Source organism: Cloacibacterium sp. Arc13 (genome assembly GCF_041431305.1).
GTDB lineage: Bacteria > Bacteroidota > Bacteroidia > Flavobacteriales > Weeksellaceae > Cloacibacterium > Cloacibacterium caeni_B.
In genome coordinates this window covers 57672-105550 of the sequence record NZ_JASMRM010000007.1, presented here as the reverse complement: position 1 = coordinate 105550, position 47879 = coordinate 57672, and the positions used below count along the sequence as shown (strand labels likewise).

The window sequence follows — 47879 nt, the reverse complement described above, 5'->3', positions numbered from 1 at the left end:
AGCGAATGAATTTCGCCAACTTTGCTTTCTTAAAAGATTAAGCAAAATAAAAAATCTTTGCGATTGAAGAATATTGAACAACATCTTTGACGTTGCTTAGTGCTCTCAAAAACAGAAACACATCAACTGTTCTTCGTGAACTTTGTGATAGAAAAGACTTGCATTAACTTTCAATCAAATCCAAAAGCATTTGTTTGAAACGAAAGAAAAACGCACGCTTCATAGCGAATGAATTTCGCCAACTTTGCTTTCTTAAAAGATTAAGCAAAATAAAAAATCTTTGCGATTGAAGAATATTGAACAACATCTTTGATGTTGCTTAGAGTTCTCAAAAACAGAAACACATCAACTGTTCTTCGTGAACTTTGTGATAGGAAAGACCGGCATTAACTTTCAATCAAATCCAAAAACTGTTGTTCATCTAAAATCGTAATCGTACCGATGTCTTGTGCTTTTTTGAGTTTGCTTCCTGCCTTTTCTCCAACCACCAAATAGTTGAGGTTTTTAGACACTGCTGAAATATTTTTTCCGCCATGCTTTTCTACCATTTCTTCGGCTTGTTCACGCGTGAAAAGCGAAAGTTTTCCTGTAAAAAGAAAGGTCTTACCTTCTAAAACAGTACTCAAAACTTCTGTGGTGTTTTCGCCTTTTTCCAGTTGAACGCCATAACTTCTCAATCGTTCTATCATCTCCCAGTTTTCGGGATTTTGAAGATAAGAAACAATGCTTTCCGCGATTTTAGAACCAATATCTTCTACTTGGCAAAGTTCTTCTTCTGTGGCATTTTTTAAATCATCAATGCTTGGGAAATTCTTCGCTAGTTTTTTGGCAACCGTTTCTCCTACGTGTTTGATGCCGATTCCGTACAATACTTTTTCGTAAGGAATTTGTTTAGATTTTTCTATGCCATCGATGATGTTTTGGGCAGATTTTTCCGCCATTCTTTCTAGCGGAAGCAATTGCTCTTTGCGCAAGGTGTAAAAATCTGCAATATTAGTCAGTAAACCTTCACGGTAGAGTTGTTCTATGGTTTCGCTGCCTAGATTTTCAATATTCAAAGCTTTTCTGGAAACGTAATGAATCATTTTCCCAACAACTTGTGGTGGACAGTGCGTTTCATTAGGGCAAAAATGAGCAGCCTGATCTTCTAAACGAATGAGTTCACTGCCACATTCTGGACAATGCGTAGCATACTGAACTTCTGTAGCAAAAACATTTCGTTTTTCTAGATTTACGCCTACAATTTTCGGAATAATTTCTCCGCCTTTTTCTACATAGACGAAATCTCCTACATGCAAATCCAGTTTTTTGATGATGTCTTCATTGTGCAGAGAAGCGCGTTTTACAATGGTTCCAGCCAAGAGAACGGGAGCCAAATTCGCAACAGGTGTTACTGCACCAGTTCTTCCCACTTGATAATCGATGCTGAGCAATTCTGTTTCTACTTTTTCGGCTTTAAATTTATAAGCCATCGCAAAACGTGGAGATTTGGCAGTATAACCCAATAATTGCTGTTGTTTCAAGGAATTTACTTTGATGACAATTCCGTCAATGTCGAAATTCAGGTTCTTGCGTTTCTCGTCCCAGAAATTGATGAAATCTTGTACTTCCTGTATGTTTTTACAGAGTTGGGCGTTTTCAGAAATTTTGAAACCCCAAGTTTTTGCTTGTTGAAGCAGTTCGAAATGCGTTTCGGCAGGACTGTTTTCGCTTACAAATTGATAGAGTACCGCCGAAAGATTTCTCTTTCTCACTTCACCAGAATCTTGCAGTTTTAAACTTCCAGAAGCAGTATTTCTAGGGTTCATAAAAGCGTCATAACCTTCTGCCAATCGCTCTTCATTAATTTTGTTGAAGTTGTTGTGCGTAAGATAAATTTCGCCACGCATGTAAAATCTTTCTGGGAAATTTCCTTGCAACTGAAGCGGAATATCTTTGATGGTCTTCACATTGGCAGTGATTTCATCGCCTTGGAAACCATCACCTCTGGTTACGGCTTGAGAAAGTTTACCGTTTTCAAACAAAATGGAAATAGAAGCGCCGTCATATTTCAGTTCGGCGACAAATTCTATGTCTTCGGTTTCTAAAATTTTAGAAATTCTAGTGTGCCAATCCTGTAAGTCATTGAAATCATAAGAGTTATCCAAAGAATACATTCTGAACTGATGCTGAACGGTAGGGAAATTTTTGGTGATTTCTCCACCTACTCTCAGTGTAGGAGAATGCGGGTCATAAAACTCTGGATGAGCTGCTTCTAGTTCTTGCAGCTCCTTAAGTTTGGCATCAAACTCAAAATCCGAAATCGTAGGCTCATCTAATACATAATAATTGTAATTATGCTGATGCAGTTCTTCTCTTAATTCTTCTATTCTTTGTAGGATATGTTCAGGCATTTTCTGTAGAAAGATTTTAGCAAAAATAACTAAAATAGTTGGAAACTGGGTTACCGAAAAGAGCAAGTGTCCTGCCTTTATCCTGTAAGTATCTAGCAAGTGTCTTACCGAATGTCTAGGATTTATAATACGAATGTTGAAAACATACCCCTGTCCTTCTGAACGAAGCGCAGCAAAGTGAAGAATCTCTACATTATGAAAAAGATTTTTCTAAAAGTGTAAATAGAAAAACCTGTGAACTTCATAGAACATCTATGATGTTCCTTAGAGAACTTAAAAACGAAATCATTTCACCAATACTTAGTGAACTTTGTGATAAAAATAAGTTACTTTATTGACCCCTGTCATTCTGAACGAAGCGCAGCATAGTGAAGAATCTCTTTATGAAGAGAAAGATTTATCATGCAAAATAAATAATATTGCTCACAGAGTCAGCCGAAGCTAGATGATAAAAATTACGGATTTTCGTAATTATACTTCATTCATTTTGATTAAATTTGTTGAAAACTAATAAGCTGAAATTCAAATAACGAAACAAATCAAATACCATTATTTACGAATGAATAAATTTTTATAGTGATGATTTTATAATTAAAGATTCTCTATTTAAGTATTGTGAAAAATATTGAATAAACAACTTTAAATAACTTTTTATGAAAAACACAATTACACTTTTTACATTTATTTTCTCATTTATTTTTGTAAATGCTCAAGAAAATATCGAATTATTAACTTACGAAAACACACAGGATATTAAATTTTTTAGCACGGTCAAAAGTGGAACAGAAGTAAAGGAATACATAACTGCTAGTAAAAATAGTGTAAAAATTGGGGATACATTAATATTAGGTTCACCTACCTCTCAAGAATTGAGTACTAGAACTTACTCTGGTGGTTATGGTACAAAATTAACTGGTGGTGTAGCGCAATCAAGAAGTACAGCCAAAAAAACTTACGAATTTGTACAAATGGGAAGACCAGCAGGATTTGGCAGTATCATGTCAGCGATGAATGGAGATGCACAAGCTATGGCAGACAATAGTTTTAAAAATACCAAAGTCATAGTTCGCGAAATAAAAACATATCATAGAGGTAGTAAAAATAAACCATTATATGTAGTAATGGTTTTGGGTGAAATCAATGGTAGAGCTTTTGGTATAAACAAATATCTAAGTGTTATGGACACAGAACTTGCGATTGAATCTCAAGAAGTTTTATTGAAAAATAGAAAAATGACTAGAGATGAAGCTATTGCAAAATTAAAAGAAGCAAAAGAATTGGTAGAAATTGAGATGATGACCAAAGATGAATTCGAAGAATTAAAAAAAGAATTAACCCCAATAATTAAAGAATAATTCGCAATCTTCTAAACTTCAAATCCATGAGCATATAAACACAAGCACAGCAATCTAAGCTGTGCTTTTTCTTGTACTAATAACATTTTTCCAAAACTTTTCATTAATTTTATGCACTTCAATAATAACTATGATTAATCAATACCTTTCTAAACTTTCTCAATTATATTTTGCAGGAAATGCAACCGAACATTCTTATCGTGGAGATTTACAAATTCTGCTTCAAGAAATTCTAGGCAAAGAATTTTCTGTAATTAATGAGCCAACCCGCCAAAAATGTGGCGCTCCAGATTATATTGTTTCCAAAAAAGAAGTGCCCATTGGTTACATAGAAGCCAAAGACTTAAAATTAGGAATAGACCATAAGAAAAATAAACCACAGTTCGACCGTTATAGAAACGCACTCGAAAATTTGATTATTACCGATTATTTACATTTTGAATTCTATAAAAATGGCGAACTGAAAACCAAAATCGCTCTTGGCGAAATCTTGATGAACGAAATCGTTCCACATGAGAAAAACTTTGAAACATTCATTCATCTCATCAAAGATTTTGGACAAGAAGTCTCGCAAACCATCAAGAATTCTGAAAAACTAGCAGAAATGATGGCTAATAAAGCTTTGTTAATGGCAGATGTCATTCACAATGCTTTAGACGAAGACGATTTGGCGGAAAAAAATACAGAATTGGTACAGCAGAGAACAGCGTTTAAAGATATGCTGATTCATGATATAGACAATCAGTTATTTGCAGACCTTTATTCTCAAACCATTGCTTACGGACTTTTCGTGGCACGTTATCATGACCCTACTTTGCCTACGTTTGATAGGATTGAAGCGGCCAATCTCATCCCAAAATCTAATCCTTTTTTGAGGAAACTTTTTCAGCATATTGCAGGTTTTGATTTAGATATACGTCTCAAATGGATTGTAGAAGAATTGGTGCAGATTTTCCTCGCTTCTGATGTGAAGGATATTATGAAAAACTTCGGGAAATCTACCAGACAAGAAGACCCCGTTATTCATTTCTACGAAACGTTCTTGGGAAAATACAACCCGAAATTGCGTAAATCTCGTGGCGTTTGGTACACTCCACAACCTGTGGTGCAATTTATTGTACGTGCAGTAGATGATTTATTGAAATCTGAATTTGGATTGTCTCAAGGTTTAGCAGATACTTCTAAAATCAAAAGCAAAATAGATTTTCACGGCAAAAAAGTAGATAAAGAATTCCACAGAGTACAAGTTCTAGACCCTGCAACAGGAACTGGAACCTTTTTAGCCGAAACCATCAAACACATCTACGAAGAAAATTTTAAAAACATTAACGAGGGAATTTGGCCTCAATATGTAGAAAAAGATTTAATCCCCAGAATTAATGGTTTTGAGCTCTTGATGGCGAGTTATTCTATGGCACATCTTAAACTAGATATGCTGCTTTCTGAAACAGGTTACGAAACCAACCAAGACCAGCGTTTTAATATTTTCCTCACCAATTCTCTGGAAGAACACCACAAAGATACAGGAACACTCTTTGCCAGTTGGCTTTCTGATGAATCTACATTGGCAAACCAAATTAAAAGAGATACACCTGTAATGTGCGTCATTGGAAATCCGCCGTATTCTGTAAGTTCTTCTAATAAAAGTGAATGGATTGAAAATTTATTGAAAGATTATAAGAAAAATCTTAACGAAAGAAATATACAACCACTTTCTGATGATTACATAAAATTCATAAGATTTGGACAGTATTTTGTAGATAAAAACGGAGAAGGAATCTTAGCCTACATTTCTAATAATTCTTTTGTTGACGGAATTATACACCGCCAAATGCGCAGAAGTTTGCTTGAAAGCTTTGATAAAATCTACATTCTAGATTTACACGGAAACAGCAAGAAAAAAGAAACTGCTCCAGATGGAAGTGCAGACCAAAATGTGTTTGATATTATGCAGGGTGTTTCCATCAATCTATTTGTAAAAACCAATCAAAAAAAGAAAGGAGAATTGGGTGAATTGTACCAATATGATTTACAAGGAAAAAGAAGTTTTAAATATGATTTTCTAAATAATAATTCAATAAAAAGTATTGATTGGAATTTATTAAAAAATTTAGAGCCTAATTTGTTTTTTATTGACAAAAACTATGAAGGTGTTGAGATTTATAATGAAGGATTTAAGATTGATGATTTTTTTGTTGAAAAAACAAGTGGTGTTAAAACTCATGATGATAGTAATTTAGTTAATTTTTCTGATTTTAATAATGAGTTTAATCAAAAATATTATTATAGACCATTTGATTTAAGAAGTATAAATTATGATCTGAAAAAAGTTTTAAGACATAGGTTTTCTGTCATGAAAAATATGTTGAAAGATAATATTTCTATTTTGACATGTAAGCAACAATCAACATTTGAGTTTCAGCATGCTTTAATTACAAAGAATCTGAGTGATATGTGCTCTGTTTCACTTCAAACAAAAGAAACAACATATGCATTTCCACTTTACCTTTATCAAGAACCCACTGCATTGGATGAGCGAGAAAGAATCCCTAATTTCAATCCTAAAATTCTGGCAGAGATAGAAGCAAAACTCGGCATGAAATGCGTAGATGATGAGAACTTCGGCAAAGAAAACTTCGGCAAAGAGAACTTCGGCAAAGAGAACTTCGGCAAAGAGAATTTCGGCAAAGTTTCAAACTTTGCCGAAGTTGAAGAAGTTAAAAAAGTTCCAAACTTTGCCGAAGTTGAAGAAGTTAAAAAAGTTCCAAACTTTGCCGAAGTTGAAGAAGTTAAAAAAGTACCAAACTTTGCCGAAGTTGAGAACACTTCAGAGGTTGAGAACACTTCAGAGGTTGAGAACACTCCTGAAGCTGAGAACGCCTCAAAAGCTGAGAGTAAAAAAACAAACTTTTCTCCACTCAATCTTTTAGATTACATCTACGCCGTTTTACATTCCCCAAAATACAGAGAAACCTACAAAGAATTTTTAAAAATAGATTTCCCTAGAGTTCCTTTTCCAGATGCTGTAGGGACAAGTCGTGATTTGTCCACTATTCAAAAGAATTTTTGGAATTTGGTACAATTAGGTTCAGAAATTAGAAAACTCCATCTTTTAGAAGAAATAGCGAATAAAGATTTACAAACCAAATATCCTATTGCAGGAAATAACGTAGTCGCAAAACCTACTTTTGTAAAAACTGAAGACTTCGGCAAAGAGAACTTCGGGAAAGAGAACTTCGGCAAAGAGAACTTCGGCAAAGTTTCAAACTTTGCCGAAGTTAAGATTGCTCCAGAAGTTGAAAACCTCACAGGTAAAGTCTTCATCAACGAAACCCAGTATTTCGACAACGTACCAGAAACCGCATGGAACTTCTACATCGGTGGCTATCAACCTGCACAAAAATGGCTAAAAGACCGTAAAGAAAGAGAACTTTCTTATGAAGACATTCTTCATTACCAAAAAATCATCTACGCCCTTACCAAAACAGATGAACTGATGAAGAAAATAGATGATATTTGCTTCACCGAAGTTTAAAACTTAAATAGCTTCAGCAAAGAGAACTTCGGGAAAGAGAACTTCGGGAAAGAGAACTTCGGGAAAGAGAACTTCAACAAAGAGAACTTCGGCAAAGAAAACTTCGGCAAAGAGAACTTCGGCAAAGTTTAAAACTTTGCCGAAGTTGAAAAGTTCCAAACTTTGCCGAAATTGAAGAAGTTAAAAAAAGTTCCAAACTTTGCCGAAGTTGAAGAAGTAAAAAAAAGTTCCAAACTTTGCCGAAGTTGATTAAAAAAAACTAAAATCATAAAACTAAAATGGAAATAAGAAGAGACCATCTTGAGCCAGAATTTTTTTATCACATCTATAACAGAGGAATTAACAGTGAAGATGTTTATAAAAACAAAGATAATTATTTGTATTTTTTAAAAAAGGCAAAAGAATTTTTATTGCCAGTTGCTGATATTTATGCTTATTGCCTTATGAAAAATCATTTTCACTTGTTGGTAAGAATAAAACCAGAAGTAGAATTAAAAACTTTTTTTGATTCTCAGAATAAAAATACTAAAATAAGAGCTGAGGGAATTCATGCGTTACATTCTATTGTTAGCAAGCAATTTGCAAAATTAATGAGTAGTTATACACAAGGTTTTAATAAATATTATAATAGACATGGTAGTCTATTTGAGACCCCTTTTAAAAGAATAAGAATAACGGATGAGGTTTATCTTAGAAACTGTATAATTTATATTCATCAAAATTCTTTAGATATTAATGAGCAATTAGAAAAGTATGATTTTTCTTCCTATAAAATTATTTTATCAAACTCTAAAACAGAATTAAAAAGAGAAGAAATAATTTCATACTTTGAAGACATTGATAATTTTAAATTTTGTCACCAGAGAATTGTGGAAATTTAACTTCGGCAAAGAGAACTTCGGCAAAGAGAACTTCGGCAAAGAGAACTTCGGCAAAGAGAACTCCGGGAAAGAGAACTTCGGCAAAGTTTAAAACTTTGCCGAAGTTGAAAAGTTCCAAACTTTGCCGAAGTTGAAGAAGTTAAAAAAAGTTCTAAACTTTGCCGAAGTTGATTAAAAAAAACTAAAATCATAAAACTAAAATGGAAATAAGAAGAGACCATCTTGAGCCAGAATTTTTTTATCACATCTATAACAGAGGAATTAACAGTGAAGATGTTTATAAAAACAATGATAATTATTTGTATTTTTTAAAAAAGGCAAAAGAATTTTTATTGCCAGTTGCTGATATTTATGCTTATTGCCTTATGAAAAATCATTTTCACTTGTTGGTAAGAATAAAACCAGAAGTAGAATTAAAAACTTTTTTTGATTCTCAGAATAAAAATACTAAAATAAGAGCTGAGGGAATTCATGCGTTACATTCTGTTGTTAGCAAGCAATTTGCAAAATTAATGAGTAGTTATACACAAGGTTTTAATAAATATTATAATAGACATGGTAGTCTATTTGAGACCCCTTTTAAAAGAATAAGAATAACGGATGAGGTTTATCTTAGAAACTGTATAATTTATATTCATCAAAATTCTTTAGATATTAATGAGCAATTAGAAAAGTATGATTTTTCTTCCTATAAAATTATTTTATCAAACTCTAAAACAGAATTAAAAAGAGAAGAAGTAATTTCATACTTTGAAGACATTGATAATTTTAAATTTTGTCACCAGAGAATTGTGGAAATTTAACTTCAGCAAAGAGAACTTCAGCAAAGAGAACTTCGGCAAAGAGAACTTCGGGAAAGAGAACTTCGGGAAAGAGAACTTCGGCAAAGTTTTAAACTTTGCCGAAGTTGAAGAAGTTAAAAAGTTCCAAACTTTGCCGAAGTTGAGAGTAAACACATCTCACGGATTTATATTTCTTGAGTGTATAATAATAAAACAAAAGCATGTATCACAAGCTCTTCCAAGTCTCCTGACTTTCGGCGCATCAATAAAAATTTTGAAAACTTGATTTCCCCGATTACTAGTATTTGATTAGCAATCATAAAAACTAAAACTATGGAAATTTTTAATACAGAATCAAATTATATAGTTGAAAAACTTCTTATAAATTAATTATATAAGTTTATAAAAAGAGAACTTTTTCCAATTTAACTGATTAAAAGCAATAAAGACTATGGACTCAGATAGAGATTTTGAATACTGTATGGTCGGTAATATCATAGATAAACACTACTATGGTGAGCAAAAATTAGAAATCAGAAGAGGTACTAAACAATTTAGACCTAATGCTAAAGTGTATATTTTTCCAGAATTCCCAGGAATGGGGCATGAAAATATTGTAGTGATAGGAAAGCCTAGAAAATTACACAAGATGATTGAAATTGCTATAAAAACAAATAGAATTAAAAATGTAAGACTAGAAAAGATTTACTCCCCTTGGTTAAAAGAAAAAATTCAGAATAATTTCTTTTATGAATCAAGAAAAAGAGATGGCGAAGAAGAAGAGTTAATCAGTTTGAATGGATTTATAGACTTTTTTAACAGTTTATCTATTGAAATAAAAGAATAATAATCATTTATACTTATATAAAAAACAAAAGAGCGTTTCTAACGCTCTTTTTTTATACTGACATATTCTTGAAGTGACTCGCGAACTTTAAGTACAATGCGAAAGTACATATTATTTTTATAATTATGTTGGCCTTCTTGAATAAAAATATATTTGGGTTTTTTCTAAAGTATTTTATTACTCTTCTCGTTGATTTGTAATCCGTATGTAGAAAACATAACCCTGTCATTCTGAACGAAGCGCAGCATAGTGAAGAATCTCTACATCAAGAAAAAGATTTCTCGCTTCATTCTTCCGCTCAAAATGACAAAATGTTTCCACCTAAAATTCAATTCCAGCCTTTTATAATGACATAGGAAACGGAGGCGTTAAAAAATGCTTATAGTAAATCGAGCTGTAATTATTGTCCTAGGAAACCGCAAGCGTAAAGAAAATGAATATCCTTTTCGTTAAAAAAAGCCCGATCTCGCGGATTTGTAATCCGTGAGTTCACCAAAAAAGAACATCACAACCAAGAAAAATCTCTCCCGCTTGGCCTGAGCGTAGTCGAAGGCAGGGCGGGGAAAAAAATATTCTAATCCGTGAGTTCACATATAATAGAAACAAAAAAAGCAGACCATAGGTCTGCTTAATTCATTTTATTTAATTCGTTATGAAAAATCTTACAGATAGGTTATACTACCTTAATAAGATTCAGCGCATTGTAAGTACCATTTTTCAAAGGATACAATTGCCCATTTATTTCCTGCATCAGTTCTACCAATAATAGGTAAAATAAAGTTCCTTCTAGGGTAGGAAGATTTTCTAATCCTATTTCCAGAGGGGCGGCATCTGCATCTATCGCTATGGTATGCACTTCACTATACGCTACTTCAGATTGTTGCAGTTCAAAATCTAAACTCGCACAAGCGATGCTCAAGGAAACATGTGTTGCATACTCAGGGAGTAATAAATGCTCTTTAGGATTAAAAAGGGCTATATTTACACTGCCAGCCTCTACATCTAGCGTGTAGGGAGCTTTAAATAAAATGCCAAGAGGTGAGTTTTTATTAAAATCAAAACCTTCTAAAACTCTTTTTCCTTCTACGCTTTTTATCCCCTCAGCAACTTTGCGTTGTCCTCTTAGAGATTGGTTGTCTAAATTTTTTATAGTAGACATCAGACTTACAATTCTATTGCTGGTTCTGGTATCTTTTGCACGATTCATCAGTATAGAAATACTGTTTCTTAGTAATTTACCACTACTGGCAATAGTGCCAAATTCACTCATGTTTTCCCTCGTTCTTTCATAGTTAGGGTCATTCATGATTCTGTTGCGTTCTACGCCACCTTTCGCTCTTACAAAGTGGCCTTCTGAGTTCTTGTAGAAACTCATTCCATCGAGTTTCCCTCGAAGTTTTAAAATGGACATTTCTCTTGCCATAATACTTGTTTTTTGGGTGTTAATAAATGATTTGGGTAACCATTGGCCAATGCATTACTCCACAAAGATAGATAAGCAATAAACCCTCTCCAAATGCCATGTTTCGTTTGGTTCGTCTTTGTTTTTTTTGATTCTTTTTATTCTAATGAGTGCATTTTGTGCAGATAAAAACTTATAGTTCGTTTTGTTTCAAAATGTATGTTTATATCTTTTTTGTCTCATAACCTAACAAGACAATAGGCTAGATAAAAAATACTTCAATTCTTCCTTATTCTAGTCTCGTGTCAGTCCCGTGTCAGTCCCGTGTCAGTCCCGTGTCAATCCCGTGTCAATCTCGTGTCAGATATTTAAAAAAATAATATGATTTTTATAGAGTGATAGAGTTAGTTTCTATATAGGTTAAAAAGGAAAGTTTTATATTCTGCTTATTAGGAGAAGAGTTTTTTTGTAGAATGAAGGTTTTCTAAGTCTAAAACAATGCAGAAGTAAGCATTCTTAGTTAAGACAGAGAAGAAGTATTTACTGATAAAAATGGAAGCAGCAAAATGATTTTTATTTGTTTAAGGGTAGAGAATGGCTTATTTTAATAAAATCCTTTATCCATGAGGGTTTAAATGGGGAGTTTAAACAGTGGTTTAATAAACGGAATTAGAGGTTGTTTTGTTGTTTAGACCAGTGTTTATGGGCGTTTTCAGAGATTTTCAACGAGGCGTGCTGGGATGTGTTTTATGTGTTTTTTTATAAAACCCTTTATTCATGAGGTTTCTATGTAATTGTGGAAAAATACATCGCCATTTTTAGATTTTTCTTTTTACCTTTGAAAGAACAGTAGAGAATGTACTGTAGTATAAGTTCTTTGAGGTAACGGAAATAAAACAAATTGTAGATTTTTAATAAATCGTGCAAGTATTCTAAAATACCTATGCACGGAAAAGATTATGCACTAATTTATTTTTATAAAACTTAATAATTTATACTACCCGTTGTAGAAAAATGTGTACAACAAAGAGCAGGTGATACATAATCCTTAAAACCTTTTATGTCTATAGACATATATTATAAATGAAAAATTTAATTATGAAAAACACTAACTATAAATCCCTCTCTACTCTTTCGTTTTATTTCTTGCTTACTCCTTAGCATTTAGACTATTTTATTTTCTTATCTGTTTTCACGGAATATCAACAGCTGTATTATCTTAATAATAGAGCTTAATAACCATGTAGAGCACAATGAAAGTAAAATTGATTATGAACGCTAATGACGTTCAAGCAATTACTGATTACAGTATCGGGCATTGCAGAAGAATCTTGAGGGAAATAAGAAAATCCAAGAGAAAACTCAAGCATCAAAAAGTAACCGTAGAAGAAGTAGGTGCATATCTTGGCATAAACGCCGATGATATTAGAAAGATTTTTTCTAAAGACCATTAAGCTTCTTTCTACAAGATGCGATTCACAAAGCCACAACGCTTTCTTTTCAGGAAGTGCTGTGGCTTTTTTATGTAAACATTATTCTGTACTCATAGATTTATAATCCATAATTACAAAACATAACCCTGTCATTCTGAACGAAGCGCAGCATAGTGAAGAATCTCTTTATGAAGAAAAATATTTTTTTTAAAGTGTAAATAGAAAAACCTGTGAACTTCATAGAACATCTATGATGTTCCTTAGAGAACTCAAAAACGCAATCATTTCACCAATACTTTGTGAACTTTGTGATAAAAATAATCCGTTTCATAGACCCCTGTCATTCTGAATGAAGCGCAGCAAAGTGAAGAATCTATTTATGAAGAGAATTTTTTTTGTTGTGTTTTTTGTAGGGGTGTATTCAAGTATAAATGTATAAATATTAAAAATTGATATAAAAATATAGGGGTTGTGTTTCAAAAAAAATATATTTTTTTAAATAAAATGTTTACATTTGTAGGGGTTAAAACAGAAAAATATGTTATTGAAAGTAGAAAAACGTTGGGTTATTGCTTTTATCATCACAGCGATAGTAGCAATGGTAAGTTTATTCTGGCCAACAAAGTTGCCAGATGCTAGTTCGGGAGTTTTTTTAGAAGAAAATAATTTAGTAGGAGCAGATATTGCTTGGTTATTGGCTTCATCAGGTTTAGTCCTTCTCATGACGCCGGGTTTATCTTTCTTCTATGGCGGAATGGTAGGCAAAAAAAATGTAATTTCTACCATGTTGCAGAGTTTTATTGCACTGGGAGTCATTAGTTTGGTTTGGGTAGTGGTTGGTTTTTCGCTCTCTTTCGGAGATTCTCTCGGATTTTATATTGGCAAAGAACATTACGGAATCATAGGCAATCCTTTTAGTTTTACTTTTTTTAACCAAGTAGGCGTTTTGCCACATTCTAAAATGGCTCCTACCGTTCCTTTCATCCTTTTTGCATTGTTCCAAATGAAATTTGCAGTGATTACTCCTGCCATTATCACGGGAAGTTTTGCAGAGAGAGTAAGATTTGTAAGTTACCTTTTATTTATTGTGCTGTTTTCACTGTTCATTTATGCACCTTTGGCTCACATGGTTTGGAGCGGAGACGGATTCTTGGTTAAATTTTTTGGGATTAAAGATTTTGCAGGTGGAACTGTAGTTCACATGAGTGCAGGTTTTGCAGCTTTAGCAGGTGCTTTGATGATTGGGAAAAGAAAAAATGACCACCATGAACCTTCCAATATTACGTATGTGATTTTAGGAACAGGAATGTTGTGGTTTGGTTGGTTCGGGTTTAATTCGGGTTCAGCTTTAGCAGCCAATGCAACTGCAGCGATGGCTTTTGGAACTACAACAATAGCTTCTGCTTCAGCGATGATGACTTGGATATTTTTTGACAGAATTAATGGAAGAAAGATTTCAGCATTAGGAGCGTGTATTGGTGCAGTAGTAGGATTGGTGGCGATTACACCAGGTTGTGGTTACGTAAGCATTGCAGAAAGTATATTTATCGGTTTTATTTCGGCGATTGTTTCTAATATGGCGGTCAACTGGAAAAAATTGAAAAGCGTAGATGATACGTTAGATGTTTTTGCCTGTCACGGAATTGGCGGAATTATGGGAATGATACTCACCGCTATTTTTGCTCGAGGAGAGAACGCGAGTCTTCTGCATGGTGGAGTAGGCGTTTTTGCACATCACATGACTGCGCTACTTTTGGTGTCTGTGTTTACCTTTTTTGGAGCCTTGGTGATTTATAAAATTACAGATTTTATTATTCCACTTCGAGTAGAAGAAACCTCCGAAGAATTAGGATTGGATATTTCGCAACACAATGAATCTATATAAAACTAAGAAAGCCTTCTGCTACAACAGAAGGCTTTCTTGTAAAGGATTATTTTTCAGTCATTTGTGTTTTTCCTTTCTGCAAATGTAAATGATTAGTATAAAATAAAAATTAACAAATGTTAATTTTCTAATCTTTTTTTAATTCTGCTCAAAGAGACAGGTGTAATGCCTAGAAATGAGGCCAAATATTTATCAGGAATTCTTTCGCATAAATCAGGATGAGTCTCCAATAAATGTTGGAATCTTTCTTCAGGACTGTACAAAATAAAACTTTCTAATCTTTCATACATTCTATTCAGTAATTTTTTGCTCGCCATTATTCTGAGTTTTAATAGGCCAACATTTCTCTTGCTTAATTCCTCGAATTTTTGGAAATTTATTTCAAAAATTTCTGTTTCTTCCATGGCGCACCAAGTCAGTTTAGAGGGTTTATGGTTAAAGTAACTTTCTGGGTCTGCGCCAAATTCTTTTTCCCAACGAAAGAAAATGGTTTTTTCTTCTCCATCAGCATTGCTGTAGAAACCTCTCACCAATCCTTTTTTGATATAAAAAAACTTGGAATAAAAAGTGCCTTCTTCTATAAAGATTTCATTCTTTTTGAGTTTTTTTCTATTTATCAATCCGAAAATACTGATAAGTTCTGTTTTAGGGATGTCTTTAAAAAAATCAATTAAAAAATTATCTGATATATCCATAATATTAGTTTTGGAGAAGCTCATTGATTTTAAGGCTTAGTTTTTCTGCATTGGGGAGCATTTCTTTTTCTAAAATCAAATTGATAGGAACCGCTGGTAAATCCAGTGAACCTATGATTTCTACTGCTGCATCGAGGTATTTAAAGCAATTTTTAGAAATTCTTGCCCCGAAAGCTTCCATCATAGAGTTGTTGAGTGCTTCTTCCGTTAAAAGAATACATTTTCCATGTAATTTTACCCTTTCGAAGACCAATTCTTCATCTATCGGCTTGATGGTTCTTAAATCAATAATTTCTACTCTCCCTTCAAAATTTTTAGCCGCTTCTTTGGCCCAATAAACACCCATTCCATAAGTAACGACAACTAGAGTTCGACCTTTCTGTATTTCTTCTTCATTGGCAAATTTTACAATATTGGCTTTCCCGAAAGGTAAAATGTAATCTTCTGCAGGTTCTACGGTTTTAGCGTCTTCAGTTCCCAGAACTTTACTCCAATAAAGACCTTTGTGTTCTAAGAAAATGACAGGATTAGGATCGTAGAAAGCAGCTTTAAACAAGCCTTTAAAATCTGCAGCATTACTTGGATAAGCGATTTTAATTCCTTTGATTTGAGCTAACATGGTTTCCACGCTTCCGCTGTGATAAGGACCGCCGCCTCCATAAGCTCCAATCGGAACTCTGATGATGTTAGAAACAGGATATTTTCCGTTGCTGAGGTAGCAAGATTTAGAAACCTCTGTCACCAATTGATTGATTCCTGGATAAATATAATCTGCAAACTGTACTTCTACAATAGGTTTAAGACCTACTGCGCTCATTCCTACAGTAGAACCGATGATGTATGCCTCTTGAATGGCGGTATTGAAAACTCTTTTGTTCCCAAATTTTTGTTGAAGCGTTACCGCTTCCCTGAAAACGCCCCCAATTCTTCCGCCTACATCTTGACCGTAAAGTAATGCTTCAGGATGTTTGTGCATCAATTCTTGTATAGCGTGAATTCCTGCATCTACCATTGGAATTTTTTCTCCATTTTCTGGAATTCTAGTTCCTTTTTCTTCTGTGATAGGAGTAGGAGCGTAGACATGCTCTTTTACGCTTTCAGGTTTTGGGTCTGGAGCTAGAATCGCTTTGTTAAAATCTTCTTCTATTTGTTTTCTGGCTTCAATTTCTATTTGAGATAAGGTCTCTTCGTTAAAACCTTCTTCTAATAAATATTTTTTGAGAATAATTCCCGGGTCTTTTGCTCTATGTTTGGCTAAATCTGCTTCGTCTCGATAAAATTCTCTTCTTACTCCAGAAGTGTGATGCCCAATTAATACCGTTTTAGCACAAACCAAAAGAGGTTTTCTTTCTTCTCTTACAAAATGTAACGCTTTTTGCATCTGAATGAAACTTTCTACAAAATCAGTTCCATCAATTCTCATTCTATTTAGCCCTACGAATCCAGCCGCATAATCATAAGCATCAGCAGTTCTGGCTTCTTCTTTAGTTACGCTGATTCCCCATTCATTATCTTGAACTAAAAAGATAATGGGAAGTTGATGAAGTGCTGCAAATTGAAAAGCTTCGGCTACTTCTCCTTCTGTAACAGAATTATCGCCTAAACTACAAATGACAACAGGATTTTTTTCAAAGTTTTGAAGTTTAAAATCTTCAATATATCTTATTCCTTGAGCAACACCAGTGGTGGGAATGGCTTGCATTCCTGTAGCAGAACTCTGATGAATAATTTTAGGAAATTCTTCTGATTTACTTGAAGGATGAGAATAATAAGAACGACCACCTGAAAATGGGTCTTCTGCTTTTGCTAATAATTGAAGCATTAATTGATAAGGAGTGAAGCCTATTCCCAATAATAAAGATTCGTCTCTGTAATAAGGAGATATCCAATCTTCTTTGGATAATTGATAAGCAGTAGCCAATTGTATGGCTTCGTGGCCTCTAGAAGTACTGTGTACGTACTTGCAAATATTTCTGTTTTCTTCGTAAACGTCGGCCATTGATTTTGCCAGCATCATTTGATTATAAGCTTTGAGCAAAATCTCTTTTGAAATAATTTCTTTTGTTGTAAAGTCAGATTCCATAGAAAACAAATATAAGCATTCTCACTGTTTGTTGAAAATAAAAAACGCTAACTAGTAAAGTTAGCGTTTTCAATCATTTAGGAGTTTTTATGACTCAAAATTATTCTTTAATAAACTTGTGAGAGCTTACACTTTTATCGGTCTTCACATTGATAATGTAAGTACCTTTTGGTAATTGGCTTACATCAATGGTTTGGAAACTTTTCGCTTCTGTTTTCAGAACTGATTTTCCTGATAAATCAAAAATATCTATTGTTTTAGCACCTTTTGGAATGAGTACGTTTACAAAATCTTTAGTTTTGGTAGGATAAATAGTCACTAATTTTTCTGCAGAAATCTCTGCTGTTCCTAATGAAGATTCTTCTACACCTGTAATGATAAGTGCATAATCTTGTGGTACAGTTGCAGGAACTGGAGTGGCACCATTATTAAGTGTTCCTTTGTTAGAAACTTCAATTCTGTAAGCTCTACCTGCTATAGGAGTTTCAAGAAGTATTTGTTCTACATTGTCTACAGTATTATCACCCTTAGTTGCGTTATCCATAGGAGAAGCTACATTAAGTTTCCAAGGGTAATATATCGTGTTTGTGGTGGTGTCAATAATTCTTAAGTCTAAGTCATTTACTAATCTAGAAGAAGTATTGTTTTGTAAGTCATTATCTGTAGTAAAAGGTACTGCGGCAGGGTCGATCCAAGAAATGGTGGCTTTTAATGGTTCTCCAGTTTTAGCAGTAATTGTCTTGGTAAATTTTACTCCAGAAGTTAATGAGTTTCTTTCAAAATACACTTTTTTATTTTTCTTGTCAATAACTAACTGGGCTGCTTTAGTAGCATCTGCAAATCCCCAACCATACCAGACGTCAGGTCCAGGATTCCCTGCTTCATTTGCAGTATGTGTTAATAATGCTTTTATTTCATCTGCTTTGAACATAAATCTACTGTCATTATTAATAACACGGCTAACTTCAGTTAATGCACCCGCTATTCCAGAAATTATTGGAGCAGAATAAGAAGTGCCGCTTCCTATTTCATAATCATTGTAAACGGTGTCTGTAGTATATTTTGCTACAGCCATTCTTGTTCCTACCGCTGAAATGTCTGGTTTTATAGCTCCATCTTTTCTTGGTCCTGCACTACTATAGTTAGATTTAATAACATCATCTTTATTTGTATATTGAAAATCAACTGTTGTTAATTGATCAGTTGCGCCAACAACAATAATATTTTTAGCTAGTGATCCCCAGCCAATACAATTGAATCCTAAACTGCAATTAGGATCTGGGATGATATCGTTGGCGGCAAATGGGATATAGGTTTTAGTATTATTGTCATATTTAAATTTAGCTTTTGTAGCATCATTGTTTGGATGAATTCCATAGTAATTTCCTGCAGATTTTACAACAATCTGATAAGGATTACTATAGATAATTTTGTCAAAATTTGCATCTTGAGTATAATAGCTACCATTATATGTGTCTCTTGTATTTAAATCATAATTACCAATCCAATAAAATCCAATTTGTGGGTAGGTTGAACTTGTAGAACTTGCATAGGTCCATCCTAAATTAATTCCATAAGAATGGTTAGAAATGTTATTTCCGTATGTTTCTAATTTTTGATAATTAGTTCCTTGGTTAGTTGTCGCAAAAGTATAACTGTCAATAGATATTTCGGATAAAACTCCCTTTGCTCCAGATTGTCCATATGGGTTCCCAAAATTTGTCTTTCCCATGGCTCCAATAATACCAGCTACACTAGTTGCATGAGTACTATAATATACTGAAGGATCATTTTCTTGATTAAAAATTCTAGGACTATTTACATTACCATTATTGTCGGCGCCAAACTCAATATGTTTTTCAAAAACTCTCCCCCCATCCATAACCATAATCTTTTGGGAACTACCATTAATAGAAATACCGTTTAATGAGGTTAAGTTTCCATTTTGAAGGGTTGTGATATTTGCACTTTTATTTGCTCTAGCATCATCACTTTCTAAAAAAACAGGAATGTTTCCAGCAAATCCAGCAATTTTTGCTTGCATTTCTTTTATTTGCTCATTGGTAAATTTTCCTTTATTTTGGTTTAAATATTTCTCAAGTTTTTTTTCGTTTTCAACTCTTTCTGTTGAGAATTTTTTTTGTAATTCATTGTTTTTTTGACCAAAAACAAAGTTAAGAGCGGATATACTCAATAAAAATATAAATGTTTTTCTCATATCAAATTAATTTTCAACAAATATAAAAAAAGAGATACTAATAGCTTAAAGAAAATATAAAATATTAAATAGATTCATTAAATTTTAATTTTTTTCGATTAAATTTGAACAAATTTTCTAAAGAATGTATTTGATTTTTGATACGGAAACTACTGGTTTGCCCCAAAATTTTAACGCACCCATCTCAGATTCAGATAATTGGCCAAGGATGGTGCAGATTGCGTGGCAATTGCATGATGATGAAGGTAAATTAATTGAAAATCAGGATTATATCATTAAACCTGAAGGGTACGATATTCCTTTTAACGCGACCAGAATTCACGGGATTTCTACCAAAATGGCCAAAGAAGAAGGAAAGGATTTGGCATGGGTTTTAGAAGAATTTAAAAAAGCATTAGAGAAAACAAAAGTTGGTGTAGGACACAACATTGATTTTGATTATAAAATTTTAGGAGCAGAATTTTTTAGAAAAGAAATCGAAAATAATCTTCAAGAAATTCCCAAAGCTGATACCATGGAATTGGGAACCGATTTTTGTGCTTTGCCAGGAGGAAGAGGAGGAAGATTTAAATCTCCAAAACTAGGCGAGCTTTTTGAAAAATTATACGGTTACCAGTTTGATGAAGCGCACAATGCTGCTGCAGACGTAAATGCAACCGCTCAGATTTTCTTCGAAATGGCGAGACAACGCATTATTCCTGCAGAGAAAATGCTTTGGAGTGATGAGCAATTCCAAAATTTTCAGAAAATTTGGAGTGAGCCGATTAAACCTTTTGATATTGTTATCAGAAGGCAAGTTGCAGATTCTAAGAAAAAGAAATCTACCGTAGATTTTGGCGATACCAAAGAAGTAGAAATTGGCGATTATTTCCATTTTCATAATCATACCATTTATTCTACACTTGCCGCTACTTCTCATTTTAATGAACTGATAAAAGTAGCTGCCGAAAATGATTTCAAAGCAGTTGGGATGGTGGATTTAGGAAATTTGATGGGTGCTTTCAAGTTTGTTTCCGAAGTTGAAAAATACAATGAAGATATCAAAAAAAAGAAAGCCGAAGCAGAAGAAAAAGGTGAAGAGTTTACTAAAACACCTTTGGTTCCAGTTTTGGGTTGTGAGTTTTATCTCTCAGAAAGACCAGAGCAGAAACAATTTACCAAAGATGATCCAGACAGAAGAACGAATATGGTTCTTTTGGCGAAAAATTTTCAAGGATATAAAAACCTCGCAAAACTATCGAGTTTAGGTTATACCAACGGTTATTATGCGGGTGTACCAAGGATTTCTAAGAAACAAATTGCCGAATATAAAGAAAATCTTATTGCTGTTACAGCAGGGATTTACGGAGATGTTCCAAATGCGATTTTGAACTTCGGGGAACAAAAAGGAGAGGAAGTTTTTCTTTGGTGGAAAGAGCAGTTTGGAGACGATTTCTATGTGCAAATTCAGAATCATGACATTGAAGAAGAAGAGCACTTAAACGAAGTTTTATTAGAACTAGCTGACAAACATGATGTGAAAATTTTAGCACAAAATGAAACTTTTTACACCAAAAAAGAAGATGCTAAAATTCAGGATATTATTACTTGTATCAAAGACGGAGAAAGAGTTTCTACGCCTATTGGTAAAGGTTTTGGGAAACGAAAAGGTTTAGCTAATGACCATTATTTTGTGCAAAATGCAGAAGAATTGAAACAAACTTTTCGTCAGTTTCCTGATGCTTTCGAAGCTTATACCGAATTTTTACAAAAATTTGAACCTTATACTTTAAAGCGTGATGTTTTGCTTCCGAAATTTGATATTCCCGAAGAATTTCAAAGTGAAGAAGATGAAAAGGACGGCGGAAAACGTGGCGAAAATGCTTATTTAAGACATCTGACTTACGAAGGTGCAAAGAAAAAATACGAAGAAATCACCGATGAAATCAGAGAAAGATTAGATTTTGAACTTGAAGTTATTGCCAATACAGGTTATCCTGGTTATTTCTTGATTGTTCAGGATTTCTGTAACGAAGCCCGTAAAATGGGCGTTTCAGTTGGGCCTGGTCGTGGTTCTGCTGCAGGTTCTGCTGTTGCGTATTGTATCGGAATTACCAATGTAGACCCAATTAAATATGATTTACTATTTGAGCGTTTCTTGAATCCAGAGCGTATTTCAATGCCCGATATTGATATCGATTTTGATGATGAAGGTAGAGATGCCATCATAAAATGGGTAATTGAAAAATACGGACAAATGAACGTGGCGCAGATTATTACTTACTCTGTTCTAGGCGGAAAATCAGCGATTAAAGATGCAGGAAGAGTTTTGGATGTCCCGATTCCAGAAACTATTGCGATTGCAAAATTAATTCCGGAAACACCAGGAATGAACATTGCGAAAGTTCTTAATAAACCAGAAAAATTAAAACCAGAAGATAAACCTTTAGCTGAAGAAATAAAAGCTATTCTGGCAAATCCAAATGATTCTCGCCATAAGGTTTTGGCTTCGGCACAGAAAATGGAAGGTTGCATCAGAAATACTGGAATTCATGCTTGTGGAGTAATTATTACACCAGAAGATATTTCGAATTTGGTTCCGATTTCTATTGCAGCAAAAGATGCAGGAATTTTGGTTTCTCAGTTTGATAACTCTGTTGCAGAAAGTGCTGGTTTGTTGAAAATGGACTTTTTAGGTTTAAGGACTTTAACCATCATTAAAGATGCGATAAAACTCATCAAACAACGTCACGGAATTGAAATCAATACAGATGAAATTCCACTTGATGATAAAAAAACCTACGAACTTTTCAAAGAAGGAAGAACGATTGGGATTTTCCAGTATGAAAGTGCGGGAATGCAAAAATACATGCGCGAACTGAAACCTACGGTTTTTGCGGATTTAATTGCGATGAACGCTTTGTACAGACCTGGACCAATTAAATACATCCCGAATTTCATCAACAGAAAACACGGTTTAGAAGAAATTGTTTACGACTTACCAGAAACCGAAGAATACTTAAAAGAAACCTACGGAATTACGGTTTATCAGGAGCAGGTAATGTTGCTTTCTCAGAAATTGGCGAATTTCACTAAAGGTGAAGCGGATACGTTGAGAAAAGCAATGGGTAAAAAACAGAAAGATGTTCTGGATAAAATGTACCCGAAATTTATAGAAGGTGGAAAAAAGAATAATCTTAACGAAGAAAAACTCAATAAAATTTGGAAAGACTGGGAAGCGTTTGCAGAATATGCTTTTAACAAATCTCACTCTACTTGTTATGCTTTAATTGCTTACCACACTGCTTATCTCAAAGCCAATTATCCTGCGGAATATATGGCGAGTGTGATGAGTAATAACATTAACAACACCAAGCAAATTACGCTTTTTATGGAAGATTGTAGAACGATTGGTGTAGATGTTTTAGGGCCAGATGTTAATGAATCTCAGTTCCAATTTGCTGTGAACGAAAAAGGACAAATCAGATTTGGTTTGGGAGCGATTAAAGGAATGGGAGAAGCGCCTTCTGAAGCCATTTATTTAGAAAGACAAAACGGAAGATTCAAGGATATTTATGATTTTTTTGAAAGAATGCCTTCATCGCAAGTTAATAAAAGAGTGGTAGAAAGTTTGGTGATTGCAGGTGCTTTTGACGAATTAGATTCTTATCACAGAGCGCAATATTTCGATGTAGATAATGCAGGAAGAACCAATATTGAAAAGCTTTTGCGTTACGGACAATCCTTCCAAGACAATAAAAACTCGGTGGAAAATTCACTATTTGCTGATTTTGCAGATGAGGTTCAGATAGAAAGACCGAAACTTTTACCTTGTGCAGAATGGCAAAATATGCATAAACTGAATCGTGAGAAAGAAATCATTGGTTTCTATCTTTCGGCGCATCCTTTAGATGAATATAAATTTCAGTATAAATTTATCAACGGAGAATTTTCTAAAAATTTCGTTTTAGAAGACAACAAAAAAGATGAAATTGCTCCAAATGATTTGTCTGCCAAGATTTTAGATGAGGAAACAGACGATGATGAAAGCATTGATATAAGTTTAGAAGTTTCAGAAGATGAAGAATTGGTAGAAGAATCTTCTGCGAAAAAAGCTGAACCAAAAGGAAACTTCAATTTCTTGAATTTAGACGAAATTGATGCGTTTAAAGAACAATTATTTCCTGCAGGAAGTCTTTTTGAAGCGCCAAAAGATTGGAAGGAAAGACAAAAAATGTTTGATAATGCTAGAGAATACACGGTTTCTGGCTTGATTACCGAAATGATTTTGAGAGATGGAAAAAATTCTGGCGAAAAGATTTGTTTCTTGACTTTAGAAGATTATACGGGAAGTTATAGTTTCAGATTAGGTGATAGAGATTATATGAAGTTGCGTGAAAAAATTGCCAAAGACCGATTTGTCATCGTAAAAATGAAATTTACACAAGGAAGCGAAGGCAGAGTTTTCACCAATGTTACCGATATTATGGATTTGAAAGATGCTTTCGAAAAGTATGCTAAATCGCTGTCGCTGATTATTCCTATAAATGAACTGAATAAAACAGATATAGAGTTTTTCAAAACACAATTGTTGGCAGAAAAAGGAGAACATAAGCTGAATGTTTTTCTCCAGAATCCTTTAGACAATACTTTTGTGGAAGCGAGAGCCTTGCATCAAACGATTAATATTAATAATCAATTGCTTGAAAAAATTCATGAATTTGGGAAATTTGAAATTTATTTAAACTAACATAAAGCCGAGATTTTGTCTAGTCATGGTCGGAAGATTTTTCTTCCGACTTTTTTGTTTTTTTGTTGTGAAGATGAAGTGATTTAACAGGTTGATTATCCGGTTTTTTTTTGTGATTGATTTTATCTAAAACGATATAGATAAAAACTTGGAAACTTTTTTTTGTTTTTTAGTTTCCATTGTTATACATTTGCACTCGTTTATGGAAGATAAGAATTTTTTTTGAACAAATTATTGTCGATGTTTCGTATTTATGGTGCTAAAACATTGACGATGGATGACATTGCGAAAGAGTTTTCTATATCAAAGAAAACTCTGTACCAGAAGTATAAAAATAAGGAAGACCTTATCCACGAAGTTCTGGAATTTATTTCGAATGAAGCAATAGATGCGGTAAAAGAAGTGCAAAAAAAGTATGATTGCCCTTTAGAAGTTCTATTTGTTTCGGGGAGTAGAATAGACGAAATTACTTGCCAAGAGAAAAACGCTTTCGTTTTTCAGTTGATTAAGTATTATCCAGATATTTTCCACGCGCATCAGAAATCAATCTCAGGAAAAGTATCTGTAACGGTTAAAAATAATTACGAGAAAGGAGTTGAGTTGGGGTATTTCCGAACAGACGTTCCGATTAATCTTTACATTAAATTTTTAATCTCTTTATTATTTGCGGTAGATGTATCGCCTATTTTTGAAGACGAAAAAGATAAGTTTCCTATTTCTATTGCGATGAAGATTTTTTATCTGGAAGCTATAGTTACTGATAAAGGTAAAAAAAACTTAATGAGTTGAGAGAAAAGTTCCAAAAAACAGAATTTTTGAAAACCATTTAATTGAATTTAAAAACTTAAAAAGAAAAATATATTTTATGAATAGAAAACCTTTTAAAGCAAGTCGCCTGAAAGTAGGCATTACTGTTGCTCTTATGGTTTTCGGCAGTGCTTCTGCAGACGCTCAGCAAGTAATATCTTTGCAAGATGCAATTTCGCAAGCACTTAATAACAAAGCGGAAGCGAAAAAAGCAGCTTTGGAAATTCAAAAAGCCGAATACAAAATTACAGAAGCAAGAGCAGGTGCATTACCACGCGTAAGTGTTGGGAGTAACCTAACTTATAATCCGATAATTCAGCAATCTGTAATTGAGTTTGGAGGACAGAAAACAGTAGTGAAAATGGGACAAACGTGGACTTCTAATATTTCTGCAACGGTAAATCAGGTACTTTTCGATCAAAAAGTATTTATTGGTTTAAAGGCAGCAAAATCTACCAGAGAGTTTTATGTCCTTAATGCACAACTTACAAATGAGCAGATTATTACCAATGTTGCTACTGCTTATTACAACGTTTTTGTGCAACAAGAAAACCTTAAAACGCTAGAAGCAAGTTACCAAAATACCGAAAAAGTTAGAAATATTATTAAAAGTTTAACGGAAAACGGTTTGGCAAAACAGATTGATTTAGATAGAACCAATGTTCAGTTAACCAATATTGGTGCTTCTAAGCAAAAAGTAGTGAATGCGGTAGAATTAACCAAAAATGCTCTGAAATTCTATATGGGAATTCCTATTGAAACGCCTATCGTTTTAGAAGAAAAAAGCATTGAACCGAGACCAGAAATTATTTCGAGTTTAGCTAATCTTGATGAAAGATCAGAAATAAAAGTCTTAGAAAAACAAAAAGAGCTTTTGCAATATAATAAAAAAGCTACAGAAGCTGCACTTTACCCTACAGTTGGTTTACAAGGGCAATATGGTTGGGCTGGTTTAGGGACTAAATTCCCATGGACAAATGGTTCTAGCAATGGTGTAAATTGGAGCGATTTTGCAGCGGTTGCACTAAATATTAATATTCCTATTTTCACAGGAGGTGCTACAAAATCTAAAATTCAACAAGCGCAAATTGATATTGAAAGTGTAGAACAAGATATAGAAAACACTAAGCAAGGTTTAAACTTAGATTATAGAAACTCTATCACAAATATAGAAAATGCACTCATCAATTTAGAAACCATGAAGGAAAATGTGAAGTTGGCAGAGAAAGTACAGAAAAATTCTCAGTCGAATTATCAGTACGGATTGGCTAATTTAACAGAGCTTCTGGATGCAGAAAATGCTTTAACCCAAGCAAAACAAAATTATGCTACAGCATTGTTAGATTATAAACAAGCTGAAATACAGCTTATTAAAGCTAAAGGAGAACTTAATACATTACAAAACCCTTCAAAATAAACGTATTTTAAAATGAAAAAATCTTTAATATATATTGTCATAGCTCTATTATTCGCAGGTTTTGCTGCTTATAAAATTGTAGATAATAAGAAACAGCAAACAGCTACAGTACAAGAAGTTGCTAAGCAAGTAGATAAAATAAATGTAAATGTTGAAACGGTAAAGTTTGATCATATCGATACAGATTATACAGCAAACGGTACATTTTTGCCAAAAGCAGAAACCAATCTTTCTTCTGAAATTTCTGGGAAAGTAGTAAGCGTTTTGGTTAAAGAAGGTTCTAGAGTAGGAGCCGGACAAGTGGTGGCAACCATCAAAAAAGATGCAATTGAGGTAGATATGTCTCAAGCGCAAAATAATTTACAAAACGCAATTATTGATAACCAACGTTACGAAAACGCCTTTAAAACTGGTGGTGTAACTAAGCAGCAGTTAGACAACTCTAGATTGCAACTTAAAAATGCGCAAGCTGCTGTACGTGCGCAAAGCGTTCGTGTAAACAATGCAGCAGTACGTGCTGGGATTAGCGGAACGATTAATAAAAGAATGGTAGAACCAGGTGCTGTAGTTTCTCCAGGAACGCCAATGTTCGAAATTGTGAATATCAACACGCTAAAACTTTCTGTTTTGGTTGATGAAAGTCAGATTTCAAAATTACAAATCGGGCAAGTCGTGCCAATTTCTGTAAATGTATATCCAGAAGATTCTTACAGTGGAAGAATTACTTTTATTGCACCAAAAAGTGATGCGTCTCTTAACTTCCCAGTAGAAATTGAAGTTTCTAATAATGGTAAACTTAAAGCAGGGATGTATGCAACAGCAGTATTCAAAACAAATAATGGCGCTTCTAACCAAAGTCTTTTAACAGTACCTGTTGAAGCTTTTGTAAATGGGGTAACTTCTGGTCAGTTATTTATTGTTGATAACAACGGAACTGCTAAGATGATTAAAGTACAAATTGGTAAAGTATTTGGTAACAGAGTACACGTTATTAGTGGACTTAAAGGCGGTGAACAAGTAATTACCAGCGGACAAATTAACCTAGATAATGGTTCTAAAATTAATATCATAAAGTAGTATGAAGTTAGCAGAAATATCGATTAAAAGACCATCGTTGGTTATTGTATTATTTACATTGCTAACGTTAGGAGGACTTTTGAGCTATTCTATGATGGGATACGAGCTCATTCCAAAATTTGAAACCAATATAGTAACTATTTCTACCGTATATCCTGGTGCTTCGCCAAGTGAGGTAGAAACATCTGTTACCAGAAAGATTGAAGATGCGGTAGGTTCTTTAGAAAACGTAAAAAAAGTAGAGGCTTCTTCTTATGAAAACCTTTCGGTAGTAATGGTAGTGCTTAATGCAGGTGCAGATGTAGATTATGCACTTAATGATGCACAGCGTAAGGTAAATGCTATTTTGGCGGATCTTCCAGATGATGTAGATGCGCCTTCACTTAACAAATTCTCATTAGACGATATGCCGATTATTACGATGAGTATCTCTAGTGATAAACTAAATAGTAAAGAACTTTATGATCTTTTAGATAAAAAAATTGAGCCTATTTTCTCACGTGTTAATGGAGTTGCACAAGTAAACCTAATTGGCGGACAAGAGAGAGAAATACAGGTAAATATTGATGATAAAAAGTTACAAGGTTACGGCCTTTCTATTGGCGAAGTTCAACAGGCTATTCTTAGTTCTAATATGGATTTCCCTACTGGTAACGTAAAGACTAGAGTTTCTAAATCTACCATTCGTTTATCAGGGAAATACAAGTCTGTTGATGAAATGAGCAATCTTGTAATTTCTAGTAAAAACGGTGCACAAGTTCGTTTGTCTGATGTGGCAGTGGTAATGGATGCTCAAAAAGACGTCGAAAAAATTGCACGTTTCAACCAACGTCCTACCATTTTAATGCAGGTTAAAAAACAATCTGATGCAAATGCGGTTGCCGTTTCAGAAAGTGTACAGAAAACAATTGATAAAGTAGTAAAAGATTATTCAGCGCAAGGCATTAATCTTAAAATTGTTAATGATACAACAACATTTACCTTAGATTCAGCCAACCACGTAATCTTCGATTTATTTTTGGCGATTGTTCTTGTAGCGATTGTAATGTTGTTGTTCTTGCACAGTGTTCGTAACGCCTTCATTGTAATGGTTTCAATCCCAATGTCGCTTATTGCTTCATTTATTGGGATGTATCTAATGGGCTATACGCTGAATTTAATGTCGCTCCTTGGTTTATCCTTGGTAGTTGGTATTTTGGTGGATGATGCGATTGTGGTATTGGAAAACATTTACCGACATATGGAAATGGGTAAATCTAAAATTAGAGCAGCTTATGATGGTGCAGCAGAAATTGGGTTTACCGTTGCAGCTATTACCTTAGTAATTGTGGTGGTATTTGTACCAATTGCAATGAGTAGCGGTTTGGTAGCGAATATTTTGGAACAATTCTGTGTTACAGTAGCTATCGCAACCTTGTTCTCGTTATTAGCTTCGTTTACGATTATTCCTTGGTTGTCATCAAGATTTGGAAAACTACAACATCTTACAGGTAAAAATTATTTTGAAAAATTTATCCTTTGGTTTGAGAAAGAGTTAGATGTTTTCACACATTGGATTACAGGGATTTTAGAATGGTGTCTTAAAACCGCTACAAGAAGAATATTAACTGTATTAATAACTTTTGTAGTGCTAATAGCTTCTTTTTCTTTGGTAGGTTTAGGCTATATTGGTACAGAGTTTTTCCCTAAAACTGATAGAGGACAGTTCTTGGTTCAAATGGAATTGCCAAAAGATGCAACCATCGAGAAAACAAACCAAATTACTTTAGAAGTTGAAAAATTCTTAAGAAAAGATAAAGATGTAGTAGATTTAATTACCACTGTTGGTCAACAATCTACTGGTTTTGGTGGAGCACAAGCTACTACTTATCAGTCAGAAATTCAGGTGATTTTAACAGATAAATCAGAACGTTCAGAAAGTACAGACATCTTAGCAGCTAAATTAAAAAGAGAGCTCGAAGAAAAATATACAGGTGTAGAATTTAAATCAGCTCCAATTGGTTTAATGGGTGCAGAAGGTTCTCCAATAGAAATGGTGGTTACTGCTCCAGATGTACAAACAGCGACTAAAGAAGCAACCAGGATTTTAGAATTATTGAAAAAAGTACCAGGTGCGGTAGATCCAGAATTATCTACAGATACAGGTAATCCAGAGATTAGAGTAAATTTTGATCGTGATAAAATGGCTGCTCTTGGGCTTAATGTAGCGTCTGTTGGTCAGGTAATGCAAACTGCATTTAATGGGAATACAGATGGCAAATTCAAAGCGGGTGAATATGAGTATGATATCAACATTAGACTAGATGAAAGCAACAGAAATTCCATCGAAAATGTAAGAAACATCTTGTTTAAAAACGCAAAAGGCGAGCAAATCCGTTTAAGTCAGTTTGCTAATGTAGATATGTCTTCAGGGCCAAGTTTATTGCAACGTCGTGATAAATCTCCAGCTGTAAAAGTACTTTCTAAAGTAGTTGGGCGTCCTGTAGGAGATGTGGCGACTGAATGGACAAACCAATTTATGGATAGCAAAGACAAACCAGCAGGAGTAGAATATATTTGGGGAGGAACCATGGAAATCCAAAGTGAAGGTTTTGGTACCTTAGGAATTGCTTTATTAGCAGCGATGATTTTGGTTTATCTAGTAATGGTATCTTTGTATGATAGTTTTGTGCATCCGTTTGTAGTATTATTCTCTATTCCGTTGGCATTAATTGGGGTAATGCTCATTTTAGCCATTACAGGCAATTCACTGAATATTTCTACCATGATGGGAATGATTATGTTGATTGGGCTTGTAGCGAAAAATGCCATCTTATTGGTGGACTTCACCAATATGAGAAAAGCCGCAGGAGAATCTACTCACGATGCTTTAATACAAGCCAACCACGCACGTCTTCGTCCTATCTTGATGACAACTATTGCGATGATTTTCGGGATGTTGCCAATTGCATTAGCAAACGGCGCAGGTGCAGAGATGAATAAAGGTTTGGCTTGGGTAATTATTGGTGGTTTAACATCATCTTTATTCCTTACGCTAATTATTGTACCAGTAGTATATTCTATTTTTGATTCTATTCTTAGAAGAATGGGCAAGCACGAAAAGATAGATTACGAAGCAGAAATGAAAGCAGAATATGTACACAAAGAACTAAGTGAAGATGGTTTTACGCCAAAACATTTAGATTAAAAATATACAGATAAAGAATTGAAGATTAAATTCTGAAAATTCTTACTGTCATAGTTTTGTTTTAATAGTTTATTTTGATAATTCTCACTCCTAAATATTGGAGTGAGAATTTTTTTTACGAAATTTACGCTTAATATGAAGATAGTGTTATTATGAAAAAATATTTTTTATTAATCTTGTTACTATATCAGAGTTTTTTCTCTCAAAATACGATAGGAGTTTTTAATGATGGTTTTATATTTACCAATGCCATACAAGGAAATCCATCATCTTTTTTACAAAGTTCTAATCCTTGGGAATTAAATATTATTTCTACTGATGTATTTTTGAACAATAATTATGGATATATCTCTAAACAGAACGTTTTAGGTGTTTTGGGAGAAAAGGATTTTGTTGTGAATGATGATAAAAGTTCACCAGATTTACCTAAGAATACTATCGGTTTTGGTGTGTATAAAAAATTTGATGGTCACTTTCAAGCAGACGTTCTAGGTCCCGCAATTGCCGTAAAATTCAAAATTAAAGACCAAGATTTTGCAGCAGGATTTTATACCAGATTAAGAACTTTTGGTAATTCCTTTAATTTAGACGGAAATTATAAATATGATAATTTTGTTCATCAACCATCATTTGCCTTAGATTTTAAACCCTTTTCAGGAAGTTTGGCCACCTTGCAAGAAAATAATTTTTTTATTTCTAAGTCTTTTTTTCAAACAAAGTCTTCTGAGTTTAATATTGGATTAAATTTTAAACACTCTAAAGTTTGGGATGCATTAATAGTTAAAGAGAAAAATTCATTTGATTTCAAATATGATAAAGCTTCCGCAACTTTTGAATACAATCATTATGATGTAGAAGCTTTGGTTACGACTTCTGTCAACTTTGATAATAATAGTTATGAACCCAAAGATTATGGACACTCTATAGGTGGCGATATTGGTTTTACATATGTAGATTACGGAGATTATGACAAAGAAAAAGGGGAGTATCTTCAAAAATTGGCATTTTCTGTTACAGACATAGGTTTTATTAAAGTCAATGGAGAAAAGCATATCTTTAAAGGCGATCCATTTTTGATTGATAGAACTAACGATTTTCAACACTTAACAAGCATCTCTGATTTTTTACAAGAACTAAGTTCGCATGTTTATGGTGATCCAAACGCTTCTCTTGTTGGAACTCAGTTTACAGTTGCTTTACCTACAGCTTTGCATTTATCTTATAGTGGAAATCTTCTCAAAAATAGATATGTAACTGTAGGGATTAATCAAAGAATTCCTTTGCATAAATATGCCTTTAAAATGCCTAATCTTTTATATGTAAATTTGGCTAAAACACACCGCCTATTTACCTATTCAGCACAATTATCCTTATTTGAGTATAAAAAACCTCAATTGGGTGCATATCTTAGATTTGGTCCATTTTTTATAGGAAGTGATAATATTTTACCTGTTTTTTTTAGACAAGATGAACTTAATGCTTTTGATGTCTATTTTGGATTTAAAATTTATCCTTTTTGGGACAGTTCAGAATCTCGAAGAGCTAGAAAGGAATGTTATTGTGATAAATAAGATTAGAAAATAAAAATAATTGCAATGAAAATTGCAACTGTTTTTTTATGATATAAAATAGGTTTAATTATTAATCTTAGCATTTTAGGAATTCCTAACTTTGCGCAGTAAAAACTTAAAGATGGAATCAGAAATGTTGCAAGAGAAACCTTTAATCGAAAAATATAATGATTTACTCTTAGATATAGGCTCTACATTGATGGTTGCAGGTGCGCATTGTGGTAGAATAGAACGAAATATAAAGCGTATTGCAGATGTTTTCGGGGTAGATATAGAAATTTTTTATTCTTTCAATGGTATTATTCTCACTACTAAAATGAGAAACAACCCTTCGGAAACCGCCACTCATTATAAAAGATTGCCAAGTCATGGTGTACATTTCGGGATTCTCAATGAAATAAGTTTGCTTTCTTGGAAGGTGGTGAGTGATCATCTAGATTATCCACATGTGAAAAGAGAGTTCGAAAAAATTAAGAAACTTTCTCATCATAAACGAATTCAAATTGTTCTAGGAGTAGGAATTGCTTGTGCATCTCTTTGTATTTTAGCCAAAGGAGATTTTATAGATGCCACTTTTGCGTTTTTTGCTTCTATGCTAGGAATACTTGCGAGACAAGAAATTTCAAAACGAAAATTTAATGTAATGTTAGCGATTAGTGGTGGAGCATTTGTCACCAGTTTTATCGCTTCCATTAATGTTTTTTATGGAATAGGAGCACTCCCCGAAAAAGCATTGGCCACATCAGTGCTGTATTTGGTTCCGGGTGTTCAATTGGTGAATGCCGTTATAGATTTAATCGAAGGATACGTTGCAACAGCTATTGCAAGAGGTTTTTATTCTGGATTTCTCTTATTGTGTATTGCTGCAGGAATGGCTTTGAGTATTCTAATTTTTGGAATTAATAATTTTTACTAAAATGGATTTTTTACAATTAATCATAAAAGATTTTAGCTTCGCATTTTGTGTAGCCATTGGTTTTGGAAGTTTATTCAATACTCCAAACAGAGTTTTATTAATCGCAGGATTATTAGGTGGTTTAGGTCACGCTTTGCGTTTTACTTTGTACGAAGGCGTAGGTTTAGGGTTAATAACTTCTACACTTTCCGGAACTGTTCTTATTGGTTTATTAGGAATTGTTTTGGCGCATAGAGTTCACACTCCGCCTATTGTTTTTACCATGCCAGCTTGTATTACCATGATTCCCGGAATGTACGCATATAAAACCATGTTGGGTTTCATTCGATTGACAGACGAAAGCGGATTAGTCAGAAATCCTCAAGATTTAGACAATACTTTTCACAATTTGGTTCTTACTGCTTCTTTATTGTTTTGTTTGGCAGTCGGAATTTCCATCGGTGTATTGCTTTTCAGACAATCGAGTGTGAAAATGCTGAAATTTGCCCACAAAAGAAAAATAGAAAACGATTAGTCTTCTATTTTTACGCTGGTATAATGAGCAAAAGCTTCTTCTAAATTATTGAATTTCCCTTTAAAATCTGCAATATCAGCATCTTGAATAATGTTTCCTTGATGAATCAAAATCACTCTGGTACAGAGCGCTTCTACTTCTTGCATAATGTGAGTAGAGAGAATTACGGTTTTTTCTTTGCCAATTTCTTTAATTACATTTCTAATTTCTAGAATTTGATTCGGGTCAAGACCATTGGTAGGTTCATCTAGAATCAATAAATCTGGAGCATGAAGAATCGCTTGAGCCAAGCCAACACGCTGTTTGTATCCTTTCGATAACTGAGAAATTTTCTTTGATTTTTCGGGAGTGATTCCTACTAAATCTATGATTTCATCTACTTTTTCTTTAGAAATCTGGTGAATATCTGCCACGAATTGCAAATATTCTTTCACATACATTTCCAAATAAAGTGGATTATTTTCTGGCAAAAAACCGATGTTTTTCTTTACTTCTGTTTCGTTTTCGGTAATGTTTTTTCCATCAAAAATAATTTCTCCTTCCTCTATTTTTAGAGCACCAACAATAGATTTCATCAAGGTAGATTTTCCCGCACCATTCGGTCCTAAAAGTCCTATGATTTCATTTTTGTCAATATCTAAATTGATGTTGTGAAGCGCTGTTTGTTCACCAAATTTTTTTGTAAGATTTTTGATTTCTAAAGACATAAGTAATCCGTAATAAGAAATAGTAATTTGTTAACGCAAAAATAGAGATAATATTTTGAAAATAGAGTTCCGTAAGAACGATTGATTTTATAAAATTGGAATTTCTTCCAAAAAGAAAATCCCAAGAAAATTCTTGGGATTTTTGTGACCTCGACAGGATTCAAACCTGTAACCTTCTGAGCCGTAATCAGATGCGCTATTCAGTTGCGCCACGAGGCCGAAATTCGGTTTGCAAATATAATGCTTTTTTGCTTTCTTTGAAGAATGAAATCATATTTTTTTGCTTTTTTTGCGTTATTGGTGGTAATTTCTTGTAAAAAAGAAACTTATCAATTGTCCACAGATTGGATTGTTATTTCTAAAAACATTCAGTTCAAAGAAAATGGCGATTTTTTACTCTTAAAATCAGGAAAACATCAGTATAAAATTCCTCATTCTAAATTGCCATACCAAAAAATTATGTTGCTCAACGCAAGTTTGGTTGGTTATTTTATAGAATTAGGTGCAGAAGAAAAAATCATTGGCGTTTCCAGTCCAGAATATATTTTTTCAGAGAAAATACAGAAATCAATCCAAGAAAATAAAATTCAAAACATCGGAAACGAACAGAAATACAACGTAGAAAAAATCATCGCGTATCAACCAGATGCTATTTTCACCAATTACGTTGCCAGTTTCGAGAATACTTATGAAGTTTTAAAGAAAAACGGAATAGAAATTATCTTTATTGATGAATATTTAGAAGAGAAACCCCTCGAAAAAGCAAAAATAATAGAGGTTTTCGGTAAACTTCTCGGTAAAGAAAAAGAAGCATTAGAAAAATATTCAGAAATTGAAAAAAATTATAATTCGTATAAGAATTTAGCAGCAAAATCTACGAATAAACCGCAAGTTTTAACCAATGAAATCTACGGAAATCAATGGTTTGTAGCAGGCGGAAACTCTCAAATCGCACATTTTATCAAGGATGCAAATGCCCAATATATTTTTGGAGATAATTCAGAATCTAAATCTACCCCCAAAAGCTTCGAAGAAGTCTTTTCTAGAGCCGAAAATGCAGAATTTTGGGTAAATGTAGGAAATCATAAAAACAAGAAAGATTTACTTCAAATCAACCCGAATTATGCGAAGATGAAAGTCTACCAAAAAGGCGATATTTACACGATTTCTGGTAGAGAAAAAGGTTCTGCCAATGATTATTTCGAAAGTGGAGTGGTGAGAGCAGATTTAGTTTTGAAAGACTATATTAAAATTTTTCATCCAGAGATTTTTCCAAAAGATTCATTATTGTATATGAAAAAACTGAATTAGTCGTTATTTTTGCAACTTGAATCAACTATTATAGATTACATTTTTATGTGGAAATTTATTAAGAAACTATTTTATACCATTGCCATCATCAGCATTTTTTCTATTATTTGGGGAAGATTTTTTAATCCGATTATTACCATTACGCAAATAGAAGGTTTGGTGAAATATCAAAAACTAGACAGAGATTACATCAGTTTTGATGAAATGGGAAGAAACGTAAAAAAGGCTGTCATTGCGAGCGAAGACCAGAATTTTTACAGACATAATGGTTTTGATTTTCAAGCCATCCAAAAAGCATTTGCCGATAATCAAAAAGGAAAAAAATTAAAAGGAGGAAGTACCATTTCTCAACAAACCGCTAAAAATATTTTCCTTTGGAACGGCAGAAGTTACGTAAGAAAAGGTCTGGAAGCTATTTTCACCTTTATCATAGAAAAAGTTTGGAGCAAAGATATTATTTTAGAACGCTACCTGAATTCCATAGAAATGGGACAAGGCGTTTTCGGGGTAGAAGCAGCAAGTCACTACTATTTTGGGAAATCTTCGGCAGATTTAACCAAGTCAGAAGCAGCTTGGATTGCAGTTTGTCTTCCAAATCCTAAAAAATATGACCCGAAAAATCCTAGTTCTTATCTTTCTAGAAAACATTCTTGGGTGATGAGACAAATGAATTACGTAAATTTGGAGTAAATAAAGACAATTCGTGAGGTTTCAATTCAATACATCGCAAAGTTCAGCAGAGATTCTTGATAAATATTTTTCTATCAAGAACGAAACGCGTGAATTAAAACCTCTTACAGAACTTTTTCATTCTTTACAAAAAGAAAATTTCTCTAATTTTTTAACTTTTCTTAAAGAGCACGAAGAAATAAGACAAAACTTGGTGTATTACATCAATACTGTCTTTATGGGAAGAGCTTTTAACCTTTCTCTTACCGAAGCCAATATTCTTTCAGAAGACGCTTTTTTTCCGGAATTAAGAAAAAGAATTTTGTCAAAATTTCTACCACCAGTAGAAGATGATAATAATATTTCTAACGTCATCTCAAACGTTTTTTTCAGAGATAATGCTGATTTTAAATTCATCAAAAAAGTTTCTAGACAAGAATCTGATGAACTTTTCAGAATGTTGGAAATCGACCGCATGATTCTACAGCCAAAAGTGAAAAAAGAACTTCTTTTTTCGATGAATATTTTGGCGTGGAGAGCTATTGGAAACGCTTTAGATGTAGATGTGCTGAAAATGGCTCCAGAATATAAAAATTTCGACAATCCATTTTTGGCATTACAAGATGAGCTAGATATTCTTATCAGCGATTTCAAAAAGAATCAAGCCATCGTTCTTACTTCTAAAGATAGTCATTATAAGCAAATTAAAATTTATCTTCAACAATGTTTTGCTTTCATCAGCAAAGCGTTCAAAAATGCTTCTAAATACGGAATTTCTGGTAAAACCAATCAATCTCTACTGAAAATTCGTCAACAATTACAACGTATTTCAGAAATTTTAGAACTTCTAGTCATTGATGATGAAAAAGATGTGATAAGAAAGTCTAAAAATTTGGTTATCAATATTTTAGATTATAAATCTCACCGAAATAACATCCGAGATTTATTCAATGATAGCACCACATTGCTTTCGCATCTCATTACTACACATACCGCAGAAACAGGAACCAATTACATTACGACTTCGCCAAAAGAATATCTTAAAATGTTCAAAAAAGCAAGTGGTGGTGGAATTATTGTAGGTGCGCTTTGTGTTATAAAAATGTTGTATGCTTATGTTCCAGGCAGTGAATTTTACCATGCATTTTTATACTCTTTTAATTATGCGATGGGTTTCATTATGATTTATTTAATGAATTTCACGTTGGCTACAAAACAACCAGCCATGACTGCTGCAACGATGGCAAAAGTGCTTTCTGAAGGGAAAAATAATTCTAAAAATTATTTAGATTTTGCCCATTTGGTTTCCAAATTATTCAGAAGTCAGTTCATTGCGTTTGTAGGAAATGTATTGCTGAGTTTCCCGATTGCTTTGGCCATTATTTATGGTTTAGAAATTCTTTTCGGACAGAATTTTGCCATTGAAAAATCTTCTACCTTACTCAAAGATTTAGACCCATTTCATTCTAAAGCTTTATTGCATGCCGCTTTAGCGGGAGTTTATCTTTTCATTTCGGGGATTATTGCGGGAAATGTAGGCAACACCTCTGTTTTTTATAAAATACCAGAGCGAATTGCCAAAAATCCTTATATCCATTACCTTTTCGGAAGAAATTTTGCCGAGAATCTTTCACAATATTATTCTAAAAATTGGGCGGGAATTATGTCTAACCTTTGGTTAGGGATTTTCTTAGGTTCTACAGCTACCATCGGTAAGTTTTTTGGACTGGATTTAGATATTCGTCATATTACTTTTGCGGCAGGAAATTTTGCATTAGGATTATACGGAAAAGAATTTTCAATTGATACCCAAACGTTTATTATTGCTTTTGTAACGGTATTTTTGATTGGTTTCTTAAACTTTATAGTAAGCTTTGGATTGTCGATGGTTTTAGCATTCCGTTCTAGAAAAGTGAACTTTGGTGAGGTGAGAAATCTTAACCGCAGTATCATTAAATATTTCTTCAAAAATCCGCTGATTTTCTTTTTCCCAATTCGTTCTGTGTTAGACGAAAGAGCCAAAAAATTAATTTCGGATACTACAAAACATACACATCCATAAATTGGTCGGCGCCAAATTCTTCTTGAAATTTCTTGAGGAAAAATGACTTTTTCATTCTAAAATCATTTCTGAAAAGTGGAGATTTTATTCTGATTTCTAGAATTTTTTCATTCAGATTTACGCTTTCTATTTCTTTGAAAAATGCTTCGTCTAAATAGTTTTTCAAAAAATCCTTGACTTGTAAAGCCAATAATTTATCCTCAAAACCATACAACTTGGCAAAACTTTTCACCAATTCAGAACTTTGATATTCTCTTTTCTTTTTCATGTATTTGCGAGCGCAGCGAAGCAATTTGTTTTTATTTTCCCACAGATTTCACAAATTTTTATCAGCAAAATTAGCTCAATCAGTGCGAAATTTTATTTTTTAATCTGTTTTTCAATTTCCAAAAAAGCAAAATTTACAGCTTCTTTTTCAGTTCTAAAATAGTGTAAATTTTCTTTATTTCCTCTTTCATAATAAAACCAAACATATAAACTTCCAAATTTTTCCAAACCAAAGCCTTCATTTCCATATTTGCCGAAATTGCCAATTAAGTAAAAATCTAATTCAGGATAATTAATTTTTAGATAATTTTCAAGTTCTATTATAGTCTTCATATTACTTGGCTCTTTTTACTTTTTACTTGGCTCTTAAATCTGAAAGATTTTCGATTCTTCATTAATCCTTTTCACCACAGATTCTGTACGTTCTCTATGCGTGTCTGTAATGAATATCTGTCCGAAATTCTGCTGGTTCACCAATTCTATCAACTGAGAAACTCTATTGTCATCTAACTTATCAAAAATATCATCCAAAAGAAGAATAGGATTTTTATTCGTGATGTCTTTTATTCTTTTGATTTGAGCCAATTTCAGAGCAATGAGGAAAGATTTTTGTTGACCTTGACTTCCGAATTTTTTAATCAAATTTCCGTTCATTTCGAAGCGCAAATCATCCTTATGAATTCCTCGTGAAGTGTAAGTGAGAACCCTGTCTTTTTCGAGGTTTTCGCTTAAAATTTCTTCAAAATTTTGTTCATTCAAATTACTTTCATAAATCACAGTAACTTTTTCGTTTCCTTTTGAAATAATCTCATAGAAATGTTGAATTGTTGGTAAAATAGAGGCTACAAAACGTTGTCTTTTTTCAAAAATTTGAGTTCCAAATTTGGTTAAAGGTTCGTTGTATATTTCAAGCGAATCGAGGTCGAAAGTTCTGTTTTTAGCAAAATATTTGAGCAATGCATTTCTTTGTTGAAGCGTTTTTTGGTAATGAATCAGGGCAAAAAGATAATCAGAATCGGTCTGAGAAATCATGGCATCTAGAAATTTTCTTCTGCTTTCGCTGCCATCAGAAATGAGGTTCGCATCATAAGGAGAAATCATCACACTGGGCAAAAATCCAATGTGGTCTGCAATTCTTTCGTAGGTTTTATCATTTTTTTTAATGATTTTTTTACCTTCTTTTGGCAATTGCACTTTGATGATGTCATTTTTTTCTTCTCCTTGAATTTCTGCTTCTATCGCAAAAAAATCACTGTCGTGTAAAATGTTTTGAGCATCAAGATTTCCCAAAAAACTTTTTGCCATAGAAAGATAATGAAGTGCATCTAGAATATTGGTTTTTCCAGCGCCGTTATTTCCCACGAAACAATTGATTTCTGGCGAAAAATCGAATGATTTTTCACTGTGATTTTTGAAATTGAATATTTTCAGATTTTTGATGATCATGTAGCAAAATTACTTCAATAAAACGAGAATTAAAAACGGCATTAGGCTTAAACTTTCCATTAAAAAAGAATAATACCAATCTTCACGTTTTTGATGAGAAAAATAAATTAAGATAGAGGCAAAGGTAAAGGTTAAGAACAGCGAAATTGCAAATTCAAATTTCAGAAAATATATCGTCAAAACTGAACTTAAACATAGAAAAATATAACTTAAATACTTCGTGTTTTGAATGCCGATTTTCATAGGTAAAGTTGTGAAATCATCTCGTTTTAAATCTCTAATTTCGAATGGGAAAGTAATGGCAGAAGTATAGAAAAAAATAATAAAAAACCACGCCCAATTCATCTCTTTCAGAGGAAACCAGACCAAACTCAGCGCCCAAATAAATCCCACATAAAAAGTTTTGACCAAAGAAAATTGTCGAAGGTTAATGTTTAGAAAATCTGCGTTGTAAATAAAACCAAGAATTAAAACAATCAGCCATTTCAAGTAAAAATTCAGGTCAAAATATTTCAAAAGAATGGAACTGATAAGAACAAATCCCAAAATATTCCAAATTTTTGCAAATTTTCTTTTGTGATAAATGGTAAAAAAATATCCATTCCAAAATGTAAGGAAAAGTAAGAATGCTAAAGTATTTTGGTAAGATTCTTGCTCTTGCAAGATGAAAACGCCTAATAGCGTTGCACACAGAGAAACATAAATCTGCGACTTTAGTAGAATTTTTTTTAGTAAATTTATAACGTTCATTAAGCAAATATAAAAACACTTTGTCATTCTGAATGAAGCAAAGCGAAATGAAGAATCTATTTTTGATTTTTCGTGACATTTTATTCTAATGCAATAAAAATCTTTTTTGATTATGAAAAAACTAACCCAAATCTTCATTTTACTATTCCTTATTTGGAATATTACTCCTATGAAAGCTCAAAAATACTATGACCAACAATGGAAGAAAATTTCTGAAAATTATAAGAAAGGAACTTATAAATCTAATCTTCCGCTCATTTTAGACATTCAGAAACGTGCAATTTCAGAAGATAATGCAATTCAATTGATTAAATCTTTGAAAGCGGAATTAAGCGTGATTGACCTTACCGAAGATGATACTCAAAATGATACTGCTTCTCAATTTTTTAAAAAATTACAATCTTTTGACCAAAAATTAAAAGGCGAACAAAAATTGGTTTTTCAAGTATTGTTGGGAGACTTTTTTCAAGATTATTACGATGAAAATCAATGGAAAATTAACCAAAGAACGAATGTAAATACTGGAGAAAAGCAAGATTTTTCTCAAATCGAAACATGGAGCAAATTAGATTTTAAAAATTATTTTGCCCAACATTTTTCTGAAATTTCAAAACAAGATGCAGCGTTACAAAAAATCACCATTTCAAAATATGCAGAGATTTTTGATGGAGTAGAAGATATTGCTTATTTCCCTAGTTTTTTTGATTATAAATCAATGCAATATATTGATTATCTTCAAAATAATTATTATTTTACTAAAAATGAATTGAAAGAAAATCAGTCTAAAATTTTTGGAATTTATGATGCGTTAATTGTTAAAAATTCAGGAAATGCTCAATTGTACTTCAAACATCAAAAATTGAATGACGATTGTGCTTTTACCAACTGTAAAAACAAACAAGAACAATTAATTTCTCTTTATAATTCAGCAACAGAAGGCGATTATAAGGTTTTAATCTCTCAAGAAATCATTTCCAGTCTTCAAGGAGAACAAAAATTTGATGAAGCGCTTTCTTGGATTGAAAAAGTGAAAAAAGCCTATCCAAAATCTAAATTTTTAGAAAACATCAAAAATCAGGAAAATCAAATCAAACAGCCTTTTGTCAATATAAAATTTGAAACGTCCACTTTGCCGAATCAACCGATTCATTTGGTTGCAGAATACAAAAATATGTCACAGTTTTCGCTCAATATTTATGAAGTGAAATCTGATTATCAAGGCTTTTTGAAGTATATTTATAATTCTTGGAACAAAGATTATTTTTCTCAACTCAAGAAAACTTTGGTAAAAAAAGATACTTTTCCTTTGAAAAATTTCAAAGATTACACTTCTCATAAAACTTCGCTGGAAATTGCACCACTTCCTTCGGGAATTTACGTGGGAGAATATTTGGTAGATGGCAATGTTCAAGACCATTTTTACTTTATTACCGCTAATTCTAGAATTATTTTTAAGAATAAATCAGACCAACAAATTTTCGCAAATGAATTGCAATTGGTGCTCAGAAATAACGGGAAAATTTTACCAAAAGAAAACTTAGAGTTTTATGAATATGTTGCTCAACAAAATGTAGAAAAATCTGCTGGAGTTACAGATGCTAAAGCTGGTTTTAAAATTCCAGAAAATGATAAAAAACGCTATTATCGCTATGTTTTGGTGCGTCAACCTTCTACTAATGATGTAAATCTTTTGCAAGTCTATGGCAATCAGTATGATACCTCTTTTAACACTAGAATTGAAGTAGAGCAAGCTCAAATTTTCTTAGACAGAGCGATTTACAGACCTGGACAAACTGTTTATTTTAAAGTAATTGGAACCGCTTTCAGTAGTGAAACCAACAAAGAAAAAGTAACGCCAAAAGTGAAGTTGAATATCACTTTGAAAGATACAAATGGTGAAGAAATTTCTACTCAAACTTTAACTACCAATGAATTTGGTTCTGTGAACGGAAGTTTTACGCTTCCGCAAGGAAAACTGAACGGACAATTTACAATAGAAGTAGATAATGACGACGATAATGTGACGGATTATGTAATTGATGGTTATAAAAGTTTCAGAGTGGAGGAATACAAAAGGCCGAAATTTGAAGTGAGTTTTGAACCGGTAAAACAAGAATATCAGTACGGACAAACCATTGAATTGCAAGGAAAAGCGATGATGTTTTCGGGAGTTCCGCTCAATAATGCTACCGTAAATTATGAAATCAAAAAACAGAATATTCGTTGGAGATATTTCTGGTGGTATCCTCGTGGAAATGATAACGAGAACTCAATTCTTGGTGAAGTAAAAACCAATGAAAAAGGGGAATTCACCATAAAAATTGACCTCAAAAAAGATGAAACTTTAGAAGGAATTCAGATTGATAATTATCAAATCAATGCTTCTGTTACCGATATTAACGGAGAAACACAATCTGACCAAACCAATCTAAAAGTGGCTTCGGTTTCGCATTATATTTCACTTTCAGATACTAAAGAAAATTATTTTACAGATGAAAATGTCAATGTAAAAGTAGAAACTAAAAATTACAACGACCAGATTTTAAAGAAAAGTTACACCGCAAAATTGTCAAAATTATCAACTCAAGAAAGAGTTTTCAGAACCAATTTTGAAAATGAAATTCAGAATGCGCCAATCTTTAGCAAAGAAGTTTTTGTACAGAAATTCCCTCATGATTATTTTGAAAAATCGGAGAAAGAGAATAAAGTTGAAAGCAAAATATTTGAACGAATAGAAAGTCCAAATACTAAAGACCAATTACCAATTACCAATTTAGATTTAGGAAAACTTTACGCTGGAAAATACAAACTCGAACTCTTTAACATCGAAGGAAAAGATACCATCAAAACGGAGAAAATTTTTGAAGTTTTTGATAAAGCTAAACTTTCTGAAAATCAAAAGCCTTTCTTAAAAGTAATTCCCGTAAAATCTGAATACAACAGAACTGAAAAGGCGAAATTCTACGTTTATTCAGCCATTCCAGATGCTTTGGTCAATGTATATGTTCAAAACGGTGATGGAAAAACGCAATTTGAGCAATTACCGATTAAAAACGGAATTTTAGTTTATGAAGTTCCACTTCCGAAAGATATTAGCATAGAAAATCTGAATGTTCAGTTTCAAATGATTGCTTTCAATGATGTGCAAACTGTTTCGCAAGATGTGAAAATTTCTTCGGATAAAAAGCCTTTGAAAATAGAATTGGTAACGTTTAGAGATAAATTACAACCGAATTCCAAAGAAAAATGGAGTGTGAAAATTTCTGGCGATGCCAAAGAAAAAGTAACTGCCGAAGTTCTAGCGAATATGTATGATAAATCTTTAGACCAATTTGCGGTAAATACTTATTCTTGGCAAAGTCTTTACAGTAAACCTTACTGGATTTCTCAATACGGCATCAATGAAAGTTTAGACCAAAAATATTACAGCAAAAGACTAAAATATTTTAATAATTTCGGTGTTAATAGACCTGATTTTGATTGGTTTGATGGAGGAATTTATAACAGAGGAATAAGAATTAGAGGAGCAAAATCAATTGATGAAGTTGTAGTTACGGCATATGGTTCAAAAAGAAAAGAAGAATCTTTAGGTTATGCTAAAATGGATTCAATGTCAGCTCCACCATCAACTCCACCACCACCAAACATTGATATAAAAGAAGGTCAAGATGGTCCTTATGAAATAGAAAATATAAAAATTCGCCAAAATCTCAACGAAACCGCATTTTTCTATCCAAATTTAATGACGGATAAAAACGGAAATGTATCGTTTGAATTTACATCTCCAGAAGCGCTTACACAATGGAAATTGATGTTTCTAGCACATACCAAAAATGCACAAGCCGCCACTTTAGAAAAAACGGTGGTTACGCAAAAAGAATTTTCGGTAACACCGAATTATCCTAGATTTTTGAGAGAAGGTGATGAATTGGTTTTCAAATCTAAATTGAGCAACTTAACGACTCAACAACTCAACGGTTTTGCGAAATTGCAAATATTAGATGCTTTCACCAATGAAGATATTACCGAAAAATTTGGAATTAACCAGTTAAATGCAGCTGCTGGTTACAACGTAGAACAATCATTTACACTCAATGCAAATGTAAGCACAACCGTTCAATGGAATGTAAAAGTTCCGAACGGAGTTTCCTCAATAATTATCAAAAACGTAGCAAAAGCTGGTCAATTTTCTGATGGTGAACAAAAAGCAATTGCGGTTTTGCCAAATAGAATGTTGGTTACTGATGCAGTTCCTGTTTTTGTGAAAGAAGGACAAACCAAGACCTTTGTTTTAGAAAATCTGAAAAATAATAATTCTAAAACGGCAACCAATGTTTCCAATACTTTAGAATTGACGACCAATCCCATTTGGGAAGTGATTTTTGCGTTGCCAAGTCTCAAAAATGATAACAATCTTTCGGCTGATGTGGTTTTCAATAAATGGTTTGCCGATGTTTTGGCGTCTGAAATTTTCAAAGCCAATCCGAAATTGAAAACTGTTTTTGATGAATATCAAGCAAAAGGTTTATTGAATTCAAATTTGGAGAAAAATCAAGAATTGAAACAATTATTGTTGGAAGAAACACCTTGGGTTTTAGATGCTAAAAACGAAACCGAACAAATGCAGAAATTGGCAAGATTGTTCGATGCGAATACCATGCGAAATTCAATCAACGATGATTGGAGCGAACTGAAAAAACTGCAAAATCCTGATGGTGGTTTCTCATGGTACGCTGGTTACCCAAGTTCATACTACAATTCCTTATATATTTTGAAAAATTTAGGTAGAATTAATGAATGGTTGAAAGGAAATCTGGCAGATTATCAATCTACCGAACAAAAAGAAATGGTTTCTCAATTGGTGAAATTTGTGGATAATGAAGTGAGCAAATATTTCGATGTAAATACGGTTGCTGAGCGTAGTCGAAGCAATGTTTGGAATAATTATGTGTTAGATTATTTGGATACCCGGCATTATTGGGAAAAAGAATTTCCGTTAAAAGGTGATGGCAAGAAAATGAAAGATTTAGTGATTTCAAAAGCTAAAACTGCTAAAATAACCGACTTCACTTTCTTTGGATTACATAGAGCAGCATTACTTTTTGATGCTTACAATTTGAAAGACGTTTCTAAAAAATTATTGACTTATTTGAAAGAAACTTCTGTGCAAAGTGAAACACAAGGTATTTATTGGAAACAAAATCTTAACGATTGGGGTTGGTATTCTTCTAAAACCGTAAATCACGCTGGTGCTTTGGAAGCTTTCAATAAATTGACAGCCGACCAAAATTTTGTGGAAGAAATGAAAATTTGGCTGATTACGCAGAAAGAAGTTTCCAATTGGGATACTTCTAGAAGTACTGCCGAAGTGATTTACACGATTCTCAATTCTGGAAAATCTTGGACTTCAGCGGAAAGCGATAAAGCCACAATAATATGGGGCGGAAAAGATTTGGTAAATCCTGATACAAAAGCAACGGGTTATGTGAAGTCAGCGGTGAATTCAGATAAAATAGATAAAAATTTAGCCACAGTAACCATTACAAAACCAGGAGCTGGAATTGTACAAGGTGGTTTATTCTGGCAATATTATGAGGATCTAGACAAAATTAAATCCTCGGAAACTTATATTTCTATTACCAAAGAATTGTACAAAAAAGTGAAAACTGTAAATGGTGAAGAATTGCAGAAAATTACAGAAAATGCTCCACTAAAAATCGGGGATAAAGTAACGGTAAGAATGATTTTGAACACCGATAGAAATATGGAATTTATTCATCTGAAAGATATGAGAGCAGCAGGTTTTGAACCGGTTGATGTACTTTCTGGCTATCAATGGAAGAATAATTTAGGTTATTATCAAGTTACCAAAGATGCTTCTACCAATTTCTACATCGAATACATGCCGAAAGGAAAATACGTTTTTGAGTATGATTATATTTGTAATGCAGCAGGAACATTCAGCAACGGAATTACAACGATGCAGAATTATTATGCTCCACAAATGAACGCTCATACACAAGGAACTAAAATTTCAATTAGTGAATAATTTAAAAATGAAATCGTCTACAAATTTTTTGTGGGCGATTTTATTTTTTGACAAATGTCAAAGGAATATTTTTTTAATCGTCGCAACTTTGCATCTGTAAACAAACATTAAAAATGAAAAACTATAAAACATTAATTTTTACAGCAATGATGGGCTTTCCTTTGTCCTTCTCTGCGCAAACTGCTCCTTCATTCAAGGAATTGGTAGACGCAGCGATGACCAAAGATGCTGCCATAGAACAACAAAATTTAGAGTCTAAAGCAAATGGATTAGACCAACAAAAATTAAAAGACATTTTCTTACCCAAAGTTGAAATTTCAGGAAAAGGAGAATATTTAAATGCTACGGCAAAATTCCTTTCACCAGAAATTGCCATTCCTGCGATTAAACCTATTTTTCCGGGTGTGGTTTTTCCAGAAGGAACTTTTGATAATAATTTTACTTTGTCGGGTTTTGATGCAGCCGCAAAAATTGAAGCAAAAGCGCTTCTTTATTCTGGCGGAAAAGTAAAATATCTTAAACAAGCTTTGACCGAGAAAAATAATGCGACTCAAGCTTTACAAGTCAAAAATCAAGACGAAGTCATTACTCAAATTTCTAAAGCTTATGATCAATTTGCACTTGTAATAGAATCTAAAAAAGTTTTAGATGAAAGCAAAAAACGTCTCGATGCCAATAAAAAAACAGCAGAAAAAGCTTTAGGTTATGGTTTAATTACTCCTTATGATTACAAAAAAATAGAATTGGCACAAGCTACTTTGGATTCTAAAATGGTAGAATACGAAGGCAAAAAAGAGTTGCTGATTACTCAATTAAATGTTTTAACGGGAATTGACAAAGAGAGAATTGCTCTCATCCATCCTGATTTAGAAAAAATAGACTATTTGCTTA

Annotated in this window: 31 protein-coding genes, 1 tRNA gene and 1 pseudogene (1 of these 33 only partly in view); 22 read left to right on the top strand and 11 right to left on the bottom strand. The window is 33.2% G+C overall.

Features of this window, described 5'->3' with window-relative positions:
• Positions 1-386: 386 nt before the first annotated feature.
• On the bottom strand, positions 387-2393 hold the full coding sequence (gene ligA, locus QO190_RS07230; RefSeq protein ID WP_371462141.1) for an NAD-dependent DNA ligase LigA: 2007 nt from the start codon (positions 2391-2393) through the stop codon (positions 387-389).
• A 653-nt stretch (positions 2394-3046) separates the two neighbouring features.
• Here ligA and QO190_RS07225 point away from each other — a divergent pair.
• From QO190_RS07225 to QO190_RS07195, 7 genes and pseudogenes are all read left to right on the top strand, one after another.
• Positions 3047-3748: a hypothetical protein gene (locus tag QO190_RS07225; protein WP_371462142.1), complete on the top strand. Its 702-nt coding sequence runs from the start codon at positions 3047-3049 to the stop codon at positions 3746-3748.
• 130 nt (positions 3749-3878) lie between these two features.
• Entirely contained in the window at positions 3879-7283 is a 3405-nt protein-coding gene (locus QO190_RS07220; RefSeq protein ID WP_371462143.1) for a type ISP restriction/modification enzyme, read from the top strand.
• 72 nt (positions 7284-7355) lie between these two features.
• Positions 7356-7415, top strand: a pseudogene (locus QO190_RS07215) (hypothetical protein); the annotation flags it as partial.
• Positions 7416-7561: 146 nt separating this feature from the next.
• On the top strand, positions 7562-8164 hold the full coding sequence (locus QO190_RS07210; protein ID WP_371462144.1) for a transposase: 603 nt from the start codon (positions 7562-7564) through the stop codon (positions 8162-8164).
• Entirely contained in the window at positions 8112-8255 is a 144-nt protein-coding gene (locus QO190_RS07205) for a hypothetical protein (protein WP_371481288.1), read from the top strand. Before QO190_RS07210 ends, QO190_RS07205 begins: the two co-directional genes overlap by 53 nt.
• A gap of 109 nt (positions 8256-8364) precedes the next feature.
• A complete protein-coding gene (locus QO190_RS07200) occupies positions 8365-8967 on the top strand; it encodes a transposase (protein ID WP_371462146.1) in 603 nt (200 codons plus the stop codon).
• Positions 8968-9397: 430 nt separating this feature from the next.
• Positions 9398-9793 (top strand): hypothetical protein, encoded by a 396-nt coding sequence (locus tag QO190_RS07195; protein ID WP_371462147.1) that lies wholly within the window; start codon positions 9398-9400, stop codon positions 9791-9793.
• Between the two features lie 673 nt (positions 9794-10466).
• On the opposite strand, the gene QO190_RS07190 is transcribed toward QO190_RS07195, so the two are convergent.
• Positions 10467-11216 carry a hypothetical protein gene (locus tag QO190_RS07190; protein ID WP_069796752.1) on the bottom strand — a complete coding sequence of 250 codons (750 nt, stop codon included), beginning with the start codon at positions 11214-11216 and terminating at the stop codon, positions 10467-10469.
• Positions 11217-12466: 1250 nt separating this feature from the next.
• Between QO190_RS07190 and QO190_RS07185 the strand changes: the two genes are divergently transcribed.
• Both QO190_RS07185 and QO190_RS07180 read left to right on the top strand, forming a co-directional pair.
• Positions 12467-12649: a hypothetical protein gene (locus QO190_RS07185; protein WP_124878694.1), complete on the top strand. Its 183-nt coding sequence runs from the start codon at positions 12467-12469 to the stop codon at positions 12647-12649.
• A gap of 523 nt (positions 12650-13172) precedes the next feature.
• The gene (locus tag QO190_RS07180; RefSeq protein ID WP_069796803.1) at positions 13173-14513 is read left to right on the top strand and encodes an ammonium transporter; all 1341 of its coding nucleotides are present in this window, start codon (positions 13173-13175) and stop codon (positions 14511-14513) included.
• Between the two features lie 119 nt (positions 14514-14632).
• On the opposite strand, the gene QO190_RS07175 is transcribed toward QO190_RS07180, so the two are convergent.
• The 3 genes from QO190_RS07175 to QO190_RS07165 form a co-directional block, all read right to left on the bottom strand.
• Positions 14633-15208, bottom strand: a complete 576-nt coding sequence (locus QO190_RS07175; protein WP_371462148.1) for a Crp/Fnr family transcriptional regulator — start codon at positions 15206-15208, stop codon at positions 14633-14635.
• Positions 15209-15212: 4 nt separating this feature from the next.
• Entirely contained in the window at positions 15213-17291 is a 2079-nt protein-coding gene (locus tag QO190_RS07170) for a thiamine pyrophosphate-dependent enzyme (RefSeq protein WP_371462149.1), read from the bottom strand.
• Positions 17292-17391: 100 nt separating this feature from the next.
• Positions 17392-19509 carry a S8 family peptidase gene (locus QO190_RS07165; protein ID WP_371462150.1) on the bottom strand — a complete coding sequence of 706 codons (2118 nt, stop codon included), beginning with the start codon at positions 19507-19509 and terminating at the stop codon, positions 17392-17394.
• Positions 19510-19633: 124 nt separating this feature from the next.
• Between QO190_RS07165 and dnaE the strand changes: the two genes are divergently transcribed.
• The 8 genes from dnaE to QO190_RS07125 all read left to right on the top strand — a co-directional run bounded on the left by dnaE (position 19634) and on the right by QO190_RS07125 (position 33727).
• On the top strand, positions 19634-24238 hold the full coding sequence (gene dnaE / locus QO190_RS07160; protein ID WP_371462151.1) for a DNA polymerase III subunit alpha: 4605 nt from the start codon (positions 19634-19636) through the stop codon (positions 24236-24238).
• Between the two features lie 240 nt (positions 24239-24478).
• On the top strand, positions 24479-25027 hold the full coding sequence (locus QO190_RS07155) for a TetR/AcrR family transcriptional regulator (protein WP_371462152.1): 549 nt from the start codon (positions 24479-24481) through the stop codon (positions 25025-25027).
• Between the two features lie 76 nt (positions 25028-25103).
• Positions 25104-26462 carry a TolC family protein gene (locus QO190_RS07150; protein WP_371462153.1) on the top strand — a complete coding sequence of 453 codons (1359 nt, stop codon included), beginning with the start codon at positions 25104-25106 and terminating at the stop codon, positions 26460-26462.
• Positions 26463-26474: 12 nt separating this feature from the next.
• Positions 26475-27539 (top strand): efflux RND transporter periplasmic adaptor subunit, encoded by a 1065-nt coding sequence (locus tag QO190_RS07145; protein WP_371462154.1) that lies wholly within the window; start codon positions 26475-26477, stop codon positions 27537-27539.
• Between the two features lies 1 nt (position 27540).
• The gene (locus QO190_RS07140) at positions 27541-30726 is read left to right on the top strand and encodes an efflux RND transporter permease subunit (RefSeq protein ID WP_371462155.1); all 3186 of its coding nucleotides are present in this window, start codon (positions 27541-27543) and stop codon (positions 30724-30726) included.
• Between the two features lie 152 nt (positions 30727-30878).
• A complete protein-coding gene (locus tag QO190_RS07135) occupies positions 30879-32297 on the top strand; it encodes a hypothetical protein (protein WP_371462156.1) in 1419 nt (472 codons plus the stop codon).
• A gap of 121 nt (positions 32298-32418) precedes the next feature.
• A complete protein-coding gene (locus tag QO190_RS07130) occupies positions 32419-33213 on the top strand; it encodes a threonine/serine exporter ThrE family protein (RefSeq protein WP_371462157.1) in 795 nt (264 codons plus the stop codon).
• Position 33214: 1 nt separating this feature from the next.
• A complete protein-coding gene (locus tag QO190_RS07125) occupies positions 33215-33727 on the top strand; it encodes a threonine/serine exporter family protein (RefSeq protein WP_371462158.1) in 513 nt (170 codons plus the stop codon).
• Here the strand turns inward: QO190_RS07125 and QO190_RS07120 are convergent.
• Positions 33724-34434 carry an ABC transporter ATP-binding protein gene (locus QO190_RS07120; RefSeq protein ID WP_371462159.1) on the bottom strand — a complete coding sequence of 237 codons (711 nt, stop codon included), beginning with the start codon at positions 34432-34434 and terminating at the stop codon, positions 33724-33726. The genes QO190_RS07125 and QO190_RS07120 overlap by 4 nt on opposite strands.
• A 145-nt stretch (positions 34435-34579) precedes the next feature.
• Positions 34580-34653 (bottom strand) — tRNA-Arg (locus tag QO190_RS07115).
• A gap of 45 nt (positions 34654-34698) precedes the next feature.
• On the opposite strand from QO190_RS07115, the gene QO190_RS07110 reads away from it, so the two are divergent.
• The 3 genes from QO190_RS07110 to QO190_RS07100 are packed head-to-tail and all read left to right on the top strand — an operon-like array spanning position 34699 to position 38476.
• Positions 34699-35745: an ABC transporter substrate-binding protein gene (locus QO190_RS07110; protein WP_371462160.1), complete on the top strand. Its 1047-nt coding sequence runs from the start codon at positions 34699-34701 to the stop codon at positions 35743-35745.
• A gap of 45 nt (positions 35746-35790) precedes the next feature.
• Entirely contained in the window at positions 35791-36435 is a 645-nt protein-coding gene (gene mtgA, locus QO190_RS07105) for a monofunctional biosynthetic peptidoglycan transglycosylase (RefSeq protein ID WP_371462161.1), read from the top strand.
• 13 nt (positions 36436-36448) lie between these two features.
• Entirely contained in the window at positions 36449-38476 is a 2028-nt protein-coding gene (locus QO190_RS07100; protein WP_371462162.1) for a recombinase, read from the top strand.
• Here QO190_RS07100 and QO190_RS07095 read toward each other — a convergent pair.
• The 4 genes from QO190_RS07095 to QO190_RS07080 all read right to left on the bottom strand — a co-directional run bounded on the left by QO190_RS07095 (position 38454) and on the right by QO190_RS07080 (position 40939).
• Positions 38454-38744 carry a hypothetical protein gene (locus tag QO190_RS07095; protein ID WP_069796711.1) on the bottom strand — a complete coding sequence of 97 codons (291 nt, stop codon included), beginning with the start codon at positions 38742-38744 and terminating at the stop codon, positions 38454-38456. The genes QO190_RS07100 and QO190_RS07095 overlap by 23 nt on opposite strands.
• 92 nt (positions 38745-38836) lie before the next feature.
• A complete protein-coding gene (locus QO190_RS07090; RefSeq protein ID WP_371462163.1) occupies positions 38837-39076 on the bottom strand; it encodes a hypothetical protein in 240 nt (79 codons plus the stop codon).
• Positions 39077-39109: 33 nt separating this feature from the next.
• Positions 39110-40189: a DNA replication/repair protein RecF gene (locus QO190_RS07085; RefSeq protein ID WP_371462164.1), complete on the bottom strand. Its 1080-nt coding sequence runs from the start codon at positions 40187-40189 to the stop codon at positions 39110-39112.
• Positions 40190-40198: 9 nt separating this feature from the next.
• Complete coding sequence (locus QO190_RS07080) at positions 40199-40939, bottom strand: hypothetical protein (protein ID WP_371462165.1); 741 nt, start codon at positions 40937-40939, stop codon at positions 40199-40201.
• Positions 40940-41051: 112 nt separating this feature from the next.
• Between QO190_RS07080 and QO190_RS07075 the strand changes: the two genes are divergently transcribed.
• A complete protein-coding gene (locus QO190_RS07075; protein WP_371462166.1) occupies positions 41052-46988 on the top strand; it encodes an alpha-2-macroglobulin in 5937 nt (1978 codons plus the stop codon).
• A gap of 113 nt (positions 46989-47101) precedes the next feature.
• Positions 47102-47879, top strand: partial view of a TolC family protein gene (locus QO190_RS07070; RefSeq protein WP_371462167.1) — the 5' portion only. Its footprint extends 629 nt past the window's final position; 778 of the gene's 1407 nt are visible here — the first part of the coding sequence; its start codon is at positions 47102-47104; its stop codon lies beyond the right edge, outside the window.

Coding starts and splice junctions, on each gene's coding strand:
- ligA (WP_371462141.1), bottom strand. CDS start 2,393: ATGCCTGAACATATCCTACAAAGAATAGAAGAATTAAGAGAAGAACTG.
- QO190_RS07225 (WP_371462142.1), top strand. CDS start 3,047: ATGAAAAACACAATTACACTTTTTACATTTATTTTCTCATTTATTTTT.
- QO190_RS07220 (WP_371462143.1), top strand. CDS start 3,879: ATGATTAATCAATACCTTTCTAAACTTTCTCAATTATATTTTGCAGGA.
- QO190_RS07210 (WP_371462144.1), top strand. CDS start 7,562: ATGGAAATAAGAAGAGACCATCTTGAGCCAGAATTTTTTTATCACATC.
- QO190_RS07200 (WP_371462146.1), top strand. CDS start 8,365: ATGGAAATAAGAAGAGACCATCTTGAGCCAGAATTTTTTTATCACATC.
- QO190_RS07195 (WP_371462147.1), top strand. CDS start 9,398: ATGGACTCAGATAGAGATTTTGAATACTGTATGGTCGGTAATATCATA.
- QO190_RS07190 (WP_069796752.1), bottom strand. CDS start 11,216: ATGGCAAGAGAAATGTCCATTTTAAAACTTCGAGGGAAACTCGATGGA.
- QO190_RS07185 (WP_124878694.1), top strand. CDS start 12,467: ATGAACGCTAATGACGTTCAAGCAATTACTGATTACAGTATCGGGCAT.
- QO190_RS07175 (WP_371462148.1), bottom strand. CDS start 15,208: ATGGATATATCAGATAATTTTTTAATTGATTTTTTTAAAGACATCCCT.
- QO190_RS07170 (WP_371462149.1), bottom strand. CDS start 17,291: ATGGAATCTGACTTTACAACAAAAGAAATTATTTCAAAAGAGATTTTG.
- QO190_RS07165 (WP_371462150.1), bottom strand. CDS start 19,509: ATGAGAAAAACATTTATATTTTTATTGAGTATATCCGCTCTTAACTTT.
- dnaE (WP_371462151.1), top strand. CDS start 19,634: ATGTATTTGATTTTTGATACGGAAACTACTGGTTTGCCCCAAAATTTT.
- QO190_RS07155 (WP_371462152.1), top strand. CDS start 24,479: ATGTTTCGTATTTATGGTGCTAAAACATTGACGATGGATGACATTGCG.
- QO190_RS07150 (WP_371462153.1), top strand. CDS start 25,104: ATGAATAGAAAACCTTTTAAAGCAAGTCGCCTGAAAGTAGGCATTACT.
- QO190_RS07145 (WP_371462154.1), top strand. CDS start 26,475: ATGAAAAAATCTTTAATATATATTGTCATAGCTCTATTATTCGCAGGT.
- QO190_RS07140 (WP_371462155.1), top strand. CDS start 27,541: ATGAAGTTAGCAGAAATATCGATTAAAAGACCATCGTTGGTTATTGTA.
- QO190_RS07135 (WP_371462156.1), top strand. CDS start 30,879: ATGAAAAAATATTTTTTATTAATCTTGTTACTATATCAGAGTTTTTTC.
- QO190_RS07130 (WP_371462157.1), top strand. CDS start 32,419: ATGGAATCAGAAATGTTGCAAGAGAAACCTTTAATCGAAAAATATAAT.
- QO190_RS07125 (WP_371462158.1), top strand. CDS start 33,215: ATGGATTTTTTACAATTAATCATAAAAGATTTTAGCTTCGCATTTTGT.
- QO190_RS07120 (WP_371462159.1), bottom strand. CDS start 34,434: ATGTCTTTAGAAATCAAAAATCTTACAAAAAAATTTGGTGAACAAACA.
- QO190_RS07110 (WP_371462160.1), top strand. CDS start 34,699: ATGAAATCATATTTTTTTGCTTTTTTTGCGTTATTGGTGGTAATTTCT.
- mtgA (WP_371462161.1), top strand. CDS start 35,791: ATGTGGAAATTTATTAAGAAACTATTTTATACCATTGCCATCATCAGC.
- QO190_RS07095 (WP_069796711.1), bottom strand. CDS start 38,744: ATGAAAAAGAAAAGAGAATATCAAAGTTCTGAATTGGTGAAAAGTTTT.
- QO190_RS07090 (WP_371462163.1), bottom strand. CDS start 39,076: ATGAAGACTATAATAGAACTTGAAAATTATCTAAAAATTAATTATCCT.
- QO190_RS07085 (WP_371462164.1), bottom strand. CDS start 40,189: ATGATCATCAAAAATCTGAAAATATTCAATTTCAAAAATCACAGTGAA.
- QO190_RS07080 (WP_371462165.1), bottom strand. CDS start 40,939: ATGAACGTTATAAATTTACTAAAAAAAATTCTACTAAAGTCGCAGATT.
- QO190_RS07075 (WP_371462166.1), top strand. CDS start 41,052: ATGAAAAAACTAACCCAAATCTTCATTTTACTATTCCTTATTTGGAAT.